This window comes from Pseudophaeobacter sp. TrK17, assembly GCF_042192375.1.
GTDB lineage: Bacteria > Pseudomonadota > Alphaproteobacteria > Rhodobacterales > Rhodobacteraceae > Pseudophaeobacter.
Genome location: NZ_CP071700.1, coordinates 1,890,670 through 1,946,627, shown reverse-complemented (window position 1 = coordinate 1,946,627; position 55,958 = coordinate 1,890,670). Strand labels below are relative to the sequence as shown.

Here is a 55,958-nt window from a genome sequence, read left to right as displayed (position 1 = left end):
TATGTCGCTATCTTTGATCTATCATGCGTTGCATGGCCGCGACGGTCTGGCTGTTGAACCAGCCGCCGTCAGGGGCGTTGCCGCCTGCCGCCAATGCTGTCTTGATCTTTTTGATTGTCTCGCCTCTGAGCTGCTGCTTGATCGAGGCATATGCCATCGACGGAAGCTCAGCCAGCTTGCGCGCCTCTGACAGGGAGTAGCCTGCCAGATCTTCAAGGTCGTCTGCGATAATGTCGATAAAGCCAAAGTTACGCGCCGCGATGGGGCCAATGGGTTGGCCGGTGAGCATCATGCGCCGCTGGGTATCGGCGTCCAGGGTTGCCTTGGCGATCTCCAAGGGGCCAACCGGGAAATCCGCCCCAACGCGAACCTCTGCGAGACCAAAGGACGATTTGTTCAGGGCAACCCGACGATCACTGGCAAGCACAAAGAACAACCCACCCGCAATCGCCGCCCCACCGACAGAGGCCACGACCGGTTTGGGGCAGGCATAGAGCGCCAGAAAGCCTTCGTTGAGGCCACGCACAATTGCCTGCTGCTGCTCTAGATCAAAATGCTGCGCTTCCTTCAGGTCAAGCCCGGCAGAAAACACCTTGAAAGGACTGCTTAAAATGATGCACCGCACGGCGTCATCCGTGCCCAGCCGGGTGATCAATTCGGCAAATTCCATCAGGAACGCAGCACTCAGCGCATTGACGGGGCCACGGCCCAACTGCAGCTCAACTATCCCATCTCCAAGATCACGTGTGGTGAGGGTATCACTTCCTGTCATCCGGGCTCTCCTTTGCTCAGAGTTCGCCTTCTGTTGCCGAAGGCTTTGATTGACATATTGCGCAGTCCTGAAGCCCCCGGTCGAGGGTAAAGAGCTACGTATAACCACGCAGTACCGCATGGTCAGGCCTGTCTAGCCAAGAGAGGTAAACAAATGCGGGCAGATGTTGCCCGCATTTTTCCAAACGATACATGCGATAGATCAAAAGGTTATTTATTCAGCGCTTCCAAACCGCTACGGGCAAACAGTGACACAAATCCACCCAGTTTGACGGCGCGTTCGGGGTTTGAGGCATTGCCATCAAGCGCGCGTTTCAGAACGCCCTGCAAAATTCCCCCCATACGGAAAAAGCTGAAAGACAGGTAGAAGCCAAAATTGTCAATTCCGTCCAATCCCCGCCGCTTGCAATAGCTTTCGATAAAGGCCTGATCCGAAGGCAGACCAAGCGCGGCGCGATCAATACCCGCCAGGCCACGGCCTTCGCTTCCCGGCGGCATTTGCCACTGCATGATAACCCCGGCAAGATCCGCATATGGGTGGCCAATGGTTGACAGCTCCCAGTCTAACACGGCCTGACAGGTCGGCCCGTCGCTGGCAAAGATCATATTGTCGATCCGGTAATCCCCGTGCACAAGACCCCGTTGTCCGTCCTCTTTTGGCATCGCTTTTTCAAGGGCTTGTATCAGCTCGTTCATCTCTGGGATGACCTCGGTTTCCGAGGCGCGATACTGTTTGGTCCAGCGCGCCAGCTGGCGCTCAAAATAGTTGCCGGGAGGGCCATAGTCCGCCAAGCCGACCGCATCGATGTCCACCTGATGCAGCGAAGCCAGAACCCGGCTCATCTCATCTACCACCGCAGCGCGGGATTGCGGGTCCGAGTCCGGCATACGCGGATCGGTGAGGTTGCGCCCGGCCACGTGGTCCATCACATAAAAGGCTGAGCCAATGACATCGTCATCTTCGCACAGCAGATGCATCTTGGCCACCGGCACATCGGTGTCCGCCAGAGCTTTTTGAACCCGGAATTCACGATCAACCGCATGGGCCGATTTCAGCAAAACCCCCGGAGGTTTGCGCCGCAGCACATAGTTTCCTTCGGTGGTTTTTAACATGAAGGTGGGGTTCGATTGCCCGGTTTGAAACTTCACTACCTCAAAATCGCTGTCAAATCCCGGCAGGCGGCCGCGAAGATAGGCGCCAACGGCCTCGTGATCCAGGGTCTGGGTCTTTGTGCTCATCTTCTGTTCCTGTCAACTATAGGTCATAAGAGCCGCACGCTCCGCGTTATGAAAATGCGGCACAGAATTGAATTCGTGGAGAAAAAACTTCTCCTTTGAGAACACGAACCGGCTGGTGGATGTGTTCTTGATCTGAAGGTTCAGCGCGATCATCTGATCGTTGGGCAGGGAAAGGCTGTCCGCTACCAACCGGGCGATGGCTCCGCCCGAACTTACCACCAATACCCGTTCCACCCTATCAGAAACCGCCGCCTGGCGGGCCCGTTCGACCCTGTCGCAAAAGGTGAGCCAGCTTTCACCCGCCGAGGCAATGCCGCCCTGCTGCCACTCTGTCAGCGTTTCCCTGAGGGCACGAAAATGCGTCTTGCGATCTGTGATGACATCATCCGGGGCCACACCGCCATAGCGGCTGTTGAGCAGGTCGTGAAAATCATACTCATTCCAGCCCGCATGCTCTTCTGCAGCTCCGTCAAACCCCATTTCCTCCAGGGTTTGCTTTTGACGCATCAAGCTGCCGGTGATCATCCGATCCGGGACCCAATCAAGGGCACGTAAGGTATCGCCCAGGGCGCGCGACTGTTGCCGCCCCAGGTTGCTCAGATCATCATAGTTCTCGGCCCCAAACGAGGCCTGACCATGGCGAACAATCAGAAGTTCGGCCATGGTCAGCTCTTGAACTCGCTGGCCAGTTTTTTACCAGCGGCGTGGTATTCGCTGGCAATGCGATCTACCAATTCCCCCGCAGAGCAGATCGATTTTACATCGCCAATGCCTTGGCCAGAACCCCAGATCTCTTTCCAAGCCTTTGGTTTGGAAGAGCCGCTGCCAAAGTTCATGGAAGAGGAATCTGCCTGGGGCAGGTTTTCGGGGTCCAGACCGGCCTGAGAAACAGACTTCTTCAGATAGTTCCCCCAAACGCCTGTAAAGAGTGAGGAATATACAATGTCCTCTGCGCCGCTTTCGACGATCATTTGTTTGTAATCCTGTTGGGCGTTTGCCTCATGGGTGGCGATGAAGGGCGAGCCGGCATAGCCAAAATCAGCGCCCAAAGCGCGCGCCGCCAACAGGGCTTCGCCGCTGGCGATTGCGCCGGACAGCGCCAGCGGGCCATCAAACCAGCTGCGGATTTCACGGATCAAGGCAAAAGGCGACTGTTCGCCTGCATGGCCGCCAGCGCCGGCAGCCACGGCGATCAACCCGTCAGCGCCCTTGTCGATGGCCTTTTTGGCAAAGGTATTGTTGATCACATCATGCAACACCACGCCACCACAGGAATGTGCCGCATCATTCACTTCAGGACGCGCGCCCAGCGAGGTGATCCAGATCGGCACCTTCCAGCGGTTGCAGATCTCCAGGTCGCGTTCCAGCCGTGCGTTCGAGCGGTGAACGATCTGATTGACCGCAAAGGGTGCGGCGGGCTGATCAGGGTTTTCCTGATTGTGGCGATCCAGCTCTTCGGTGATCTGCTTGAGCCAAGCCTCCAGCAGGATCGGATCCCCCTCGCCTTCGCGGGCATTTAGCGCTGGAAAGGCGCCGACGATGCCCGCCTTACACTGGGCAATCACCAGTTCTGGCACAGAAATGATAAACAAAGGCGAGCCGATCAGCGGCAGGCGCAGGTTTTGCAGCGCCTTGGGGAGGCGTTGATTGGGTGAAGACATCTTTTCTTCCTTATTTCAGAATATTACGGGTCAACTTTGACCTTTTCTATTCCATTACGCTGCCAAAAATATTCTGACCGGACATGACATTGATACCACCTGAAATCGGCACCACCGCCCCTGTGACATAGGCGCCGCCCTTGCCGCTGAGAAACAACACAGAACCCGCGATATCCTCGTAGCAGCCAACCCGGCCTAGGGGGACATCGTTGCCGACTTTTTCCCGCTTTTCCTCGTCGCCGGTGGCAAAGGCGGTCATTCTGGAAACAAAGGGCCCAGGGGCCAGCGCATTTACCGTGACATGCTTATGGGCCAGTTCCTTGGCGAGAATTTTGGACATATGAATGACCGCCGCCTTGGAGGCGGAATAGCTATAGGCGCCATCCCCCATAGGGATTTCCCCCATGACCGAGCCAACATTGATCACCCGCGCCGGATCTCCCAGCTCACCGCTTTTGATCAACATTGGCAGCAAGCGACGGGTCAGATCAAAAACGCCAGTCACATTGACATTCATCACCTTTTCCCAAGCCTGATGGGGGAAGTCCTTGAGCTCTGCCCCCCAGGTGATACCAGAGTTATTCATCAAAATATCAAGCTGTTCGGTGCGGGATTTAACCTCAGCCACCAGGGCGATGATGCCCTCTTCGGTGCCGACATCGCCGGCAAAACCTTCGGCCGAGCCCGGTGCATCCAATGCGTTCAGCTCTTGCGCCACGGCTTCGCAGGCATGGCCTTTACGCGAGGCGATCAAGACCCGGGCGCCAGCCCGAACCATGGCTTCAGCCGCCATCCGGCCAATGCCGGTTGCGCCGCCGGTGATCAGTGCGGTTTTGCCGTTGAGTGTAAACAGATCCTGCATCTCAATCTCTCCTTAGAAGCCACGCAATTGGGCAACCAGCCCGGCGTGATAGCCATAGTCCCCCAGCCATTCGGCTGCGACCCGGGCGCGTTTCATATAAAAACCCATGTCGAATTCATCGGTCATGCCAATGCCACCATGCATCTGCACCCCTTCTTGAACCGATTTCTGGGCCGTATCTGTTGCCCGCGCCTTGGCGACCGAGACCGCAAGTGTCGCCTGATCTGGAGTTTCGTCCAGAATACGGCCGGCATTCAACACCGCAGAATGTGTGAGCTCGATTTCGCACCACAGATGCGCTGCCCGATGTTGCAACGCCTGGAAACTGCCGATGGTAATGCCAAATTGTTTGCGCTCTTTCAGGTAATCGGTGGTCAGGGAAAATGCCGCCTCTGCCAGTCCGGTGGTTTCAGCCGCCAATGCGGCCTGTCCGGCCTCAAGCGCGGGCTTCAACACATCAAACCCTGCACCGGGGTCGCCCAACAGGGCCTCGCCTGAGACTTCGACATCGTTAAATATCAAGTCCGCAGCATCACGACTGTCGATCATTTTCAGCGGGTTTTGGGTCAGACCCTGGGCCTTGTTGGCCAGATCAAACAGGCACAGGCCCGCGTCGCTTTTGGCCAAAACCAGAATGCGGTCCGCGTCACAACCATCTACGACAAAACGCTTTTTACCGTTCAACACATAGCCGTTGCCACGGCTTTCCGCAGTTAGCTCAACCTGGTCGGGCGAAAATTTTGCCGTCTCATCCAACGCCAGCGCATAGGTCAGTCCGCCGACGGCGATCTGTTTCAGTTTGCTGGTGGCGCTGTCATCGCTGAATTGGCGCAGCAAGGTTGCAGCCATGACGGCGGTGCTGAGAAAGGGGCTGACAGTCAGGTTGCGGCCCATTTCGCGGGCCAGGACATGGGCTGCTGCGTGGCCCATATCGGAGCCTTCAGCGGCCTCGGGCACCAATACACCGGCCCAGCCGGCTGCAGCCATTTCCTGCCAAAGCGCCGGATCAGAATGCTCGCCACTGTCGCGCATTTCCCGCAGACGCGACACTGGGGCGGATTTGGAGAGGAACCCATGGGCCGCCTCTGACAAGAGGGTTTCTTCCTCTGTTTGAATGAGTTTTGCCATGTTTCTTATCCTGGAAGGTTCAAAATGCGACGGCTGATAATCGAGAGCATCACCTCGGAGGTGCCCCCCTCGATCGAGTTGGCCTTTGTCCGCAGCCAGGACGATGCTGGCGTGTCTCCCCAGGTCAATGCATCAGCCCCATCGGCAGCCATGATCAGTTCAAGCCGCGTCTTGTTCAGTTCGGTTCCCATGTACTTCAGCATGGCAGAGGCATCGCCAACGCCCTGGCCGCCTTCGGCCTGATCCTTGTACCGCTCCAGGGTCATCGCCATTGCCAGGCTATCCACCTCGGCCCGCATCGCATCACCGCGCAGCACAGGATCACTCTGACCGGTTTCGCTCTCGGTTAAAACCGCCCCCAGGGCACGGCCAGATCCCATGGCATTGCCGCCATTGCTGATCATCTCGCGTTCATGGGTCAGCAGGTATTTCGCCACATCCCAGCCCCGATCAATGGTGCCAACAACTTGGGTCTTTGGCACCTCGACATTTTCAAAAAAGGTCTCACAAAACGGCGACGCGCCGGAAATCAGCTGGATCGGACGCGTGGTAATTCCAGGGCTGCGCATATCCATAAGGACAAAGGAAATACCGAGATGTTTCTTGGCGTCACGATTTGTTCTGAGCAGAGCAAAGATCCAATCGGCGCGATCCGCATAAGAGGTCCAGATCTTTTGCCCATTGACCAGCCAGGTCTCGCCCTGATCCGCAGCATGGGTCTGTACCCCGGCCAGATCAGAGCCGGCGCCGGGCTCGGAATAGCCCTGGCACCAGCGAATTTCGCCACGGGCAATGGGCGGCAGGTAATGCAGTTTCTGCTCTTCTGTACCGAACTTCAAAAGCGCCGGCCCAAGCATCCAAATGCCAAAGCTATCCAGTGGCGAACGCGCGCCAATGGCCTGCATCTCCTGCTTCAGAATTTTGTCTTCATCCCGGCTAAGCCCTGCACCGCCGTAGGCTTTGGGCCATGTGGGCACGGTAAAACCACGTGCTGCGCAGCGATCCAGCCAGATCTTTTGTGCCTCGCAGGTAAAGACCCAAGTGGTCCCACCCCAACAGATTGAACTCTCGCCAGCTGCACCATCGCGCATTTCTGGCGGGCAATTTGTCTCCAACCATTCCCGGACCTCGCGCCGAAACTCGGCGTGATCGTGTCCCGCGTTAACTTCACCCATGATGTGTCTTCTCCTCAGTCCCGCGCTCCAGAGCCTCCCATGGCCTATGGCGGTTTCACAATGTAGAATTACATTTCGCTATGCCATTGACAACGCGGCTGAGGGACAGAAGACTTTACGTAATTTTAGGAAACATAAGGCGGCCGCCGGGCTGCCGGAAGGAAAAATATGAAATCTATGCTCAGCACCACCCCGGGTGGACCGCAAACACTTGTCTGGACCGAACAGCCGGATCTGAGCCCTGGCAAGGGGGAACTGCTGGTTGATATTCGCGCTGCTGGCGTCAACTTCCCTGACACGCTGATCATTCGTGATCTCTATCAGATGAAGCCGCCGCGCCCCTTTGCCCCGGGTGGCGAGATTGCCGGGGTGGTGGCGGCCCTTGGCGAGGGAGTCAGCGGATACGAAATCGGCGACCGTGTGCTGGCCTTGACCGGCCATGGAGGCTTTGCCACGCAGATCTGTGTGGCGGCGAAGCAGGCCGTGAAGTTCCCAGATGCGATGCCTTTTGAGGATGCTGCGGGCTTTGTCTTTACCTATGGCACCTCCTATCACGCACTCAAGGACCGGGCGCAGCTTAAAGCCGGGGAAACCCTGCTGATTTTGGGTGCCGCCGGCGGCGTTGGTGCTGCGGCAATTGAGCTGGGGAAATCCATGGGCGCAAAGGTGATTGCGGCGGTGTCATCCGAGGAAAAAGCAGCCTTTTGCAAGAAGATCGGCGCCGATGAAACTCTGGTCTACAGTCGCGAGATGAGTCGCGATGAGCAGAAAGAGTTTTCGAACAATATCAAAGAGCTGTCCGGCAAAGCTGGCGTTGATGTTGTTTATGATGCGGTGGGCGGAAACTATGCAGAACCAGCGCTTCGGACGATGGCTTGGCTAGGGCGCTACCTGGTTGTTGGTTTTCCTGCCGGCATCCCGGAACTTCCGCTGAACCTGCCGCTGCTGAAAGGCTGCGATATTCGTGGCGTATTCTGGGGCGCATCGGTCTTTCGTGATCCCAAGGGCCATGAAGAAAACATGGCCGAGCTGCAGGAGCTCTATGGCGCAGGCAAGATTAAGCCACAGATTTGCGATGTCTTGCCAATGACAAAGGCCGCAGATGCGTTGGAGATGATGCAGGACAGGCGTGTTATGGGCAAGGTGGTTTTGACCAACAGCTAGACCAAACAAAGGTGCAAAGATTCAGGTTGGCGGCCAATTGGGTACGCCAACCTTTTTTTCGTGCGATATTAGCAACATACTGCGTGCAAAACCGCGTTCAATCGTTTCGCTTTGACTGTGCAAAGCTGCCGTTTCACCTTAATCTCAGACACAGGGGATATGTAATGCATAGCTTATTGATACTGAACGGTCCTAATCTCAACCTGCTTGGAACGCGGCAACCCGAGGTCTATGGGGCTGAAACCCTCGAAATGCTTGAAAACAGCTGCATTCAATATGCACAAAAATCGGGGGTTCAGGCGCAGTGTTTGCAATCTAACCACGAAGGCGTTCTGCTGGACGCCATACATGATGCCCGTGGTAAACATGCTGGCATTGTTCTTAATGCTGGCGCCTATACCCACACCTCTGTGGCCCTGATGGATGCCATTTACTCGGTTGAGATCCCCACGGTTGAGGTTCATCTGTCCAATATCCATGCCCGCGAGGCCTTTCGCCACCAGTCCTATATTGCCCGTGCGGCGATCGGACAGATATGTGGTTTTGGCCCTCAGGGCTATTTGATGGCGATTGATGCTCTGGTTCAAAAACTGTCTCAATCAAGCGATATAACCTGATGACAATGTTGGAATATCTTCACTTTGTTTCCGGCGCAAAAAGCATCGAAGAGCTGTGGCATGCCCATGTATCGAAAATGGCAGAATATGGGTTCCACCGTCTAATCTACGGCTATACCCGGTTCAAAACCGAAACCTCGCTGGGCGATCCCGACGATTTTGTCATTCTGACCAACCATGATCAGAAATACATTTCTGGTTTCCTGCATCAGGGCCTCTACCGCCAGGCTCCGATGGTGCTCTGGGCGCTCAAGAACGAAGGCGCCCGCAGTTGGGAAATGATCCGCAAAATGCTCGACGACGGCCAGTTGGGCCCAGCGTCCAAACAGGTGATCGAATTCAACGAACGCATGCAGCTGACGGCCGGATATACCATCAGTTTTTTCTCTGCTTCCAAACGCTACAAAGGGGCAATTTCCCTGGCTGGTAAGCCCGGAATTTGCCAGAGCGATCTTGACGAAATGTGGCGTGAGCATGGTGAAGATATCATTCTGATGAACAATGTGGTTCATCTTAAGATCCTGACCCTGCCCTATGACTCGCCGAATCGCAGCCTGACCAGTCGCCAGCGCGAAGCCCTGGAATGGGTCGGAGACGGAAAAACCACCCAGGATATTGCTCTGCTTATGGGGCTGACCCCAGCGACCGTAGAAAAACATCTTCGCCTGGCGCGGGCGTCGCTATCGGTGGAAACCAGTGCCCAGGCCGTGCTAAAGGCGGCGCTGCAAAACCAGATGTATGTGCTTGAAAACTGAAACAGTTTTACTGTCTTAGGTCGATCGGCAAAAACTACAGATGATTTACATCTTTTAGATGTGCCTTCCCTTGGGGGAGCTGCCGTCATTCGGGTATGGAAAACACTACTACACGAAAAGTTAAATATCGGGCACTATGGCACCGTTCCGTGAGTGGTGGCTTTGGCCTAGGAACTTTGGGAAATGACCCTTGCAATACCAAGGCTCTCAGACCTGTTCGGTTTCTGGCGTGTATTTTTCCGCGCCAGTTCCGTGTTAAAGAGGGGTCCCATCCATCCCCATCAATGGGGCCTCTCCACCCGCTCCTCTTCCTTCGCGAGTTCGATGATACCCCAAGCATTACAGCTTGCGCCTTGCGCCGGTGTGTTGCTGCTATTGGACTGGTTTTGCGGTTGCGGTAAATCTAGCCAGTCTAGCTAGGGAGCATTTTGCCCGGCCTGCTGTCTTTTTGACAAAAAAAGGGGCTGACGGAAAACCGCCAGCCCCTGATCTTGGATATTTGGAAGGACGTTTAGCCCTGAGCCGCTTTTGCAACTTCAGCTGCAAAGTCTTCTTTTTCGACTTCGATGCCTTCGCCAACTTCCAGACGTACAAAACCGGTGATGGTGGCGCCGGCTTCTTTTGCCGCAGCTTCAACGGTGAGGTCTGGGTTCACAACGAACGGCTGGTTGAGCAGAGTGGACTCACCAACAAATTTCTTCATGCGACCAACGATCATCTTCTCGATGACAGCCTCAGGCTTGCCGGATTCGCGAGCGATATCCATCTGAACCTGCTTTTCTTTTTCAACAACCGAAGCGTCCAGGTCTGCTTCTGACAAAGCTGCAGGGTTCACAGCTGCGATATGCATCGCAACCTGCTTGCCAAAGGCTTCGTCGCCGCCGGTCATTGCAACCAACACGCCGATTTTGCCCATGCCAGCGGTCACGGCATTGTGGACGTAAGAGATGACAGTGTCACCTTCGGCAACAGACATACGACGCACGGACATGTTTTCACCAATGGTGGCGATCTTGTCAGTGATAACGGCTTCGACGGTCTTGCCACCCATGTCAGCGGCTTTCAGTGCCTCAACATCGGAAACACCCAGGGCAGCTTTGGCGATGCCGCCAACCATTTCCTGGAATTCGGCGTTCTTGCCAACAAAGTCGGTCTCGGAGTTCACTTCAACCGCAACACCTTTGCCGCCTTCAACAACAACGGCCACCAGGCCTTCTGCTGCTGTACGACCGGATTTTTTGGCTGCTTTGGCCAGACCTTTGGTGCGCAGCCAGTCAACGGCGGCTTCCATGTCGCCATTGGTTTCGGTCAGCGCTTTTTTGGCGTCCATCATGCCGGCGCCGGTGGAGTCGCGCAGTTCTTTAACGAGTGCAGCTGTGATTGCCATCTTTAGGCTCTCCTCAAATCAAAACGGAATTGGGGCAGGTGATAGCCTGCCCCGCATGTCAAAACTGTGACAGGTAGCGTCGGCGGGTGCTTATTCAGCAACTGCTTCTTCTACAGGCGCCTCTTCCAAGGCACCAAGGTCAACACCGGCGGCACCCAGCTGAGCGGACATGCCGTCCAGCGCAGCACGTGCAACCAGGTCACAGTACAGGGAGATAGCGCGCGATGCGTCATCGTTGCCTGGGATCACAAAATCAACGCCATCAGGGGAGCAGTTGGTGTCGACGATTGCCACAACTGGGATACCCAGTTTTTTGGCTTCGGCGATGGCCAGCGCTTCTTTTTTCACGTCGATGACGAACAGCAGATCAGGAACACCGCCCATTTCGGCGATACCGCCCAATGAGGCCTGCAGTTTGCCCTGGTCACGTTCCATGCCCAGACGCTCTTTCTTGGTGAGGCCTTCGGCGCCACTTTCCAGCTTTTCGTCAATTTCTTTCAGGCGTTTGATCGACTGGGAAACGGTTTTCCAGTTGGTCAAGGTGCCGCCGAGCCAGCGGTGGTTCATGTAGTACTGTGCGGATTTTTCAGCGGCTTCGGCGATGGGGCCGGTGGCCTGACGCTTGGTACCAACAAAAAGAACGCGGCCGCCCTTGGCAACGGTGTCGCGGACGATCTGCAGGGCCTGGTCCAGCATAGGAACAGTCTGTGTCAGGTCCATGATGTGGATGCCGTTGCGTGCACCATAGATATAGGGTGCCATACGCGGGTTCCAGCGCTGTGTCTGGTGACCAAAGTGTACGCCTGCTTCCAGCAGCTGGCGCATGGTGAACTCGGGAAGAGCCATGCTTGTATTCCTTGTTTCCGGTTTCAGTCCTCGGTGGGGGTTCAGAGCATTTGCTCCAACCGGCGGCCCATTTGGGGATTTCTCCCCCAGACAGGCCAAACCCCACCTGCGGGTTTGATGGCGCGCGTATAGGCCAGGATGACCACCTGTGCAAGGGCTATTTGCGCATCTTCGCATGTCCCTGTCGCACGATGCGTTCACATTCCGCCGCCAGGGCCTTGCGATTGGCAAAATCACTGACCTTCAGCGGCGCGTGGTAGGTCAGCTCAACCCGTCCTTGGCGCCGCGAGGCCAGGGTTTTCAGCAGGTGCGGTCCGAACTCCATATCGCCCCACCAGCCATAGAACCGCTCTTCTGCCTCTTTGGGCGCATGGAACACTGCAGATACCGGTTGGATGTAGCAAATGTCCCGCAGGTGTTCCCCAAAAAACGCCGCAAAAAGCGTTGTTTTAAAGGGCAAAACCCGGAGCCCATCGGTGGAGGTGCCTTCGGGAAAAAACAGCAGCTTATGTCCTGCCATCAGCCGTGCCTCAAACAGTTCGGTTTGCTCTTTGGCGCGGGCGCGGTTGCGTTCGATAAAGACCGTTCCAGTGGCACGGGCCAGCCAGCCAATGCCGGGCCAGGCGGCGACCTCAGCCTTGGACACAAAATAGATGCGTTTTTTGGCGTTAAGCGCAAAAATATCCAACCAGGAGGTGTGATTGGCCACCACGGCACCGCGATGGTTCATCAGGGTGCCATGGGCCGTAAAGCCGATCCCCAGAATACGAAAGGCATTGCGACAGACAAACTGCGTAATAAAGGGAGTGACAGGCCGGTGCAGTCCACAGAGCGGCCGCTCGACCAGACGTATCAAGAGCAGGATTATTAATCCGCCAAACACTAAGGTTCCCAGCACACTGGCGCGCAGTAGGATCAGCCCCCAGCCAGAGGGCGAGATCCGCAGCGGCTCCGGGGGCTCGCCTTCATTCCAGGTCGCAGACATCTTGTTAAGCCCGGGCCTTCGGAGTGCTGTAGAACCGCTTTTGTCGTTCAGTCATACGAGCGGTATCCAGGATCATAAGCACATCGGTGGTGTTAAACCCGTGGTCTACAAAGGCACCATCTCCCACGGTGCCGCCCAGGCGCAGATAGGCCTTGATCAAGGCCGGGCACTCCACCATGGCGCGCTTGCGGTCTACTGCGCTGGCCTCCAGAAGGTCCATCGGCTGATAGCTGCGGGATTTGCACCGCAGGGGCGGTGGCGCCAGGTAGTCCCGGTTCAGCACCGACAATGGCCCGGAAAGCGCGTTCAGATCGGTGCCGGCAAAACTGGCAGTCCCAAACAGGATTTCAATATCGTGCTCAGACACATAGGCATTGAGACCCACCCAAAGATAAAACAGGGCTTTGCCACCGCGAAACTCTGGATGTAGGCAAGACCGGCCCAGTTCCAGCAAGCGCCGCCCAGAGCGGGTCAGTGGGCTCAGATCGTATTCGGCCTCTGAATAGAACCCTCCGGCGTTGACCGCCTGGTCCGCGCGCATCAAGCGGTACACCCCGACCACCCGGTCTGTTGCGGTCTCACGAATGATCATATGATCACAAAAGGCATCAAACGTGTCTTTCTCCAGCCCTTCGCGATGATCTACCAGGGCGCCGTCAGCGCCCATTTCGCTGACAAAGACCTCATAGCGAAGCGCCTGGGCCGCGCGCAGGTCTGCGTCGGTTGTGGCCAGCGAAACAGTGAATTCAGTTTGGGTTTCAGCCATGTACCAGGGCTTTCCTAGATCAGTTTGCGGCGCTGATAGACCGCTAAGGGTGCAATAGGCAAGGTTTTCGTAAAACTCTCCGGGGTTTCTTAACTATTCATAAACCGTTAAGCCTCATTCACTAGAATCAAGGGAACACGCGTCCCGTCAAAGACCAATTTTCCCTGGTCCGGGAAATTGACAGTAATTTTGCCACCTGCATTGGATTGGACTTCTCCAGGTCCCCATTCAGGATGATCCGGGTGCGTAACGCGCATGCCGGGGGCAAGGAAGGCATTGAGGTCGATCATGTGATGGGCCCAATTCGGAGGAAAGATATGGCCGTAGATACCGCCAATTTGGCCGCTTTGATAGGGTCCAGAATTTGTCACGATTTGATCAGCCCCGTCGGCGCTATCAACAACGGATTGGAACTGCTGGCAATGTCCGGTGCTATGGCCGGACCGGAGCTTGAGCTGATTTCCGACAGTGTGTTGAATGCCAATGCGCGCATCCGGTTTTTCCGCATTGCCTTTGGCGCTGCGGGCGATCAGCAGATGGGCCGGGCAGAGATCGTCTCGGTTCTGGATGACATCAGCAAGGCTGGCCGCCTAAAGTTCCAATGGGATTACGCCGACGGGTGCAGCCGCAGCGCCGTACGTATGGCCTTTCTGGCAGCGCTGTGCCTGGAAACCGCCCTGCCCTATGGCGGAATGATCACCATGACCTGCACAGATGGGAAATGGACGGTGGCGGGCGAAGGCCGCAAGGTCGCTGTTGACGCATCACTTTGGGGCTATCTCGACGATAGCGACACCTCGGCCAGCTTGACCCCGGCGCAGGTGCAATTCGCCATGCTGCCGGCGGCGGCGACAGAGGCAGAATGTCAGCTGGGCTTTGACCATACAGACGAGAAAGTCACAGTCTGGTTTTAAAAAACCTGCTGTCAGACCCTGACAAAAATGATCATAGCAAAAGCCCCCTATCATCTGATCGGGGGCTTTTTTATTGCAATTTCAACTAGGTATTGGGCGATCTAGATACCCTGGAATCCTAGGCCCGCACTGTGCCGTCGCCACGCACCAGGTATTTAAAGCTGGTCAACTGGGCAGCGCCGACGGGGCCACGGGCATGCATCTTGCCGGTGGCAATACCAATCTCCGCCCCCATGCCAAATTCACCACCATCGGCAAACTGGGTCGAGGCATTATGCATCAGGATTGCACTATCGAGCTCAGCAAAAAACTGAGTTACGGCAGCTTCATCCTCGGTAATGATGCAATCAGTATGCTGCGAGTGATATTTGCGGATATGCGCGATCGCATCCTCGATATCCGCCACGGGCTTTGCGGCAATAACCTTATCCAGGAACTCTTTGCCCCAGTCTGCCTCCTCTGCGGGCGCCATGCTCTCGGGGCCAACCAGGCCGCCAGCCGCGTGGATCTCCACCCCGGCTGCCGCCAGTGCGGTCAGCACGTCGCGGCCAATTGTATCGACGATATCCCGGTGGATCAGCAGGCATTCCGCGGCACCACAAATCCCGGTGCGACGGGTTTTGGCGTTTAGCACCACGTCGAGCGCCTTTTTAGGGTCGGCAGATTTATCCAGGTAGATATGCACGATGCCCTCAAGGTGGGCAAAAACCGGCACCCGCGCCTCGCGCTGCACCAATCCCACCAGGCCCTTGCCGCCACGGGGCACGATGACGTCGACATATTCTGTCATGGTCAGCAGCTCTTGCACCGCTGCGCGGTCCCGGGTTGGCACCAGTTGGACCGCATCCTCGGGCAGGTTTGCGCCGCGCAGGCCTTCGGCCAGACAGGAATGAATGACCTGGCTGGAATGAAAGCTCTCCGACCCGCCGCGCAGGATCACCGCATTGCCGGATTTCAGGCACAGTGCCCCGGCATCCGCCGTGACATTGGGGCGGCTTTCATAGATCACGCCGATAACGCCAAGCGGCGTTCTTACCCTTTGGATATTCAGCCCCGAGGGCTGCTCCCATTCTGCCAGCACCTCGCCCACGGGGTCAGGTTGTTCCGCCACTGCGCGCAGCCCGTCGACAATGGATTGAATGCGGGGCTCATCCAGCATCAACCTGTCCATCATTGCGGGCGACAGGCCCTTGGAGGTGCCATAATCAAGGTCTTTGGCGTTGGCGGCTATGATCTCGCTGCGGCGCGCCCAGACGGCATCGGCGGCGCCGATCAGGGCGGCATGTTTGCGTTCACCACTGGCTGTTGCCAGGGTTTGCGCTGCGCGCTTTGCGCGAATGCCAAGATCCATCATCAGCGCGGGAATATTTTGTGTCTCTGTCATCGGTCTCTTCTAAGCCTTGTCTGTGAGAGGCTGCTGCCGTTCAGTGGCTGCCAGATTAGGGCAAGCAACAGGCCGGTTTCCAGCCCCAAAAAGGAAAGGGATCAGAGCGCCATATCGTCCCGATGGATCAAAGCAGCCCGGCCGGGATAGCCCAGGGCCTGTTCGATTTCGGCAGATTTGCGCCCCTGAATGGCGCGGGCTTCATCGCCGGTGTAGCGTGACAAGCCCTGCCCCAGGTTGCGTCCCTCCGGGCTCTGGATGGCCAGGGGATCCCCCCGGCCAAAGTCACCCTCCACATGACAGACCCCTGCGGGCAATAGGCTATTGCCGTTTGCCAGCGCGCGCGCTGCCCCGGCATCAATGGTCACCACGCCGCGCGGCTTCATCGCTGCGATCCAACGCTTGCGGGCAACCTGCGGATCATCCAGCGCGGTGAACCAGGTGCAAGGTGCGCCGTCTATAAGTGTTTTCAAAGGGTTCAGGGGCGATCCTTCGGTGATCACCATGGCGCAGCCTGCGGCTGTCGCCATCTTTGCCGCCAGCACCTTGGTGATCATGCCGCCCTTGGACAGGCCAGACACGCCATCGCCGGCCATGGCTTCGATCTCGGGGGTGATCGCGTCAATCGTGTCATAGCGTTTGGCGCTGGGATCCAGCGCCGGATTGGCACTGTAGAAGCCATCCACATCCGACAGAAGCACCAGCGCATCGGCCCCAACGGTCACCGCGACCTGCGCTGCCAACCGATCATTATCGCCATAGCGGATTTCATCGGTGGCAATGGTATCATTTTCGTTAACGATGGGCACCGCGCCCAGACCAATCAGCGTCTCCAGTGTGGCGCGTGCGTTCAAATAACGGCGTCGGTCGGCGCTATCCTCTAGGGTGACCAGCACCTGGGCGGTGGTTACGCCATGGGGCGCCAGGGCCTCTTCATAGGCGCGCGCCAGACGGATTTGCCCAACAGCGGCCGCAGCTTGTGATTTTTCCAGCGGCAGGTCAGCGCGCGGCAGCCCCAGAACTTCGCGTCCCAGCGCGATAGATCCTGACGACACCAGGATAACATCCTTGCCCTTGGACTTGAGCCAGGCCACATCATTGGCCAGCGAGTGCAGCCAGCCCAGGCGCAGCTTGCCCGTGGAGCGATCCACCAGCAGGGCTGAGCCGATTTTTACAACAATGCGGCGCGCGTCGATCAGGGCCGCCAAGGGTCTTGTTCCTCGACGGGTTTTTGACGAATGCGATCATCGTCGATCTCGGCGCGCACTGCGCGCAAAACCTCGTTCAACCCCTCACGGCTGACCCCAGACATCATCAGAACCTTGTCGCCAACAGCCGCTTCCAGGGCAGCAAGCGCCTCGGCGCGCTCTTCCTCATCCAGGGCGTCGATCTTGTTCAGGGCGGTCACGCGTGGCTTTTTGGCCAGCTCACCGCCATAGGCTTCAAGTTCATCAATGATGGTCTGATAGTCGCCGGCCACATCATCCGAGGTGCCATCCACAAGATGCAGCAGCACAGCGCAGCGTTCTACGTGGCCCAAGAAGCGATCGCCAATGCCTTTGCCCTCATGTGCGCCGGCAATCAAGCCGGGGATATCAGCCATGACAAATTCAGTGTTATCAATGCCAACCACCCCAAGGTTCGGGTGAAGCGTGGTGAAAGGATAGTCGGCAATTTTGGGCCGCGCATTGGAGCTGGAGGCTAGAAAGGTGGATTTGCCCGCATTGGGCAGCCCCAGCAGACCAGAGTCCGCAATCAGCTTTAGCCGCAGCCAGATGGTGCGCTCAACGCCTTCCTGGCCGGGATTGGCGCGCCGTGGCGCCTGGTTGGTGGAGGATTTGAAGTGCAGGTTGCCAAAGCCACCGTTGCCGCCCTTGGCCAGCTGAACCCGTTGGCCGATCTCGGTCATATCCGCCAGCACGGTCTCCTGATCCTCGTCCAGGATCTCGGTGCCGACTGGCACCCGCAGGATGATCTCGTCGCCATCCTTGCCGGTGCGCTGCCGCCCCATGCCAGACTGGCCGTTGTTGGCAAAGAAATGCTGCTGATAACGAAAATCAATCAGCGTGTTCAGCCCATCCACGGCCTCAGCCCAGACCGAGCCGCCCTTGCCGCCATCGCCGCCATCCGGGCCACCGTATTCGATGTATTTTTCGCGGCGAAAACTTACGCAGCCGTTACCGCCGCCACCAGAGCGAATATAGACCTTTGCCAGATCAAGAAATTTCATGGCGGCTCCTTGCTGCGCGGCCCCCTTCGCGAGGCGCTGCGCCGAAATACGATTAGCTCAACGAGCCCCCTACTGGGGCCCGCCTATTTGTCTTTGACGTGCCTTACCTGAAAGCGCCAGCCGCGCCAATCACAGTTTTCGGCTATAGGTCCAGGTGGGCACATTTGCATTGCGGCTGACCGAGAAACTCTCGGCATCGCCCAGATAGTCAAAACCGCAATGGATCAACACCCGCGCCGATGCCGCATTATCCTGAAAGACAGAGGCAAACATGGCGTCATTGTTCAACGGGTTCGCCTGGACCAAGGCCTCCACCGCCTCTGACGCAAGCCCGGTATTCCAGAACAAGGGCGCAATCCAAAAGCTGACCTCAGAATGGTTTCGGTCCATCTGTTTAAGGCTGATGATCCCTTTCAGGTCCTCACCACCATCCGGCGTGCCATCGATGGCCCAGATGTCCTCTTCCTGTTTGCGCGCAGCAGCACGAGAGACATAGGCCTCAACCGCGCCGGGGGGCATAGGATGCGGAATAGAGGGGGTCATGCGGGCCACGCGCTCATCACCCATATACAGGGCAATAAGGCCGCTGTCGGCCTCCCGTAGCGGGCGCAGCACAAACCGGCTGGTTTCAATAACCTGCTGATCTTTCACATTATCCAAACTCATATCTCTGCTCCTTTTCGCAAAGAAATCGGAAACGACGGCGCGTTTGCCAGATTGAACGCAACCAGCTACCTGCAAGGCCATACCCCCAATAGATGTGGGGCGGCTGGTCGTTCATCAAGGCGCCAATACAAAACAATACAGACGCAACCGCGCCAAATAGAAAAAGGGACCGGCTATCGCCGATCCCCTGATTTTTCAAAACCTTGTGGGTTCGGTTTACTCAGCGGCCTCCGCCACTGGGAGAACCGATACAAAGGTGCGGCCTTTCAGGCCTTTGTGGAAGGTGACAGCACCGTCAGTCACAGCAAAAATCGTGTGATCTTTGCCCAGACCTACGCCTTCACCCGGCCAAAACTTGGTGCCGCGCTGACGAATGATGATGTTACCTGCGATGGCCGCTTGGCCACCATAGAGTTTCACGCCGAGGCGGCGACCCGCTGAGTCGCGGCCGTTACGGGAGGAACCACCAGCTTTTTTATGTGCCATTCTGTCTCTCCTTAGCCTTTAGCCAGATCTTTGGCCTGTGCAACCCACTCGGGTTTCACTTTGACCGCGTCAATACCAGCAATGTCGTCATCCGACAAGGCTGCGATCTGGGCAAAGCTTGTCAGACCAGCTTCAACCAGCTTTTTGGCGGCGGCAGGGCCTACACCAGTCAGCTGTGTCAGATCGTCAGAACCGGCTGCAGCAGGCGCAGCTTTAGGCGCTGCTTTGGCGGCGGCCTTAGGGGCAGCTTTGGTTGCGCCGGAGGTCAGGATCTCGGTGATCTTGATCAGGGTCAGCTTCTGACGGTGGCCCTTGGTGCGCTTGGAAGAGTGCTTACGACGACGCTTCACAAAGTGAATGAGCTTTTCGCCTTTGATCTGGTCGATCACTTCTGCCTTAACAGCAGCGCCATCTACCAAAGGAGCACCAACCACGGGGGCATCGCCACCGAGCATCAGGATTTCGTCAAACTGGATTGTTTCGCCAGCATCAGCAGCCAATTTTTCAATGCGGAGGATATCGCCCGCTTGAACTTTGTACTGCTTGCCGCCAGTCTTGAGGACCGCAAACATATGCGTGTTTCCTTTATCAACCGCGTCCTTTGGTCCCCTATTGGGCGTTTTGGCCGATTGGCCACCTCGAACAGCGCGCCCCGGTTGGGGGCCGTATTGCAAAATGAACCCGGCACAGAGAATCCGAGCCGGGATGGCGCATTTGCCCGAAAACACCTGGCCCTGTCAACCCATTATAACCGTGTCTCAGTCGATGTCGCCAAGTCACACCACAGAAGGTGATAAATCACGGTTTGGCGCGCGGCCAACACCCCGCCAGACACCCGGGCTGGCGGCTAGATATCTTCCCCTTGGCCCAGCTCTTTCATACGAAAAGCCAAAGCTTCAAACCGGTTGGCGGTGATTTCAAACTGTACCGCGTTGAGCAGCTCATAGACCTGCTGCATCAAAGGCGTTTCCAGCGCCTTTACATAGGCTTCCACCTCCGCCTCGCTAAAGCCCTGATAGGTATAGGCCGAGGCCGCAAGGTTAGAGGCCCGCAGCGCAATGCGCATCTCCGCTTCCTGTGCGCGCTGCAGCGCGCGCAGGCCTTCGCCATCCAATTGCAGCTCAATGACGCCAGCGGCATTGGCGGCCATCAGAAAGCGGAATTGGATCTGCTGGATCGACTTCACCCCAGACCCGGCCGCATCAATCGCCTTGCTCATCCGGTGATACAGCGCAACACGGCTGCTGCCGGTTTTGACAAGATCCGCAATGATACGCTGACCGGCGATCTGTTTGATCTCCCCCTCTTCAACCAGGTGCGAGGCGTTTTCAGCCACCACCAAGCGCTGGCCCAGGTCACTGGCATAAAAGGCGGCCGCATGGCTCAGGGCCTCATCCTCCAGGGTCTCGGTCAGAATATCGAGAGCCAGCTCGCGCATTTTGTCCTGATCAAACACCGACTGCGACAGCCGCGTCCAGTTTGAGCCAAAGTCCCCAGCGGACAGCCCCAGCATCTGCGGCGCGTCCCCTGCGGAAAGCGCAATACTGTCCAGCGCCACATCAAACCCTGTCACCTCAAGAAAAGCCGCGACCTTCCCCCGTTCAGCGGCCTGTGCCGCAGGCACCAAGTGGAGCACCAAAAAACCAAGGGTAACGGCGGCCAGCGCCAGGTGATTAAAGCGTTTTGCAATCTGTCTCATAGGTGAAATCTAGGCGAAAACTGTGCCAAAACAATGAAAAAATGCCATTCTGAAAAGAAGTTGAAAATCCCCCTTGCACTGGGCCGCATTCAGCCTTAAACGCTCCTCCACCAGACCCCCGCGGAGAGGTGCCGGAGTGGTCGAACGGGGCGGTCTCGAAAACCGTTGAGCCTTCACGGGTTCCCAGGGTTCGAATCCCTGTCTCTCCGCCATTCCCCCTGCATGTAAAAACTGCCTTTAACACCCTAAAAAACGGGTGATTTTGGCGTTTTTGCTGTCTGAGATCTCTTCCAAGTAATTTGCTCTGTTTGGTTCAGTCGTCCGACCGGGCTGAATCATCTCAGTCGCCCTGTTGCTCATGTCTCTTGTGGGCAGATCTGCGCTCACTCTTTCTGCTGGCTCGCCCCCGCAAGGCTCAAAAGAAAAGGCCGGGTTTCCCCGGCCTCATTTGTTGGTTCCAATGTCGCTAGGCAGCTGGCATGGCTTAGCCCCGGCGGCGACGCCCGCCACCACGACCACCGCGACCGCGGCTTTCTTCACCCTCTTTCAGGGGCGCCTTGTTGAACTTGATCCATTCGCCACCGTGTGGGTCATTGTTGGTCAGGAAGTTGGCGGCACGGATGGCTTCCATTTCCTTGCCTGCGCGGGGCTTCATCGAGCCCAGGCCAAACATGGTGACAAAGGTTTCATCATCCATGTCTTCGGGCAGAATGATGCCAGCGGCGGCGACTTCTTCTTTTTTGGCTGCCAGAGCTTTTTGCGTCACGGGCAGGCCTACAGGATTCATAATCGCCGAGGTCATGCCCGCACCCATCGCCATGGGCAGGAAGGCATTGTTGATGCCGTGACGGTTTGGCAGGCCAAAGGAGATGTTGGAGGCACCACAGGTGGTGTTAACCCCCAGCTCTTCGCGCAAGCGCCGCACTAGAGCAAAAACCTGCAGGCCGGCAGTCCCCATGGCGCCAATTGGCATCACCAGCGGGTCAACCACGATGTCATGGGCTGGAATGCCAAAGTCGGCAGCGCGCTGCACGATCTTTTTCGCTACTTCAAAACGTACATCGGGATCCTCAGAAATCCCGGTGTCATCGTTGGAGATCGCCACAACAGGAACGTTGTATTTCTTGACCAGCGGCAGGATCTGTTCCAGGCGCTCTTCTTCGCCGGTGACAGAGTTCAGCAGCGGGCGACCTTCGCAGACCTCAAGACCGGCCTCCAGCGCGCCAGGCACCGAGGAGTCGATGCACAAAGGAACGTCAACAAGCCCTTGAACCAGTTCAACGATTTTCCGCATCAGTGGCGGCTCTGTCTCATTGGGATTGGGGTTGGAGTTATAGACAACACCCGCATTGATATCGAGCACGGTTGCGCCAGCCAGCACCTGCGCCACAGCATCTTTTTCAACCGTGGAGAAATCACCGGCTTCCAGTTCTGCTGCCAGTTTTTTGCGCCCGGTGGGATTGATCCGCTCGCCAATAACACAGAAGGGCTCGTCAAAGCCCATAACGGCTGTTTTTGTTTTAGATTCGATAACCGTACGGGTCATTGTTTATCCTTGCGGGTTGACGGGCTGCGCAGATGCGCCGCCGTTGTTGATGGCCCAGGTGGCGTTGGTCTTGATGCCGCCAAGTGGGAAAAAGTGAACTTTGGTGATGTTGAAATCCGGGTTGGCGGCCTTGTGGGCTGCCAGATCCGCCAAAACTTCACCGGGTTCATGGGGCAGCAGCAGCTTGGTAACATCTTTGGCGCGCTTTTGCAGCACTTTCAATGAGGGACCGACGCCGCATGCGATGGCAAATTTGATCATGGTCTGCAGCTTGGCAGGACCGGCGATGCCAATATGGACCGGCAGGTTCATGCCGCGCGCGCTCAGCTCATTGACCCAGTCAATGACCGGCTGTGCTTCAAAGCAGAACTGTGTGGCCAGGGCCATCTCGGCGTCGGTACGCTTGGAGAATTCCTGTTTCCAGTCCAGCGCCGCATAGGTGTTTGCACGACCGCCTTTGGGATCAATGTCGAGGTTGGGTTCCGGGTGGCCCGCGACGTTCAGATGGGTAAAGCCCGCCTTGTCAAACAACCCGGTTTCCAGCAGCTGCATCGAGGAATGGAAATCGCCTTTGGGCTCGGCAACGCCGCCGGCCAGCAATAGCGCCTGCTTGACGCCAGCTTCGCCCTGGTAGCGGGAGATCCAGTCAGCCAGGGTGGCCTCATCCTTGATGATGCGCGCCGGGAAATGCGGCATGACATCAAAGCCTTCTTCGGCAATGCGTTTGGCGGTGGCAACCATGTCCTCAATGGGCGTGCCATCGATATGGGCGATATAGACACGGGTTCCCGCAGGCAACAGGGCGCGGAAATCCTCAACCTTGGTGGCTGTGCGCGGCATTACTTCGATGGAATACCCCTTGAGAAAGGCCTCCATTTCAGGGCTGACAGGCTGGTCGGCGCCAGGGTCGCGTTTTTTGAAGTTCAACAAAGCCATCACGGCCTCCCATAGTGGTGTCAGGCTCACGCCCATCCGTCATTTGCAATCAGGGTCTTAAGACGATCCTGATCGTATTCCGCTTCCAAACGTTTGGCCTCAGCCTCGGCAACCTCGCCAGCATCACCTTCCAGGGCATAGGGCGCTGCTTTGCGCCATTCTGCCAGGTAGGCATCGCTATCTTTGGCGTTGACCTTCATCGCAGCCCGGTCAATTGCCTGTTCAAACCGTTCTTCCAATTGGCGCTTTGAACCGCGGCGCCCCTTGCCCACAATGACCTGCGCGGGGATATCGCGCCAGTATACGATCGTAACATCCACCATAGCCTGTACTCCTGAGACGTCTGTTGTGTTGTTTTAGTGCGTCCCGTTTCACCGAGTACGCCGGATTTCGACACCACTTGGGTTTTGAGCGACGTTTTTCCTCTCTCTTGAATACAAAGCTGCCCCGGCGCTGGCCACAGCTGGGCAGTGTCAAAATACTCATCAAACATATGAGTTTGTCGCAACCTTTGTAGTCAGCCCCCGACCCCGTCCCCTGTATGCCGGGGGTTATAGCGGCCAGATGCCCTTGCGCAGCAGGGCCTGGCTCCATAGTCTAGGGGTAACACGATAATCGGAGGGCGTGAATCATGACGCCCAGGCGTTCCAAAGGTGCGGGCGCGTTTCCCAAGGTGGTTGAAACCCCTGTACCAGCCCGTCCGGATTCTGATGCGCTTTATGCGGCTCTGGATCTTGGCACAAACAGTTGCCGCATGCTGATTGCCCAGCCAAAGGGCAGCGGCTTTCATGTGGTGGATAGCTTTTCCAAGTCTGTGCAATTAGGCACAGGGCTTGAACGAACCGGACGCCTGTCCCGTTCGTCCATGTCTCGTACTATTCAAGCGCTGCGGATCTGCCAGCAAAAACTCAAACGCAACCGCGTCAAGCGCATGCGACTGGTTACCACCGAAGCCTGTCGGCGTGCCAAAAACGCGCGCGAGTTCATCCGGCAGGTGAAACGGGAAACCGGGCTGCTGCTGGAAATTATCCAGCCCGAAGAAGAGGCCCGCTTGGCGGTGATTTCCTGCGCGCCTTTGGTGTCGACCAAGACTGAGCAGCTACTGGTGGTGGATATCGGCGGCGGCTCGACTGAACTGGTCTGGATTGATCTGTCTTCTGTGCCAAAGCGTGATCGCCCGGCCGCCATCATGCGGCTGCATGCCGGGTTTCACCCTGCCCACAGCCCTTTTCCGTCGGCCAAGGTCGTGGATTGGATTTCTGTCCCGCTTGGGGTGGCCACGCTGCGGGATCAGTTCAACGACGTAGAAGATGATTCCGCCCGCTTTGCCCTGATGAGCTGGTATTTCGAAGAACACCTGGCCGATTTCGCCCCCTATAAGGATGAGCAGGCCCGCGACGGCTTTCAGATTGTTGGCACCTCGGGTACGGTGACCACTGTTGCTGCCTCCCATCTTGGGTTAAAGCGCTACGATCGCACCAAAGTGGACGGGTTGCGGATGACCAGCGACCAGATCGACAAGGTGATCCGGGGCTATCTGGATCTTGGGCCGCAGGGACGTCGTCGTGACCCCCGAATTGGCGAAGACCGTCAGGCCCTGATCATGTCTGGCTCGGCCATTTTGCAGGCGCTGCTTCGGTGCTGGCCCACGGATCGGCTGTCGGTGGCGGATCGCGGTCTGCGCGAAGGCCTGCTTTATGCGCAGATGAGCGCAGATGGTGTACTGGAAGACGGGCCCTTCTGAGGCACGTAAATGTAATTCACGCCCTGCCCTCCGGTTTGGAGGCTGCGGCAAAACGGTGACGATGATGGCAAAAACGCCGAACGGAAAAACCCCTACAGGCAAGAATACCTCTGGCCGTGGTCAGCGGGATCTGAAGGTTAAGGTAAAATCTGCGCGCGGACGTCGGCTCAGCTCTACCCGCTGGCTGCAACGTCAGCTGAACGATCCTTATGTCAAACGCGCCCAGGCCGAAGGCTATCGCGGGCGCGCCGCCTATAAGATCATGGAAGTTGACGACAAATATCGCTTCCTGGTGCCCGGTGCTCGGGTTGTCGATCTGGGCTGTGCCCCAGGTGGATGGGCTCAGGTGGCCGTAAAACGCATCAATGTGATGGGCGAAAAGCGCGGCAAGGCCCAGGGACGCATCATCGGCGTTGACCTGCAGGAGATGGAGCCAATGGCGGGGGCCGAGTTCCACCAGCTCGACTTTATGGATGAAGGCGCTGACGATCAAGTCAAGGAGTGGCTGGGCGGCACTGCCGATGTGGTCATGTCGGATATGGCGGCCTCCAGTTCGGGTCACAAACAGACCGACCACCTAAAGATTATCGCCCTGTGCGAAGCTGCCGCCTATTTTGCCTTTGATGTTCTGCAAGAAGGCGGCACCTTTGTCGCCAAGGTTCTGGCCGGCGGCGCAGAGGGGGAGCTGCAAAAACTGCTCAAGAACAAATTCACCAAGGTCGCCAACGTCAAACCGCCATCGTCGCGGTCAGACAGTTCGGAAAAATTTGTGGTGGCCATGGGGTACAAGGGCTAGGGCTCTTGGTCTTGTTTAGGGCTGTGCCAGCAGCGACCGGCTTGCCTGATCACGCAGTTCGAGGGCCTCTGCGCCCTCGCCTTCGCTTTGCAAAGAAACACGCAGCTTCTTCGACATTTGGCTGGCAAGCCCTGACTTTTGCAAAACTTGTTTTACCAGCTGCGGGACCAGCAGCTTTTTGCCAAACCTTGTCATCTTGCTCTTCCTACCTTTGGTGTTCCTGTGGCGATGGGATAGGATCTGGGTAGGATCCGAGCGGGGCCAAAATGTGGCAGGACTGCCCCATTGTTTCCAATCTGGAAACATGTGGTATTTTTGCACATCTAGGGTTTTGGTCGGCGACCTGATCAGTGATTGATCTGTCTGGGCTGCCTTAGCTTTTTGATCTTAGGTCAATAAGGGCGCTATTGAATTCCGCCCCCAGGATCAAAATCGCCGCGTTCACATAGAGAAAAATCATTGCCGCCATGGCCCCGGCCAGCCCCGCATAGGTGGCAGAATATTGAGCGATGGAGCCAACATAGAAGGCAAAACCAATCCCAGCGCCCCACCACAAAGCAACCGTGAGAACCGTCCCAGGCAAGATGTGGGACAGGCGGTGGACTCGTCCCGGCAGCAACAGGTGGCAGAATAATACCGCCGCAAAAGGCAACAGTGCCAATATCAAGGCATGCAGGCCGGGTGTCAAATAACCTGAAAGCTCCACATTGGGGAAAAAGTCAGCGAGATAATGCAGGTAGAGCGGTAAGATAACCTCAAACAGGGCGGCAATCAGGATACCCACACCGCCCAGGATCACAAAGCCAAGGCAGAGCAGACGAGACACCCAATAGGGACGCAGATCCTGGTCGTGATAGGCCCGCACCATGGCCAGCCGCACCGCATTGACGCCGTTGGAAGCAAAATAGAGGGCAAAGATACCACCCACGGTGATCAATCCAGTGTTGGAGGTCTCCAGCACCGCGTCAAGCTCAGCCAGGATCGGGGTTGAGACAGGCTCTGGCCAGGCTCCAAAAACCAGCTCCACCAGATGATCCAGTTCGACGCTTTGCGAAAACAGGCTCGCAACGGTGCCGGCCAAGGCCACAGTGAACAAAACAAAGGGGAAAAGCGCCAGCATCATCGACATGGCAATATGGCTGCTCATCACCCAGCCGTTCTTGCTGTTAAAGCGGTTTATCGCCAGCCAAAGCGACCTGGTCCAAATATTTGAAAAAATGCCGGTTTTCATATTGGCAGACATCCGTATCTACATCACAAACACCAGTACCCTACGACAAAGAGCGCCGACAAGACAGCGGGTTACTGGACAGTTTCACCTCAGACGTATTCACTGCCATTCAGCGATCAACCTGCCATTTGCCCTGCTGACGGCCATTTCTCGGGATACAGATCAAAACATGGTTCTAACCGTAACAGATGTTACCAAGACAATTCCCCAAAGCGGTTTGCAAAAGCCGATCTTGGATCGGGTGAATTTGCATGTGCAGGCCGGAACCTCTCTGGCGCTCACCGGTGAAAGCGGATCTGGGAAAAGTACGCTTTTGCACCTGGTGGGTGCTTTGGACTGTTTTGACAGTGGCGAAATCCATGTGGATGGCATTGCCCTAAGCAACCTGGATGAAACTGGGCGGGCGGCTCTGCGGCGAAGCAAAGTTTCCATTGTTTTTCAGCAATTTAATATAATCCCTTCACTTGATGTTGCTGCAAATATCGCGCTGCATGCCAAGCTGGCCAAAACCCATGACCCGGATTGGGAGGCGCTTTTGGCCCAGCGGTTGGGCTTGACCGCACTGTTGTCACGCTACCCCGAACAGCTGTCGGGTGGGCAGCAGCAACGGGTGGCAATTGCCCGTGCGCTTGCTATGCGACCCAAGCTGTTGCTGGCGGATGAACCAACCGGAAGCCTGGATGAGGAGACCGGTGACGCGGTGCTGGGATTAATGCTGGATCTGGTTGCAGAAAGCCAAACCGCGCTGTTTCTGGTCACGCACTCCCAATCTATCGCCGCAGCGCTGGATCAACGTCTGCATCTGAGCAACGGCGGGTTGACGTGACCGGGCATGCCCTCCTTGCACTGCTGTCTCATTGGCGGCAGCACAGGTTTCAGCTGGCAGCCCTGATTGTCGGCCTGGCACTGGCGACGGCGCTCTGGATGGCCGTTCAGGCGATCAACAGCCAGGCAAAGGCCAGCTATGCCAAGGCGGCAAACTATGCGCGCCAAATTGACCGGCCAAGCCTGGTGTCCGCCACCAATAACTTGACGGTGTCCGACTATGTCAGCCTAAAACGCAGCGGCTGGAAACTGTCTCCGACCCTAACCGGAAACATAAAGGTTGCGGGCCAGTCCATTGAAATAACTGGGGTTGATTTGTTATCGCCGCCCCCCATTTCTGGCATCATGCCCCCCGAGATGACTGCCCAGGACATGACTGCCCAGGACGGTGAGATCCTGATTTCCATGTTGCGCCCGCCCGGTGGTTTGCTGCTGCATCCTCAAACGGCCCAACGGATCGACGCAGAGTTTCCGGCGCTAACCCTCCATCGCTCGGCAGAGCTGCCGCCAGGACATGCAATTGGCGATATTTCGGTTGTCAGCAGACTGCTCGACGCGCCTAAAGCGCTGACACAGCTCATCTATCTGCCGTCAACGCCACCGCCCCCGAATGCCCTGGCAACACTGCCGGATCATATTCAATTTGAAGCCGCAAATGCCAGCCGCGTTGAACCAGGCACCCTTACCGAAAGCTTTCACCTCAATCTGACGGCCTTTGGGTTCCTCTCCTTTGTCGTTGGGCTGTTTATCGTGCAAGGCACTATTGGTCTGGCGATGGAGCAGCGGCGCGGCCTGTTTCGCACCCTGCGCTGCCTTGGGCTTCCCTTCGCAAATCTTGTGTTGATTTTGCTGATCGAGATCACATTTATTGCCTTTATATCGGCCTTTATCGGTTTGATAATTGGCTACTTTATCGCCGCATCCCTGTTGCCAGGGGTCGCGGTGACGCTTTCGGGGCTGTACGGTGTAGAGGTGGACAACGGTCTGACCCTGCAGCCCGCATGGGTGCTGTCCGGTCTTGCCATGACACTGCTGGGGGCGGCTGTTGCCAGTGGTTATTCGTTCTTCACCCTTTGGCATCTGCCTATTCTACAAGCCCCCTCCACCCAGGCCAGAGGCCAGCAGATCCTGCGCAATTTCAACGGTTGGGCGCGGGCCGGGGTCGGCTTGCTGGGGATTGGCGCCCTGTCCCTGCTGCTTTGGGGCGGGCTCAATGGCGGTTTTGCCTTTCTGGGCTGTCTCATGCTGGGGACCGCGCTGCTGCTGCCATTTTGCCTCTGGCATATCCTGCAGGCAGGACAGCGGCTGACGCACCATCCGCTTGGCCATTGGCTTTGGGCGGATGCACGGGCACAGCTGCCGGGTCTGTCGCTGGCGCTGATGGCGCTCATGCTGGCCTTGGCTACAAATATTGGCGTTGGAACAATGGTTTCCAGCTTTCGGTTGACCTTTACGGGCTGGTTGGATCAACGGTTGTCGTCTGAGCTTTACGTCACCGCCCGTGACGACGCCCAGGGGGCAGCGCTGGAGCAATGGCTGGCGCAGAAAGACCTGCGGGTTTTGCCGATCCGCTCCCAGGTCCTGCGCGATCCGGCCGGGCAGATCAGCATCTACGGCGTGCGGGACGATCCTACATATCGTGACCACTGGCCGATGCTGGAATCGCAGCCAAGGGCCTGGGATTTACTGGCAACGGGTCAGGGGATTTTGATCAGCGAACAACTGGCACGCCGCCGCAACCTGAGCCTGGGCGACACAATACTACTGCCGCAAGGCTGGCCCAGCAACATCCTGGGCATTTATTCGGATTATGGAAATCCTCACGGGCAGGCGATTGTTTCGATGGCGCAACTGCTGCGCAATGCGCCAGAGGCGCCCAACCAGCGGTTTGGCCTGCGCTTAGACGCCAGAGATGTCCCTGACCTGATTAAAGAAATTCAAGAAACGTTTGATTTGGATCGGGAAGATCTTGTTGAACAAGGTAAGCTCAAGGCCGCCTCACAACAGGTTTTTGATCAGACCTTTCGAGTGACCGACAGCCTGAAGCTGCTCACCCTGGGGGTGGCGAGTTTTGCAATTTTCACCAGTCTCGCAACACTCTGGAGCCAGCGCCTGCCGCAACTGGGTCCGGTTTGGGCCATGGGGGTCAGTCGCCGGACGCTGGCGCAGATCGACATCGCGCGCAGCCTCTTGATGGCGGGTTTGACGGCCCTCTTGGCGCTGCCGCTGGGGTTGGTGCTGTCCTGGGCCTTGTTGGTGGTGATCAACACAGAGGCCTTTGGCTGGCGGCTACCGATCTATCTGTTTCCGCTGGACTGGCTGTGGCTGGTCATTCTGTCGCTTTTGGCGGCTTTGCTGGCGGCGCTACTGCCAGCCTGGCGCCTGTTCCGCCTACAGCCCAGTGCACTCTTAAAGGTTTTTTCCAGTGAACGTTAGTCGCCTGCTGCTCTGTCTGAATTTGCTTGTTGCCGGACCGGCCTTGTCCCAGGGGTTTGCCGGCCTCGGGACTGCGGCTGAAGGTTTTGCAATTCCCCATCCCGACCACCGCCTGGAATTTCCCATGGACCACGGGGCGCATCCGGATTTTCGTATTGAATGGTGGTATTTGACTGCCAACCTTAAGGACGAAACCGGCCAAAGCTATGGCATTCAATGGACGCTGTTTCGCAGTGCGCTTGCCCCCGGCGAGACAGAAGGTTGGCAAAGCCCGCAGATTTGGATGGGACATGCCGGGCTGACCAGCGCCACTGCGCATTTCTCAGCCGAGCGTCTGGCGCGTGGGGGCATTGGCCAGGCCGGCGTCACCACAGCGCCCTTTCAGGCCTGGATTGACGATTGGCAAATGGCAGGAGCAAATGACCTGTCCCAGCTTGATCTCTCAGCCGCAGGTGACAGTTTTTCATATGAGCTCTCGGCCAAAACCACGGCGCCATTGGTTTTGCAAGGTGAGCAGGGCTATTCGGTGAAATCCCCCGAAGGTCAGGCAAGCTATTATTATTCGCAGCCAAATTACCAAATCAAGGGCAGTCTCACCCTGCCCTCTGGGCCCGTTGATGTGACTGGCGATGGCTGGCTGGATCGCGAATGGTCCAGCCAGCCGCTGTCAGAGAACCAAAAAGGCTGGGATTGGTTTTCGCTACGGTTTGACAGCGGGGATAAGCTGATGGGCTTTGTCCTGCGCGGCGCCAACGGGGCCGAGGACTTCCGTTCCGGCACCTGGATTTCTGCCACTGGCGAGGTCACGCCTTTGGCTCCGGGAGAGTTTCAGGCGGAACCGCTGGCCCAGGTTGAGGTCAAGGGGCGGAGCATTCCAACCCGTTGGAAAGTCGACCTGCCGGAAAGGAACGTTTCCCTTACAGTTGAGGCCCTTAACCCCCAAAGCTGGATGGATGTTGCCTTTGCCTATTGGGAAGGTCCGGTGACCGTATCTGGCAGTCACAGTGGCACCGGCTATTTGGAAATGACCGGGTATGAATAGCGCACAGTAAAAACAGCCAGCAAAAAGGGGCGCCTCAAAGCGCCCCCATTTTTGATTTTATGGTGCGTGGGTCGTCAGGCCTTTGGCCCGCGCACAACAAAGACCGAACACTCTGAATGACGGATGACCCGGGCCGCATTGGGGCCCAGCAAATAGTCCTTCAGATCAGGCTTATGCGCCCCAACCACGATCAGGTCGCTGCCGGCGGCCTCGGCCACCTTCAGGATCTCCTGATCGGCGGTGCCGGTGGCAACCACATGGCGGATCTTGGCATTGCGCTCTTGCCCCAGGATCTCGGCGCAGATGTTTTTGAGTGTGGCTGTGGTTTCCTCGACTGCCTTTTCATGGTGATGGCTTTCAAAGAACCCAGAAACCCAGCTTTCGCCAAAGTCAGGCAGAACATTCACCACATCCAATTGCGCCCCGTCCAGGTCGGCCATTCTGGCCGCCTGTTCGAGTACCATTTTATCAGTGGCCTTGTCGCTCAGCTCCACCGCGCACAGGACAGATTTGATCATGCTGGATCTCCTTCTCTGCGGACGCGGCCGCGTTGCATCATGGCTATCAGACCCAGCAGCAGCAGCGCTGGAATGAACACCAACTCCTTGGGCAACTGATCAACTGGTGCCAGGATTTCCTTCACAAAAACAGGGCTGTCCCCGTAAAAGTCAAAGCTGCCCAGGTCTTGTTCCGCCGGGGTGCCAAAGCCCGGTGCATCCAGGTTCATCTGGCTGCCTTCGGGCAACAGGATCAACCCGGCCTTTTCAGCCATAGCAGCGCCATCCAAGCCTTCGATCGCTTCGACAATCAGCGTTGTTGATGCAATTTCACCAGTGTCAAAATCAGGCCCTTCGATGGTCAAGCGCAGCTCTTGCCCCGCCTCGGCCGTGCCAAGCGCCTGCACCAGTTCGGTTGGGGCAACTTCCGTGTGGGCCGGCATGATCCGGTTCATGAAAAAGTCCGGACGGAACAGCGCAAAGGCGACAAAGACCAACAGAAAGCTTTCATAGATCTTACTGCGGGTGACAAAGTAGCCCATGGTGCCAGCGGTAAAGACCAGGATGGCAATGGTAGCGGATATGGCAACCAATATGCCTTGGGTCCAGGTGACATCTATCAACAACAGGTCCGTGTTGAAGATAAAGACAAAGGGCAAAGCCACTGTTCGCAAACTATAAAAGAAGGCGACAAATCCAGTACGGATGGCGTCACCGCCCGATACAGCGGCAGCGGCAAAGCTGGCAAGCCCCACCGGTGGCGTCACATCGGCCATGATCCCAAAGTAGAACACAAAGAGATGCACCGCGATCAGCGGCACAATCAGCCCAGACTGCGCCCCAAGTTCCACCACAACCCCCGCCATCAGCGAGCTGACAACGATGTAGTTGGCGGTTGTGGGCAACCCCATGCCCAGCACCAGCGACAACAGACCAACACAAAGCAGAACAAAAACCAGAATGGTACCGGTCATGTCTGCGGCGCGTTCGGCCACGGTGCCCTGAAAGCTGGTAATGCCAACAAAATCGGTCAGCGGGCTGATCGCGTGAACCGCCATTGCGCTCAGATAGGTGAGCCCATAGGCCATGGTTTCCACCAGATCAGCCATCACCTGACCCACACCTGTCAGCGTTACCGTGCCCACGATCACACCGGCCGTCGCCGTTGCAAGGGCGATACCGATCATGTTGCGAGAGCCGTCAATCAAGCCGCTCCACAGGTCGTGGCACCCTTCAACAAAGGTTGCTACGATGTTGCTTTGTTTACGGAAAAACGCCTTGATCGGTTTTTGGGTCAACAGGATGACAAAGAGCAGCGCCGTGGCCCAGAAGGCCGAAAGCCCCGGAGATTTCTGCTCGATCATCAGGAAATAAACCAGAACCACGATGGGCAGCATATAGTGCAAACCGGCTTTGTAGATCTTGGCGATTTCCGGCAGTTCGACCTCTTTGGCGTTGGGGTCATCCGGTTCCAGATCATCAATGCTGGAAGCCAGGGCCACCAGAGCCACATAGATCGCAAAGACCACGCCAAACATCAAAACGCCTGCAATACTGGGCGCCCACCTATAGGCTGCCTCCACCGGGAACTGGCTGCCGTAGCACAGTCCGGCAAAGACCGCAAAAAAGCTGGCCATGCCGAGAATGGTGCGGGTCATGTGGACTTCGCGGTTGCCCAGGGTGGGCATGTTGCGTTTCACCGCCTCCAGGTGCACGATATAGACCAGCGCGATATAGGAAATCGCTGCCGGCAAAAAGGCGTGGGTGATCACCTCGACATAAGAAATGCCGACATATTCCACCATCAAAAAGGCCGCAGCCCCCATCACCGGCGGCATGATCTGCCCGTTCACAGATGAGGCCACCTCGACCGATCCGGCCTGCTCTGACGAGAAGCCAACCCGCTTCATCAGCGGAATGGTAAAGGTGCCGGTGGTGACCACATTGGCAATCGAAGAGCCAGAGATCAGACCGGTCGCAGCAGAGCCAACAACGGCCGCCTTGGCCGGACCACCGCGCAGGTGACCCAACGCGCCAAAGGCCATTTTGATAAAGTAGTTCCCTGCCCCGGCCTTATCAAGAAGAGCTCCGAAGAGCACAAAAAGAAAGACAAATTTGGTCGAGACCCCAAGCGCGATACCAAAGACACCTTCCGAGGTGATCCACATATGGCTCATCGCTTTTTTCAGGCTTGCGCCTTTCCAGCGAATGACTTCTGGCACCCAGTCAGAGGAGCCGAAGAAAACGTAGGCCAGAAAAATCGTGGCAATAATCGCCATGGCCGGCCCCAGTGCGCGGCGGGCCGCCTCGAACAGGATCAACAGGCCCGCAAGGGCGTAAAACTTGTCGATGTCATCCGCCAGGCCGCCACTGTCGACGATCTTTTGATAGTTCAGATAGCCATAGATGGCGACAAAAACCCCGGCGCCCGCCAAAGCCCAGTCCTGAACCGGGACAAAACCGCCTTCGGGGGTTTTCCATTGACGCACATAGGACAGCACAAACCAGGCGCCCATCGCTAGGGCCAGTATCAGTGCGACAGCCTGCAGGGGGCTGCTCCAGCCGTCCAGCAGGTATTGGCCCAGAATGGCAAAGGCGCTGTAAAACAACACCACAATCGCGGCGAACATACCAAGGGCACTGACGAGGCGTTCCACGCCATTCGCGACACCAGATCCATTCAGGAAGGTTGGCGCCACCAGCGCCAGCGCGACCACTGCGCCAATTGCCACAGCCACATTGATGGAGATATCCGGCGAGACCGTGATCATCACTGCGACCGTAAAGGCCCCCAGCCCCAGAACCGTGCCCAAATGCCCAAGGGCAAAGGAAATCAGGTTCCGGCTTTCGCGGCCCATCGCTGGATAGGCCATGAAGCCCAGCATCAGCGCAAAGGCGAGATGGATCAGGCGCGAGTTATTATTGACCGCGCCCGGTAGCAGGTAGTTTGCCAGCGGTGAGGCGAGAATGACTTGAAAAACGGACCAGCTAACAGCGATGACAGCAAGGGAGAGACCCACTGCTCCGACCGGGTTGCGCGCACCCGCATCGGAGGAGGCAACCAGTTCCTGCAGTTCATCTTCGCTAAGCGGTCGATTTCCCTGAGCATCGGATGTCATGGATAATCTCCCATACAGAAGTGATCCGCCCTAAGGAGAAAGCCCCCAGTTTCGGACCCTGTCTGATATTATTGGTTTTGGGGGTGTCCCCTTCGTAAATTGAAAGGGGCACGAAATCGCGCCCCTTCCTATGTCGTTGGATTTATTATTCAATCCAACCTTGTTCACGGTAGTATTTCGCCGCGCCGTCATGCAGCGGTGCAGACAGACCATCGGCGATCATTTCTTCAGCCTTCAGATTTGCAAAGGCAGGGTGCAGTTTGCGGAAGGCGTCAAAGTTTTCAAACACCGATTTTACAACCGCATAGACGGCCTCGTCCGGAACATCGGTGGAGGAGACAAAGGTCGCGCCAACACCAAAGGTCTGGGTATCCGCATCCGACCCGCGGTACATGCCGCCGGGGATGGTGGCGGTACGGTAAAAGGCGTTGTCGTCAACCAGTTTGGTCACAGCGTCGCCATCTACGGTTACCAGAACGGAGTCACAGGCTGTGGTGGCTTCCTGGATCGAACCGGAAGGGTGGCCAACGGTATAGACCATGGCGTCGATCTGGTTGTCACACAGAGCTGCGGACTGTTCAGCCGCTTTAAGCTCGGTCGCCAGTGCAAAGTCTTCCATGCCCCAGCCTTTGGCATTCATCAGCACTTCCATGGTGCCGCGCTGACCGGAACCTGGGTTGCCGATGTTGACGCGCTTACCTTTCAGATCGTCAAAGGTGGTGATGCCGGCATCGGCCCGTGCCACAACGGTAAAGGGCTCGGGATGCACAGAGAAGACGGCGCGCAGACCTTCATAGGGGCCTTTTTCAGAGAACTTGGAGGTTCCGTGATAGGCATGGTGCTGCCAGTCAGACTGGGCAACGCCAAACTGCAATTCGCCTTCGCGGATGGTGTTGATGTTGTAGACGGAGCCACCGGTGGATTCCACCGCGCATTTGAACCCGTGCTCTTTGCGGCTCTTGTTCACCAGACGGCAAATCGCGCCACCGGTTGGGTAATACACACCTGTTACACCACCGGTGCCAATGGTGATGTACTCCTGCGCCTGCGCAGCGGGGGCCATAAAGGCCGCCGTGACCAAGGCACCCACGGTTAGTTTTGTATGTTTCATGTTTGGTTTTCTCCCACGATGTTTTTCATGAAATTTCACCGCTCTACGTTGGAACGGCGATAGGCATGCACTCACTCTTGTTTCATCCAGGACCACACGGCCAACAGAATGAATGAGGGGTGATCATTTTGCACTCTCCCAAGCTAGCCCCTTGCGGTCCCGACCTGTCAAGCGCTTCAAAATCAAGCGATGTGGATGAGACGGCACTTTTCTCGCATGTGACAAAAGCCCGCCAATTTTCCCCTGTACCCTCCCCCTCAAGAGTCGCAGCAGTGTGGCAGATTGCCGCAGTTTAGTGCAAGAGCGAACTCGGCCTGATTGAGGGGCGCCGGCGGGTTCTGCGGGGATTAGGTGGAAAATCAGAACGAAGCATTCGTTTTTCAGATCAATTACTGTCTCATGCAGCTCATTGGTAAAAGTGCCGCTACCCAAACGGTACAGCCTAACCGCGAGCCGTGTGATCTTACTTAGCAACTTGGTCGCAAACAACCCTAAGGTCAAAGACTTCAGCGCCCTCGATAGATGCCTCTCAGCGGCGTCATGGCAAGGCGCGGATGGTTTGGTGCCCCCGGTTTGCTGTCCCCCCATTGATCTGAAGCCTGAATACTGCCCACCCTCGCGAAAGTGGCAGATCATTCTGACTGTCGCCTTTGAGCGGGGCCTGCAGGCAGGCAACACTTGCGCCTAGATCGCCGCGCCAAATGGCACAACTAAGCCGGCCAGGGAGCCAGGCAGGTCGACAAAGCAAAGGAACCGGGGAGGGTCAGAACATACCTCTGTGGTGTCAAGGGCGGCGCAAAATTGGTCCATTAGGGCGGCGTAAAAGTAGGCCAGTTTGGATTGAGCCGTTTGTTTGATTTTAGAGGCGCCCGGGGACCTGCGGCTCCTCACATAGCAAGCGGGTTCCCGGGCGCATTGCCCCGTGAGGGGCAATTCCTGATCAGTTGTTCTGGGTTGTTTTTCGGCTCTGTGCGAGGCGGTAGCTTTCACCGTTCATCTCGAGAATGGAGACATGATGGGTGAGCCGATCAAGAAGTGCGCCGGTGAGACGTTCTGATCCGAGCGTTTCAGTCCATTCCTCGAAGGGGAGGTTGCTGGTGATCAATGTCGAGGCGCGTTCGTATCTCTGCGAGATCAGTTCGAAGAGGAGTTCTGCGCCGGTTTTGCTCAATGGCACGAAGCCTAATTCATCAATGATCAGCAGCTTGGGTGCCAGCATCTGCTTTTGCAGGCGCAGGAGCCGTTTCTCGTCACTGGCCTCAATCAGCTCATGGACAAGAGCCGCCGCGGTGGTGAAGCGAACCGGTATCCCTTTCTGACAAGCGGCCAGTCCAAGGCCAAGAGCGACATGCGTTTTGCCCGTGCCACTTGGCCCCAGAGCGATCACGTTCTCGCGCCGCTCGATCCATCCGCAACGGGCGAGGTCCAACACCCTGGCTTTGTTCAGGGCGGGGATTGCCTGGAAGTCGAAACTGTCCAGACTTTTGGGCGCCGGGAACTTCGCCGCCTTGACCCGTCGCTCCACCATACGCCGCTCCCGATCGATGAGTTCCAATTCGATCAATCTGTGGAGGAACTGGATGTGATCCTTCCCCTCGGCGGCGCACTGTCGCGCCTGCTTCTCGTATTCGCGCAATACGGTGGGCAGTTTGAGCTTCTTGAGGTGATGGGCCAGCAGAAGGTCCGGGACTTCCGTCATGCGGCTCCCTCCGACAGGAGCGCCATGTAACTCGCGGCTTTTGTCGTCTGAACCGCAGTCCGGGGAAGATAGGGGTAGAGGGACAGATCGAGCCGAGCGGGGCGGCGCTCCACTTGGCACAGGACCAGATGCTTGATCGCATCAAAGGCGATCGCCCGCTTTTGCAACGCCACCCGCACCGCCGCGCACAAAGTCGGCAGATCAAAGCTTTCCAGGAGCCGAAGCACCTGAATGAACTCTCGGCGCCCTTGGCGGGCATGTCTCGCTTCCATTAGGCGACGCAGGGTTTGCAGCTCGTCGGGCATCTCCCAATCGACCAAAGGGGCGGCTTGGTCCAAGGCCCCGGGCTTCGTCTCCAGAAGGGCAAAGTAATGCACAGGGTCGAAGATCATTTGTTCGCGCTCGTAGCAGCGGGCGTGACGGGCGATGACCCCACCACCACAGCCGATTTCGACCACATCCACAAACGCACGGATCGTCACCTCCCGTAAGCCATAGGTGCTGGGAACCGAGTAATCATTGGATTTGTAGCGCACCAGAGATTGGGAGCTGACCCGGCCCGTTGCCTTGTGGCAGGCTTGGTAAGGCATTGCAGGGAGTGGCGACATGGCAGCCAGATCCCGCTTCAGCCGTTCCCCGATCGTCTCCCGGTGCCCATGCAAGACAGCCGACTGCCGTGTCAGACATTGTTCTTCGAGCCAGACATTGAAGCTGTCCAGATCAGGGAATTCCGGCAGCGGCACCATCAGGTTGCGCCGGGACCAGCCCACCAGACCTTCGACATTGCCTTTATCGTTCCCCTTGCCCGGGCGGCCGTAGCGATCATCAAAAAGGTAGTGTGACAACATCTCCGTGAACATCTGCGTCCGCCGACGCCGCCCTCCGGCTTCGATCTTCGCAACAAGGCAGCTGTCATTGTCATAGACCACCGAGAGCGGCACGCGCCCGAAGAACTCAAAGGCGTGAACATGCCCGTCCATCCAGGCTTCTGTTGTCGCCGCATGATAGGCCCGCACATAGCATGCATCGCTGTAGGGCAGGTCAAAGGCAAAAAAGTGGATCTTCTGTTCCACGCCCCCCAGGATGACAACGGCCTCACCGAAATCGGCCTGCCCGTGACCCGGAGGATGGGCGAGTGGAATGAACATCTCCCGCGCTTTTTGACGATGCCCCCGAACATAGTCCTTCACGGTCGTATAACCGCCGGTAAAGCCTTCTTCCTCACGGAGCCGTTCAAAGATCCGCTTCGCCGTATGGCGTTGCTTCTTCGGACGGTTCTGATCCTCCAGAAGCCATTGGTCAATTGTATCGGTGAAGGCTTCCAACTTCGGGCGCCGAACTTTCTGGCTCCGGCGGTAACCAGGGGGAGACGAATACGCGCACATCTTGTCGACCGTTCCACGGGCAAGGCCAAAATCACGGGCGATCGAACGTTTGCTGCGCCCCTCATCGAAATGCGCGCGGCGCACGGCTAAATATACTTCCACGGTGAAAATCCTCCGGCCCTCCCTGCAAAGACAGTGAGAGCAAAAGTGGACGACTTTTGCGCCGCCCGCCCCGGCAAAATACCGGCGCTACCGTGGCCTAATTTGCAACCGCCCTATACACTCTGTGGTAAGTTTTATGAAGAAGTGGTCGCGCAGCCACCTTTAGATCTGTCATAAAGGTACAATCAAAATCAGCCAGGTTGGCTGTACCACTTTATTGCGACCTGCGCCTAGCACTTGCGGGTTACGCCCTTGCGGAGATCACTCATGAAAGTTGACGGCACGCCCTATAGATCCCTGTGGTGGGACACTGACGCCGAGGCCCTGCAGATCATTGATCAAAGATGGCTGCCCCATGACTTTCGGATCGAACAATTGGACAGCCTGCAGGGTTTTGCCAGTGCCATCAAGGATATGCATGTGCGCGGCGCGCCTCTTATTGGGGCCACGGCCGCCTATGGCATGGCGCTGGCCATGCGCCAGGATCCTAGCGACGCCGCACTGCAACAGGCCTGGGAGGCCCTCAATCAAACCCGCCCCACCGCCATCAACCTCAGGTGGGCCTTGAACCGGTGCCGGGATCTGTTGCTGGGCCTGCCTCTGGAGCAGCGGGGCCAGGCTGCGCTGTCTCTGGCGCATGAAATCGCTGACGAAGATGTGGAGATCAACCGCCGCATCGGTGAACACGGGTTAAAACTGATCCAAGACATCGCCGCGCAGAAAAGTGACGATAGCCCGGTGCGCCTGCTGACCCATTGCAACGCCGGTTGGATCGCTACGGTTGACTGGGGCACCGCCACCAGCCCGATGTACCACGCCCATGATGCCGGCATCCCGCTGCATGTCTGGGTGGATGAGACCCGCCCCCGCAACCAGGGGGCGCTGACCGCCTGGGAGCTGGGCAGCCATGGCATCAGCCATAGCTATATCACGGACAACGCCGGCGGGCATCTGATGCAACACGGGTTGGTTGATATGGTGATCACCGGAACCGACCGCACCACCCGGCAGGGGGATGTCTGCAACAAGATCGGCACCTATCTCAAAGCTCTGGCGGCAAAAGACAACAATATTCCTTTTTATGTCGCCCTGCCCTCACCCACGATCGACTGGACGGTGTCGGACGGGATCTCGGAAATACCAATCGAAGACCGCGCCGCAGCAGAGGTCAGCCATATTCAGGGCCGCACAGATACAGGCGAAATCTCGACCGTACAGGTGACGCCGGAGGGAACCTCTGTCAGCAATCCGGCCTTTGATGTGACCCCCAATCATCTGGTGACGGGCCTGATCACCGAACGCGGCGTCTGCGCAGCATCTGAGGCTGGACTGTCAGCATTGTTCCCGGATATGGCCCCGCCTGCCGCCACGGCAAAGGTCTCCGCCAATGTCTAAGCCCTATTGCGATGACACTGCCACCCGGCAATCCATCATTGACGCCTGTCTGGCGATGCAAGCGGCGGGCGTCAATCAAGGTGTGTCCGGCAATATTTCGCTGCGCACCACCGAGGGCATGCTGATCACGCCCTCTGGGGTGGAATATGAAAAGATGCGCCCCGACATGCTGGTGCTGATGCCACTGGATGGCTCTCAGAGGCGCATAGGCCAGATGAAACCCTCGTCGGAATGGCAGTTTCACCGGGATATTCTTTTGGCCAAGCGCTCTGAAATGGCCGTGGTTCACGCCCACCCCACCTTTTGCACCGCGCTGGCGATGAACCATCAGCCGATCCCGGCCTGCCACTATATGGTGGCGGCCTTTGGTGGCGATGACGTCCCTGTGGCGGATTATGCGCTCTTTGGCAGCCAGGAGCTGTCGCGTCTGGTGGTTCAGGCCCTGCGTCACAGATCAGCCTGCCTGATGGCCAACCACGGCGCAGTGGTTACCGGCGACAACCTGCAGACTGCGCTGTGGCGGATGATGGAGCTTGAAACCCTGGCCAAGGGCTATGTGACCTCCCTTACCATAGGCAGCCCAAAACTGCTGGGCGAAGACCAGATGAGTGAGGTCAAGCAAGCCTTTGCAAATTATGGCCGCACATCTCTTTGAACAGGTCATAAAAGCCACGCACCGCTCGCAGCCGTGGCTTGTGGCACAGTTTTTCCGTCGGCAACGAACCACAAGGTTTCAAAGAGCGCTTATTGACCGGAGGGCCCATAACGTACCGATGCCGAGGCGACAGCAGGTGAACGAAAAGCGCATGTGAAAGCGACTGGAGGGGCTTGTTGTGGGATTTTAAAGGGCTTGCATTAAGTTAACGGGAGTATCCCACAAACAAATCCAGAACAAAGACTGATCGAGGGAACACCTTTTGCACCAGTCTATCCGGGTTACGCCTGACGGTTCCCAGCCCAAAGGCGGCCTTTAAAAAATCCAGCGGAAAGTGTTTCTTGTTGGAGCCATGGTCCTATACAGAATTTTCGAAAGCCACCATTGGATGAGCGGCTGTGTCTATCGGACGCGCAATATTCCACTATCAATAATCTCCTCTCACTCCAAATATTAGTACACCTAAAAAATAGACTAGAATCGCAAGAACTGGCCACCATGAACGATAGAGTGGGTTTTTCTGAGTATACCAATAGTCTTTTGCAAAGGAGCTGTCGTGGGGTGAGTTGGATCGCCACTTAATTAAGCCAAAGAGTGCGTATACCAAAAACACGACAGGAATTGCCATAAAAACACTTCCAACTACATTCACCAGAATTCCTTTCACTGCGTTAGCTCAGAAATTTTTGAGACCCGTTGTTTTGTCACCCTCAATCTCTGCACGCGTGATCTAGCTGTTGGTCGTTCCAAAACCCTGTAACAGAACGTTTGGGGTATAGAAGCGGTTTTTTGTCATGATGGGGCATGATCATCGGATATGCTCGCGTTTAAATTTCTGGACGGTCGCTAGACACCAAACCAACGCATCAATTGATTGCTGAGTTGCCGACCAATTCGCGCGTAAGGTTAAGGGCGCCAAGATGGCAGGTCTAGAGCTAAAAAGCGCGCTGCTCCCCCCTTCATACGACTGAAGGCTCAGTTTATCCGCCCGCAGGTTTCCGGTGTTGCGATCAATCTGCGCTATCTTCGTGCACCGCATCGAATGTGTGCCATTCCGATGAATAGTTTAAAAGATTGAGATGGAGCAGACTCGACTTTGTGTCAGCGCACCGTCAAGCTCCAAGTTGCGTCCCATGAAGTTGCTATAACGTATCAAGATTTGTGGAGGAAAAATGAATTATTCTCGCCGCCGGCTACTGATACTTGCGCTGTCCGTGCCGCTTGTTGCCTGTTCTTCCGAGCAGAGCCAAACTGTGGAAGTGCTAGATCCTAACTCTGTTAGATTGGAGATGGTGCAGTTCATTGTTGACTATGAAGCACGCCGAGGTGCGGACGGAAAAGTGATCGTATACGACTTACCCCGAGGTGACGGAGGTGGCCGGTTTGAAGTCGCGGGGATAAATGAAAGATATCACCGCGCGGAGGCTGTGAGGTTGCGTAGGATAATCAAAGCTGGTGATCCTGATCGGGCAGAGCGAGAAGCCGTAAAGTACATTGCAGGTAAAACGGACTTTCCGGCAAGGGTTGCAAAGACCAATTCAATTAAGTTCCTGCTTAGGGACATAGCGTGGAATCGTGGTCCCACAGGCGCGGTCCGAACTTTACAGATTGCCTTGAAAGTGCCCGTAGACGGAAAGATCGGCCCGCAGACACGTGGAGCGCTTGAGGCAGCAGAAACCAACCCAATGGCTCTAATATCTGCCATTAGGTCTGCGCGCGAAACATATGAGCGACGTTGGGCAGGCCGCGATGAAACAAACGAGTTTTGGGACGGTTTGGTGAATCGTTGGAACAAAGCTAGCGCCCAATCGAAACAGTATCTGTAGCCAGCTTACTGCGACGGTTTCCGGTTGCTTCGGGCGCTTCCAGACAAAAGCCAACATGCACGATAGCTAGGTGGCTGAAGGTTATACATACAAGGGCTTATGCTCAGGGTGAGCGACCTTGCGCTCATTGTTTTCATGGGCCTTTTGGGCTACTCTGCCGACTGCAAAGCATGGTTTTCAAACCTGGAAGCTAGCTATCCACCGCCCCAAGGCGCGCAGCTTCTTCTTGAATTATGTCAAGGAATTGAGTCATCCTTACCGGAAGCACTTACCCGATCAGAGTACTGAAATGCGCCTTCTAAGCTCACTTTTTGCGTCGATCCTCACGATCCTCTTCAATCAATCTGTTTGTGCCCAGTCGCAGCATTCCGGGAAAATGTCTTTTGAATTCAAAGGACAATCTGCTGTCACCGGTGACCCCGCCCGCCCGTCCTCCGATGGCGCGAGGGTCTTGATCGAGTATGACGGCGTTCTGACCATGGGCACGCTGTTGGGCGAACCGGTCATCATGGTTCGCATGAAGTACAAGCTGCTCGGCGGATCGGTCACAATCCCGACCTTTGAGCCCGGTGAAAGCCCCTATGAAACCATTGACCTGGAACAGATCCCGACAAAGGCGCGCAGTCTTGTCGACCTCTACGGTTTTAAAATGGCATTCCACTTCACTACCGCCGGTCCCGAGCGGGTCCTGGTAATCGAGGATGGCGGCGCAGTGATGAAAGCCGAACAGTACTCCTTCAATTTGCCCGGTTCACCCGACTGGGACGAGGTCTTTGTCACCTCGCTTGGCGACTTCACCGACAAGGGGGTCGAGTTTATGTCTGCCGAGGAAGCGTTTCAAATCTGGAAGGGCGGGCTGAACCTGTTTGATGTCGAAGTACATGACGTCAAACTGACCATGCATGATCTGCACATGTGGTGGGCCGAGAACAATGAGCGCCCCCGCTATCGCGCCACTTTGCGGGCGCTCAAGCGCGTCGAGGAAGGTATAGGACTTGCCTATGGGTTCCTCACGGCGGCCAACGAGGTGCTGGGCGTCAGCCCGACCCTGCAAGAATCCTATGGGGCGTTCGCTCGCGGGGACACCGACCGCACCAGCTTTGGCGGAGAGCTTTACGGGCTCTCGGACCGCGATGACTATTTGCCCGAATATGCGCGCGCGGCGGATCTGGCAGAAGAAGCGTTGCGCAAACTGCAGTTCCTGCCCGAAAGCATAAAGCAAGGGGACAATCATCTGCCCTATTACACCGCCGTTGGTCAGGCAAATGAGATCATCGGGCAGGTTGCAGAGTGGAGGAGGACCTATAAGTCTGAGGATGTGGACCCGGATACGTTGCCCGTCGGAGTGGAGCAGGATTTCGACGACGCGGTAAAACAATTTAAGAAATTCCACGTAAGTTCGCGCTACGAAGGGGGCGAGCGATCTGGTTGGATTATCGACCCGGCTAACGGCAATAGGCCAATTCGTCGAATGGATTACAACGAAGCACTAATTTGGGGCAAAGTCATAGTAAGAACTGGATTGGCCTATCGATGCGAACGTGGGTTAGCAAAAATACCGTACTTTGAACCCGCTAGCGGTGCCGAGATTGGCACCATTCGGGTCGAATGCACGAATAAGGAAATTTTGTTCGCTTCATTTAGATCGACCAACGCTGCTTCCCACGGTTTCGCTGAAGCTGGATTGGAGCCAACAGAATATGAAACAGCCGATGGGTTTGGGGACCTCGTGCTGCAGTCTATAAAACCTTGCATGGGAAAGAGTTCTCGGGGATACCACCAATTTCACCTTCAGTATCATGAGGTTAATTCGGACTTGATGTCTTTGCGAGCAACCCCAAATTTGCTTCTAGAAGACGGCTATAATACGGTTTCCAAAAACTGTTGAAGCAACTAGTTGGGTCGAATCAAGGGGCCGAAAGAAACCGTCTGAAGGCCGCCGCCTGTTCCACATTCAGCACCGGTGTAGTCCCGTTCGAAACGGCTGCCAAATCCATCAACTCCAATGCCGGGCGCTTGGGCCAGTTGGTGCTGCGCGTCACAGGATCCAGCGTTACATCGCCGCTGCTGGCCGTGACCAGATCGATCGCTTGCGGCTCAACCTCCTGGGTAGGTCCGGTGCGCCCACCAGCCTTCGCGATCCATTCCTCGGCCTTGGTGATCTCTTCAGGGTGCGCGTTTGTTGCATAGGCCCGTTGAAGGTAGGCCTCGGCACGCGGCACATCTTGCCCCACCCATCTCCCCTCGGCAAAGAACCTTGCCAGCCGGGCATAGGCGGTTCCATAGCGGCCCTCACCCGCGCGTTCCAACAGGGCAATCGACGCGTCCACATCCTTGTCGAACCCGCGCCCCACCAACAGATCCGTCCCATGTGCGAATTGTGCCAAAGGATATCCAAGATCCGATGAACGCTTCCAGTACTGCTTGATGTCGGTTTCACTCAGGTCCTGATAAAGGCCACATTCCGATTGAACGTACCAGATATTGTACATGGCAACCGGATTGCCATCCCGGAGCAGTCGATCATATTCCGCAAAGGCGGCGTTGTCTCCGCTGCAAAGAGAGTCAAAACCCGCGTTCACGGCATCTCTTTGTTCCTGCCAGTAAGGTATCAGGGTATCCGGTTTCTCTGGAGTTTGCGCAGCGATGTCGCCTTTGGGTGAATTGGCCTCGGCCTCCAGTAATGCTTTTCGGGTGCGTTCAATCTGGAAATCCGCGACGGTGTTGGAATTTATGGCAGCTTCCAGATAGCGGCGTGCGCGTGGCAGGTCCGGATCGAGATCCAAGCCATTGGTGAAAGCAAATACCAGTTCCAGATAAGCCGTCCCGAACCCGGCTGCGCCCGCTTGCTCCAGATATTTTACCCCCTGGCCGGTATCCTGGGCAATCCCAGAACCCCAAAGCAGCGAGCGGCCGTATTGATACATCCCCCAAGGGTACCCCTCTTGCGCAGAAATACCCGCCAGCCTTGTGATATCTTCGTCGGAATACTGCGGGAAAAGGCCACAGCTCCCGACGACCCATCCTAGCTTGGACAGTGCTACTGGCTCTTCAAGAAGTATAAGTTGTTTTAGTGCTTCAGTTGCACTTGCACTTCCGTCATTGCAGGCGCGGTAGAGCACATCCTCAACGAGCGCTTCTTGCTCTGCCCACTCATCCAGCCCAGTGAATGCCTGGCCGGCGGTTGCAGCAGCAGAAAACATTAACGACAGAGCAACAAAAGATAGTCTTTGCATCATCTTGATTCAGCTCCTCGTTGGTTCCTGCATAGTAAAAATCTGTATCAGACCAGAACATATTTCAATGCACTAATGGCCGGAATTTGCATCTCGCCGCTGGCACGCAGCCATGGCAACTTCGAAAAAAGTTAACATAGATAGTTGAGCAAGTAACATCCCTTGGGAAGCCGTGGCTCAAAGTATCGCCAGCTTGCAGCGCAGAGAAGGCTCTCAAAACGGGCCCAAAGCCGACGCGACAGAAGGTGAACGAAAATGGAATGGGGGAACTTGTGAGGAGGCTCTCAAGGGCTTGCATGAACATCGCTCTGCAAGCCCTTGAAGAATATGGTACCCAAGGCCGGACTCGAACCGGCACGCTGTCACCAGCGGGGGATTTTGAATCCCCTGCGTCTACCATTCCGCCACTTGGGCAACGACCTGTTCCTACCCAAGCCGGACCCGGAGGTCCAGAGGAAAATGCCTAATAGAATGCAGAAAAATGGCAAGAATCCACCACAGGTCTCGTCCTGTTATTGACCTCTTCGCGCCCCCATGCGAGGCCCCTGTTGCAGGGGAAAAGCAAGGGTATTTCAAATGCTAGGCAGGCTATATGATCGAACCATGTCCCTTGCGTATCACCGCCATGCCCTGTGGTGGCTTGCTGCGGTCTCCTTTGTCGAAAGCTCGATCTTTCCGATTCCGCCGGATGTGTTGATGATTCCGATGATACTGGCGCGTCCTTCCCGGGCCTGGCTGATCGCTTCAGTTGCGCTGGTCGCCTCCGTTGCGGGCGGCATGCTGGGCTATGCCATTGGTGCCTTTTTCTATGACAGCCTGGGCCAACCGATCCTCGAAGCCATGGGAAAAGGCGCTGCAATTGAAGAGTTCAACCATAAATTCAATGACTTCGGGTTTTGGGCGGTTCTGATGGCCGGGATCACGCCTTTTCCTTATAAGGTCATCACAATCATGTCGGGCTGGACCGGCATGCCGCTAATGACGTTTCTGGCAACCTCCGTTTTGGCCCGTGCGCTGCGCTTCTTTATCGTGGCCGGACTGTTGCGTGCCTTTGGCGCCCCCATTCGCGGCTTTATGGAGCAGCGTATGGGGCTTGTCTTTACCGTCTTTATCGTGCTCCTGTTTGGCGGATTTTTAGGGCTGAGGTACCTGTGATATGCGACGAATTCTGATCCTTGCCGCCACCTTGGGCTCAGCCGCAATGATGCTGGGAGCGCTGGGGTTTCAATACATTGGTGAACTGGCACCCTGTAAGATGTGTTACTGGCAGCGCTACCCGCATGTGGCAGCGGTCGGCATCGGAATTCTAGCCCTTTTATTGCCTGGCGCAGGCCTTACGGCGCTGCTGTACCTTGGCGCCCTGGCCGCCCTGATCACTGGCGGGATTGGTGTTTACCATACCGGCGTTGAGCGCGGCTATTGGGAGGGACCGACAACCTGTACCTCAAGCCCAATTGGAGGTTTGTCCCCCGAACAGTTGATGGAACAGATCATGGGGGCGCCGCTGGTGCGCTGCGATGAGGTGCCATGGGAGCTGTTCAGCCTGTCAATGGCCAGTTGGAACGCCATAATCTCCTTTGCCCTGGCCGGTCTGTGGATCGCGGCGGCGCGCAGCAAGCCCTGAACCACTTTGCGGCACGCGGTTCACCAGGTCTGACTTCAGGAGTCCTTTTTGGTTGCCAAAAGCAGATTTGTTTCACTGCTGACCACCCCGTCAAAGGTACGTATCTTTGCGAGCGCGGCATCCAGTGTTTCCAGTGTTTCCGTGCCCAGTTCAACAATCAGATCCCAGCGTCCATTGGTGGTATGGATGGCACGCACCTCTGGCAGGCCTTGAAGCTGGCGAATAATGCGACTGGCGCCGCGGCCTTCGATGCCGATCATCATCAATCCCCGCACCGGATCGCGCAGCACGTCCTCTTTCAGAACAACCGTAAAGCCAAGTACATCTCCACGCAGTTGCAGCCGCTCAATCCGAGCGCGCACGGTGGTTCGGGACAAATCCAGCTGCAAAGCAAGATCTGACAGGCTGGCGCGGGCGTTGTGCCGCAAGGCTGCAATCAGTCTTTCGTCCGTTTTATCCACATTGATGCTCCGTTTTGTTGATCAGTGAACCATATCGGTCAATTTGATCGGTTTCAATCACCTCATTTCGGAGGTTTTTAGATCTCACTGATTTCGACGTGGAGAATTCTACCGTGACGCAAAAGACTTGTTTCTTTGTTGGTGCCCCCGTGGATAGCGGCAAACGGCGGCCTGGTTGCCTTATGGGGCCGGATGCCTACCGCACTGCGGGCCTGGCTGCAGCTCTGTCTGGGCTTGGCCATCAAGTGACAGACCTGGGCAATATCGCCCCTGCTCCACATGCCCCCGATGCCGAATCTGGTGCAGTTTTTGCCCCCAATCAGACAATTGGCTGGACCTCAGCACTGGCCGAGATCGCCGAACAGACTATGGCCGACGGTTTGCCGATCTTCCTTGGCGGCGATCATTCATTGTCCCTGGGATCGGTGTCTGGTGTGGCAGCCTATGCCGCTTCTGTTGGACGCCCGCTTTTTGTTTTGTGGCTGGATGCCCATACGGATTTTCACACGCCGCAGAGCTCTGACAGCGGCAACCTGCATGGCACGCCGGTCGGCTATTTCACCGGGCGCAGTGGGTTTGACGGCTTTCCCGAGGTGGCCCACCCGGTGCCACAGGACAACATCTGTATGATTGGGCTGCGCTCTGTCGACAGTGCTGAGCGTCAGGCGCTGGAAGCCAGCGCAATCCACCGCCATGATATGCGCGACATAGATGAAAATGGTATCGCCGGGCCGCTGGCACAGTTTCTCAAGCGGGTCGCGGCGGCCAATGGGTTGCTGCATGTCTCGCTGGATGTTGATTTCCTGGACCCATCAGTGGCGCCAGCTGTTGGCACCACGGTTCCGGGTGGTGCAACGGTACGCGAAGCCCATCTGGTTTGCGAAATGTTGCATGATTCCGGGCTGATGACCTCTTTGGATCTGGTAGAGCTGAACCCGTTTCTAGATGAACGCGGTCGCACCGCCCATCTGATGGTTGACCTTTGCGCCTCTGCGCTCGGGCGCCGTGTCTTTGATCGGCCAACCAGGAGCTACACTTGAACAATCTGCAAGCCCCCGCCGCCGTGGTGATGATCCGGCCACATAATTTTTGTTCCAACCCGGACACCCAGGTGGACAATGCCTTTCAGATCACTGCCGGAGACCCAGAAACCACCCGTAAGAAGGCGCTGCAAGAGTTTGATACAGCAGTGGAAACCCTGCGAAACGCAGGCGTACGTGTGCATGTCTTTGACGACACCGGCACCACGACACCTGACAGCGTATTTCCAAACAACTGGTTCTCAACCCATTCCGGTGGTCATATTGCCATCTACCCGATGCATGCCCCAAATCGCCGTCTGGAACGGCGTTGGGATGTCATAGAGGCGCTAAAGCGCAGCTACCGGGTGCAGGATGTCATTGATTTCTCTGGACTGGAAGAAGACGGGCTGGCGCTGGAGGGCACCGGCGCCATGGTGCTCGATCATGTTGGCCGGGTTGCCTATACAGTGAAATCAAACCGGGCCGATCCGGTGCTGCTGGAACGGTTTTGCACCCATTTCAACTATGAACCCATGGCCTTTGAGGCCCGCGATGCAGCAGGGCGTGAAGTTTATCACAGCAATGTTTTGATGGGCATTGGCAGTGATTTTGCCATGATCTGCCTGTCGATGATCAGCGACCCATCCCGGCGCATGGAAGTTGCCACGCGCCTGGAAGAAACCGGCCATGAGGTCATCGATCTGACGGAAGATCAGATCCGGAACTTTGCCGGTAATGTCTTTGCGCTAACGGGATCAAAGCCCCTGCTGGCCTTGTCCTCCCGTGCGCTGGAGGCCCTGCGCCCCGATCAAATCCGTATCATCGAACGCAGCACTAGCCTGTTGCCACTCTCAATTCCAACCATCGAAACAGCCGGAGGCTCGGTGCGCTGCATGTTGGCAGGTATCCACCTTAGCCCCCGCGAAAGGACCACCCCATGACCACGCCCTCACATAAAGCTCTCGTTCCCTTTGTCAGCGTCGACAATATGATGCGCCTGGTCCATAGCATTGGCATTGAAACCATGCTGCGCGATCTGGCCGAATACGTCGAAGCGGACTTTAAGCGTTGGGAATTGTTCGACAAAACCCCACGTGTTGCCAGCCACTCAGATGTCGGCGTGATCGAACTGATGCCCACCTCTGATGGGGAGGCCTATGGGTTCAAATACGTCAATGGCCACCCCAAAAACACCAGCGAAGGCCTGCAAACCGTGACTGCCTTTGGGTTGTTGGCGGATGTCTACACTGGCTACCCGGTGCTTTTTACCGAGATGACAATGCTCACTGCGCTGCGTACCGCCGCGACATCAGCTATGGCGGCTAAGTATCTGGCTCCAAAAGGCGCGGACACCATGGCGATGATTGGAAACGGGGCGCAGTCTGAATTCCAAACCCTCGCGATGAAGGCGATTTGCGGGCTGAAAACCGTGCGCTTGTTTGACAAGGACCCGGCAGCAACAGAAAAATGCGCCCGCAACCTGGGGGCTTTTGGTCTCAATGTTGTGCGCTGCAGCTCCCCCGAGGAAGCCATTGAAGGCGCACAGATCCTGACCACCTGCACCGCCGACAAGCAAAACGCCACCATCCTGACCGACAACATGATCGGCGCCGGGGTGCATATCAATGCCATCGGCGGCGACTGCCCCGGCAAGACCGAATTGGCCGCCGGCATCTTGAACCGGTCTGATGTCTTTGTGGAATTCCCACCGCAAACCCGGATCGAGGGCGAAATCCAGCAGATGCCAGAGGATTTTGCCGTGACCGAGCTTTGGGAGGTGATCAGCGGTCAGAAACAGGGACGCCGCGACGACAAGCAGATCACTCTGTTCGACAGCGTCGGTTTTGCAATCGAGGATTTCAGCGCCCTGCGTTACATCCGCGATCACATCAAAGGAACCGAATTCTTTATTGATCTTGATATGTTAGCGGACCCGGATGATCCACGGGATCTGTTTGGCATGCTACAACGCTCAGACGCGTAAACTGCATCCAGTTTACGGCATTGGGGCCAGCCGGACTGATGACCTGCAACATGGCCATTTTGAACCGGCGACCTCAGGCGTCGAGCTCGGTGTCCCAATAGAGAAAATCCATCCAACTGTCGTGCAGATGGTTGGGTGGGAACTTCCGCCCGGTATTGCGCAATTCCTCGGCACCTGGGCGCCTGGGGGCTTTGCGCAGTGACATCCCAAGCATATGCAAGGGCTTGGAGCCTTTCTTTAAGTTACACGGCGAACAGGCTGCCACGACATTTTCCCAGCTGGTAATCCCACCAGCTGCCCGCGGAACCACATGGTCAAAGGTCAGATCGCCACGGGCACCACAGTATTGGCAGCAAAATTCGTCGCGCAGAAATAAATTAAAGCGCGTGAAGGCCACGCGCTTTTGAGGTTTCACATAGTCTTTCAGCACCACAACCGAAGGTATCCGGATCTGCGTGCTGGGGCTATGTACCACCTCGTCATATTCCGCCAGAATATCCACCCGATCCAGCCAGGCCGCCTTGACCGCGTCTTGCCAGCTCCACAGCGACAGTGGGTAATAGGACAGCGGCCGATAATCCGCGTTCAGCACCAGTGCAGGATGCTGCCGCAATGCGCTGGGGTCCCTCACAAAATCAGTTCTGAAATCGCCATCCATGATGCTACGTCTTCCTCGCCCTGTCTGCCGGTTGCCGGCACCAGAGCGGGGAACCCGCCCCAGCATATGTTCAACTATATATCGTGGTTTTTGTCTGACAAGCCCTTGCCAGCTACAAGATTTCGCTTCTTCGCTAGCATTCCTCTGTGACAGGCTCGTGACGGGGAATTGCCGTAGCCGCCAAAGCCCGCTTGCAAGCCAAGGAACCACTGCCTATGCACGTCCCATGACCCGTCTTATACGCTTTAACAAACCCTATGACGTGCTGCCGCAGTTCACCGATACCGGCAGCCAGGGCAGCACGCGCCAGACCCTCAGCGCCTTTATTGACTGCCCCGGCGTCTATGCCGCAGGGCGGTTGGACCGGGACAGCGAAGGCTTGATGCTGCTGACAGATACCGGCCGTTTGCAGGCCTGGATCAGCGACCCACAGCACAAGATGGCCAAAACCTATTGGGTACAGGTCGAGGGCGAAATGGATTCTGCGGCAGTGTCGGCACTGGAAAAAGGCGTGGAACTGAAGGACGGCTTAACCCGGCCCGCCAAGGCGCATCTGATGGCGGAGCCTGCGCAGCTCTGGGCGCGGACGCCCCCCATTCGCACACGCAAAGCCATTCCGACCAGCTGGGTTTCCCTTACCCTTCGGGAAGGCAAGAACCGCCAGGTCCGCCGCATGACAGCTGCGGTTGGCTTTCCCACCCTGCGGCTTATTCGCTATAGCATCGGGGCCTGGACGCTGGATGGGCTGTCCCAGGGCGCTTGGGAAGATCTTGAAGTGCCAAACATTCCAGGGCCTGCAAAACCATCGCAGCTGCCCAATCGCAGAGCGCAAAAGACTAGGGCCAAAAATACCAAGGCCCAAAAGACTGACGCACAGTCTAGGATACAGACTAAGATACCGAGCAAGGCTGAAGCCAAACACAAGCAAGACCGCAAGGATCCTACGCCCCGCTCAAGCCGGGGAAACCGCTCCCGGAAACCTTGACCCAGCGCTCGTTTTGGCGAATTGAGCCCTGTAGTGAAGCTGGCCAGCAGCCTGCATCACTATTATATCAGTGACTTACAGGCCCAACTTGTCGCGCATAAAGGCCAGGGAAACACTCAGCCCATCCGGGGCGATCCCGTGCCCGGTGCCTTTCATGATATGGGCAAAGACATCCTTGAACCCGGCCTGATCCAGCGCTTCTGCGGCTTCTGGTAGGGATTGAGGTGGCACCACATCATCGGCATCGCCATGCACCAACATGACCGGCATCCGGCTCACCACCTCGTCTTTCAGCGTGTCAGGCGACAGCAGGCGCCCCGAGAAGGCAACGATCCCTGCAATCGCATCTTCGCGGCGCGGCGCCACATGCAGGCTCATCATGGTGCCCTGCGAAAAGCCAAAGAGCACCACCTGTTCGGGCAGCACATCTTCGTCGACCATCAGCGCATCCAGAAAGGCGTTCAAATCCTCGATCGAGGCATTCATGCCCCGCATGCTTTCCTCTTCCGAGGAGCCATCGATCCAGGGGATCGGGAACCACTGGTATCCCATTGGCGCACCGGGACAATTTTCTGGCGCGTCAGGAGCCACAAACAGGGTATCTGGCAGGTGCTCGGCCAGCGGATCGGCGAGCCCCAAAAGATCCGCCCCATTGGCGCCGTAGCCATGCAGAAACACCACAATAGACCGGGTCACCCCGGAGAGCGGCTCTCTGCGCTCAGCTTTTAGTACACGAGTCATCGGATCCCTTCCCTGTCCTTTGCAATATGGTAATAGGCCCAGAGGATGCGGGCCGCAACCGACCGCCACGGCGACCAGGCCTCGGCCAGCTGCCTGAGTTCACGTTCCTTTGGCCGGTCTGGCAGGTCAAACAGCGCTTTGGCCGCCTCCTGCAAAGCCAGATCGCCGGGAGCAAAGACATCGGCCCGCCCCAACGAAAACATGGCATAAATTTCAGCGGTCCAGACCCCAACGCCGGTCACCTGTGTCAGGGCCTTGATAACCCTGTCTGTGGGCATGTCACGAAGTGCATCAAAATCAATATCTTCCTGAGCCAAGGCACAGGCGTACCTGACTTTTTGCCGGCTTAACCCGGCGGCACGCAGATCATCCTCTGTGGCCGCCAGGTTCTCTGCCTGGGTGGTCAGGCGCGCCGCGATAAGACGCTGCCAGATCGCATTGGCAGAGGCCACACTCACCTGCTGGCTGACGATGGCGCTAAGCAATTGCCCAAAGCCATCCGGTTTGCGCCGCAGCGGCAGTGGCCCACATTGGGCCAAAGCCATGGCAAACCGTGGATCCTGTTCAGCAAGCCAGGCAGCGCCTTCGTCCACACAGGCCTCTTTGATGATTATACGGCCCGCCGCTGGCGCACAGCTGGTCACAAATGGGGTCACCGCAAACTCCTCAAAGCGTTCTCTTTTCCTGCGACATTGTACCAAAGAGGATCTTGCCGCTTGTTCCTTTGAATATTGATCGCTACGCATCCCATATGACAGATCACATGACCACCCCGAGCGACAGCGTCGCCAAGAAAAACGTCGCCATCCTGGTATTGGCCCAGGCGATCCTCGGCTCACAAATGCCGATGATTTTTATCATTGGCGGACTTGCTGGCCAGTCCCTGGCCTCCAATCCCTGTTTTGCCACCCTGCCGATCTCTTTGATTGTTGCGGGATCTATGATTGCTGCGACACCCATTTCGTCGATCATGCAAAAATGGGGACGGCGCGCCGGCTTTTTTACCGGTGCGATGTTTGGCGCTCTGGGCGGGGTGGTTGGTGCCTATGGGCTCTACCTCGGGTCCTTCCCGGTCTTCCTGCTGGGCAGTCTTTTGACCGGCGTCTACATGAGCGCCCATGGGTTTTATCGCTTTGCCGCGGCAGATACCGCCTCTGAGAGTTTTCGGCCCAAGGCGATTTCTTATGTCATGGCGGGCGGATTGCTTTCGGCTTTGCTGGGGCCACAATTGGTCAAGGCAACAAGCCAGGTCTTTGTTATTCCCTTTCTCGGCACCTATTTGACAGTGATTGCCATCAACCTGTTGGGATCCGGGCTGTTTCTGTTTCTGAATATCCCCAAACCACAAGCCCCGCACGAAGATCTACCCGTCGGGCGCAGCCGCATGGAGTTGCTGAAAACCCCGGCAATTGCTGTGGCGGTGATTTGTTCCATGGTTTCTTACGCGCTGATGAACCTGGTGATGACCTCTACCCCCCTGGCGGTTGTGGGATGTGGCTTCACCGAAGGAAACGCTGCGGATGTTGTGTCCCTGCATGTTCTGGCGATGTATGTGCCCTCCTTCTTTACTGGCCACCTGATTGCGCGCTTTGGCGTCCATAAGATTGTCGCTGCGGGTTTGGTGATCCTGGCAGGTGCTGGCGCAGTGGCGCTGCAGGGGGTCGAACTGGAAAACTTCTTTATCGCCCTGATCCTGCTCGGCGTGGGCTGGAACTTTGGCTTTATTGGCGCCACCACCATGCTGACCGCCTCGCATACGCCAGAAGAGCGCGGACGGATGCAAGGCCTCAATGACCTGCTTGTCTTTGGTGGTGTGACCATGGCCTCGCTGGCCTCTGGTGGCCTGATGAACTGCTCTGGTGGTAATCCGGTTGAAGGCTGGAATGCCGTCAACATGGCGATGGCGCCCTTCCTGGTTCTGGCAGGCGGCGCCCTGGTGTGGCTGGCCATGCGCCCCAAAGAGGCCTGATCTGCAAGGCCTGTTTCAAACAGCAAAAAGGCGCCCGATTGTGGCGCCTTTTTTTCGTTTAGTCAGATAGATACGGCCGAAATCTAAGCTACCACCCACCACGTCCAGCCCGCCACATCAGCCCCGTACGGCGGCGAAATTCGCTTTGCCCCAGGCTGCCCTCGGCAATACGGTCTGACTGGGAGAGCGCCTGTTTTA

General features: G+C 56.8%; 55 protein-coding genes and 2 tRNA genes (1 of these 57 running past the window's edge). 21 read left to right on the top strand and 36 right to left on the bottom strand.

Features of this window, described 5'->3' with window-relative positions; genetic code table 11:
- Positions 1-7 precede the first annotated feature (7 nt).
- From JZI28_RS09105 to JZI28_RS09075, 7 genes are all read right to left on the bottom strand, one after another.
- Positions 8-772 (bottom strand): enoyl-CoA hydratase/isomerase family protein, encoded by a 765-nt coding sequence (locus JZI28_RS09105; RefSeq protein ID WP_297338856.1) that lies wholly within the window; start codon positions 770-772, stop codon positions 8-10.
- A 209-nt stretch (positions 773-981) separates the two neighbouring features.
- Positions 982-2,010 (bottom strand): phosphotransferase family protein, encoded by a 1,029-nt coding sequence (locus tag JZI28_RS09100; protein ID WP_297338857.1) that lies wholly within the window; start codon positions 2,008-2,010, stop codon positions 982-984.
- 12 nt (positions 2,011-2,022) lie between these two features.
- Positions 2,023-2,673, bottom strand: a complete 651-nt coding sequence (locus tag JZI28_RS09095) for a histidine phosphatase family protein (protein WP_375699911.1) — start codon at positions 2,671-2,673, stop codon at positions 2,023-2,025.
- 2 nt (positions 2,674-2,675) lie between these two features.
- Positions 2,676-3,671: a nitronate monooxygenase family protein gene (locus JZI28_RS09090; RefSeq protein WP_297338859.1), complete on the bottom strand. Its 996-nt coding sequence runs from the start codon at positions 3,669-3,671 to the stop codon at positions 2,676-2,678.
- A gap of 46 nt (positions 3,672-3,717) precedes the next feature.
- A complete protein-coding gene (locus JZI28_RS09085) occupies positions 3,718-4,533 on the bottom strand; it encodes an SDR family NAD(P)-dependent oxidoreductase (RefSeq protein ID WP_375699910.1) in 816 nt (271 codons plus the stop codon).
- A 12-nt stretch (positions 4,534-4,545) separates the two neighbouring features.
- Positions 4,546-5,661, bottom strand: coding sequence for an acyl-CoA dehydrogenase family protein (locus JZI28_RS09080; RefSeq protein WP_375699909.1), 1,116 nt, complete (start codon positions 5,659-5,661; stop codon positions 4,546-4,548).
- 5 nt (positions 5,662-5,666) lie between these two features.
- Positions 5,667-6,836 carry an acyl-CoA dehydrogenase family protein gene (locus JZI28_RS09075; protein ID WP_375699908.1) on the bottom strand — a complete coding sequence of 390 codons (1,170 nt, stop codon included), beginning with the start codon at positions 6,834-6,836 and terminating at the stop codon, positions 5,667-5,669.
- A gap of 168 nt (positions 6,837-7,004) precedes the next feature.
- Between JZI28_RS09075 and JZI28_RS09070 the strand changes: the two genes are divergently transcribed.
- The 3 genes from JZI28_RS09070 to JZI28_RS09060 all read left to right on the top strand — a co-directional run bounded on the left by JZI28_RS09070 (position 7,005) and on the right by JZI28_RS09060 (position 9,372).
- Positions 7,005-8,000: an NADPH:quinone oxidoreductase family protein gene (locus JZI28_RS09070; RefSeq protein WP_295451730.1), complete on the top strand. Its 996-nt coding sequence runs from the start codon at positions 7,005-7,007 to the stop codon at positions 7,998-8,000.
- Positions 8,001-8,164: 164 nt separating this feature from the next.
- On the top strand, positions 8,165-8,617 hold the full coding sequence (aroQ, locus tag JZI28_RS09065) for a type II 3-dehydroquinate dehydratase (RefSeq protein ID WP_375699907.1): 453 nt from the start codon (positions 8,165-8,167) through the stop codon (positions 8,615-8,617).
- Positions 8,617-9,372, top strand: coding sequence for a LuxR family transcriptional regulator (locus JZI28_RS09060; protein ID WP_297338862.1), 756 nt, complete (start codon positions 8,617-8,619; stop codon positions 9,370-9,372). The genes aroQ and JZI28_RS09060 overlap by 1 nt, the downstream gene beginning before the upstream one ends.
- Before the next feature lie 511 nt (positions 9,373-9,883).
- Here JZI28_RS09060 and tsf read toward each other — a convergent pair.
- The 5 genes from tsf to JZI28_RS09035 all read right to left on the bottom strand — a co-directional run bounded on the left by tsf (position 9,884) and on the right by JZI28_RS09035 (position 13,646).
- Positions 9,884-10,759 carry a translation elongation factor Ts gene (gene tsf, locus JZI28_RS09055; RefSeq protein ID WP_295451739.1) on the bottom strand — a complete coding sequence of 292 codons (876 nt, stop codon included), beginning with the start codon at positions 10,757-10,759 and terminating at the stop codon, positions 9,884-9,886.
- A gap of 90 nt (positions 10,760-10,849) precedes the next feature.
- The gene (rpsB, locus tag JZI28_RS09050; protein WP_295451742.1) at positions 10,850-11,605 is read right to left on the bottom strand and encodes a 30S ribosomal protein S2; all 756 of its coding nucleotides are present in this window, start codon (positions 11,603-11,605) and stop codon (positions 10,850-10,852) included.
- A gap of 157 nt (positions 11,606-11,762) precedes the next feature.
- Positions 11,763-12,590, bottom strand: coding sequence for a lysophospholipid acyltransferase family protein (locus tag JZI28_RS09045; RefSeq protein ID WP_375699906.1), 828 nt, complete (start codon positions 12,588-12,590; stop codon positions 11,763-11,765).
- A gap of 4 nt (positions 12,591-12,594) precedes the next feature.
- Complete coding sequence (locus tag JZI28_RS09040; RefSeq protein ID WP_295451747.1) at positions 12,595-13,356, bottom strand: GNAT family N-acetyltransferase; 762 nt, start codon at positions 13,354-13,356, stop codon at positions 12,595-12,597.
- A 107-nt stretch (positions 13,357-13,463) separates the two neighbouring features.
- Positions 13,464-13,646 (bottom strand): DUF3553 domain-containing protein, encoded by a 183-nt coding sequence (locus tag JZI28_RS09035; RefSeq protein WP_295451749.1) that lies wholly within the window; start codon positions 13,644-13,646, stop codon positions 13,464-13,466.
- A 27-nt stretch (positions 13,647-13,673) separates the two neighbouring features.
- Between JZI28_RS09035 and JZI28_RS09030 the strand changes: the two genes are divergently transcribed.
- Entirely contained in the window at positions 13,674-14,270 is a 597-nt protein-coding gene (locus tag JZI28_RS09030; protein WP_348154047.1) for a histidine phosphotransferase family protein, read from the top strand.
- 118 nt (positions 14,271-14,388) lie between these two features.
- Here JZI28_RS09030 and JZI28_RS09025 read toward each other — a convergent pair whose 3' ends face one another.
- The 7 genes from JZI28_RS09025 to JZI28_RS08995 all read right to left on the bottom strand — a co-directional run bounded on the left by JZI28_RS09025 (position 14,389) and on the right by JZI28_RS08995 (position 20,735).
- Positions 14,389-15,654, bottom strand: a complete 1,266-nt coding sequence (locus JZI28_RS09025) for a glutamate-5-semialdehyde dehydrogenase (protein WP_295451753.1) — start codon at positions 15,652-15,654, stop codon at positions 14,389-14,391.
- 101 nt (positions 15,655-15,755) lie between these two features.
- The gene (gene proB, locus JZI28_RS09020) at positions 15,756-16,862 is read right to left on the bottom strand and encodes a glutamate 5-kinase (protein ID WP_375699905.1); all 1,107 of its coding nucleotides are present in this window, start codon (positions 16,860-16,862) and stop codon (positions 15,756-15,758) included.
- Positions 16,850-17,884 (bottom strand): GTPase ObgE, encoded by a 1,035-nt coding sequence (gene obgE / locus JZI28_RS09015; protein WP_295451759.1) that lies wholly within the window; start codon positions 17,882-17,884, stop codon positions 16,850-16,852. The genes proB and obgE overlap by 13 nt, the downstream gene beginning before the upstream one ends.
- Positions 17,885-18,013: 129 nt before the next feature.
- Positions 18,014-18,550: a GNAT family N-acetyltransferase gene (locus JZI28_RS09010; RefSeq protein ID WP_295451761.1), complete on the bottom strand. Its 537-nt coding sequence runs from the start codon at positions 18,548-18,550 to the stop codon at positions 18,014-18,016.
- A gap of 216 nt (positions 18,551-18,766) precedes the next feature.
- Positions 18,767-19,036, bottom strand: coding sequence for a 50S ribosomal protein L27 (gene rpmA / locus JZI28_RS09005; protein ID WP_122073771.1), 270 nt, complete (start codon positions 19,034-19,036; stop codon positions 18,767-18,769).
- 11 nt (positions 19,037-19,047) lie between these two features.
- Positions 19,048-19,608 carry a 50S ribosomal protein L21 gene (gene rplU / locus JZI28_RS09000; protein WP_295451764.1) on the bottom strand — a complete coding sequence of 187 codons (561 nt, stop codon included), beginning with the start codon at positions 19,606-19,608 and terminating at the stop codon, positions 19,048-19,050.
- Between the two features lie 275 nt (positions 19,609-19,883).
- A complete protein-coding gene (locus JZI28_RS08995) occupies positions 19,884-20,735 on the bottom strand; it encodes a DUF2059 domain-containing protein (RefSeq protein WP_375699904.1) in 852 nt (283 codons plus the stop codon).
- A gap of 122 nt (positions 20,736-20,857) precedes the next feature.
- On the opposite strand from JZI28_RS08995, the gene JZI28_RS08990 reads away from it, so the two are divergent.
- A tRNA-Ser gene (locus JZI28_RS08990) sits at positions 20,858-20,947 on the top strand.
- 272 nt (positions 20,948-21,219) lie between these two features.
- Here JZI28_RS08990 and JZI28_RS08985 read toward each other — a convergent pair.
- Genes JZI28_RS08985 through JZI28_RS08975 form a run of 3 tightly spaced genes read right to left on the bottom strand, consistent with a single transcriptional unit; the run spans position 21,220 to position 23,540 of the window.
- Entirely contained in the window at positions 21,220-22,281 is a 1,062-nt protein-coding gene (locus tag JZI28_RS08985) for a methyltetrahydrofolate cobalamin methyltransferase (RefSeq protein ID WP_295451772.1), read from the bottom strand.
- 3 nt (positions 22,282-22,284) lie between these two features.
- Entirely contained in the window at positions 22,285-23,217 is a 933-nt protein-coding gene (locus tag JZI28_RS08980; RefSeq protein WP_295452071.1) for a methylenetetrahydrofolate reductase, read from the bottom strand.
- 26 nt (positions 23,218-23,243) lie between these two features.
- Positions 23,244-23,540 (bottom strand): virulence factor, encoded by a 297-nt coding sequence (locus JZI28_RS08975; protein WP_295451775.1) that lies wholly within the window; start codon positions 23,538-23,540, stop codon positions 23,244-23,246.
- A gap of 308 nt (positions 23,541-23,848) precedes the next feature.
- Here JZI28_RS08975 and JZI28_RS08970 point away from each other — a divergent pair, with 308 nt between their 5' ends.
- Positions 23,849-24,961 carry a Ppx/GppA phosphatase family protein gene (locus JZI28_RS08970; RefSeq protein ID WP_295451777.1) on the top strand — a complete coding sequence of 371 codons (1,113 nt, stop codon included), beginning with the start codon at positions 23,849-23,851 and terminating at the stop codon, positions 24,959-24,961.
- Between the two features lie 64 nt (positions 24,962-25,025).
- On the top strand, positions 25,026-25,757 hold the full coding sequence (locus JZI28_RS08965) for an RlmE family RNA methyltransferase (RefSeq protein WP_375699903.1): 732 nt from the start codon (positions 25,026-25,028) through the stop codon (positions 25,755-25,757).
- A 15-nt stretch (positions 25,758-25,772) separates the two neighbouring features.
- Here JZI28_RS08965 and JZI28_RS08960 read toward each other — a convergent pair whose 3' ends face one another.
- Together JZI28_RS08960 and JZI28_RS08955 are read right to left on the bottom strand one after the other, a co-directional pair.
- A complete protein-coding gene (locus tag JZI28_RS08960; protein WP_375699902.1) occupies positions 25,773-25,952 on the bottom strand; it encodes a hypothetical protein in 180 nt (59 codons plus the stop codon).
- Positions 25,953-26,130: 178 nt separating this feature from the next.
- Positions 26,131-26,904, bottom strand: coding sequence for a YihY/virulence factor BrkB family protein (locus JZI28_RS08955; protein WP_375699901.1), 774 nt, complete (start codon positions 26,902-26,904; stop codon positions 26,131-26,133).
- A 253-nt stretch (positions 26,905-27,157) separates the two neighbouring features.
- Here JZI28_RS08955 and JZI28_RS08950 point away from each other — a divergent pair, with 253 nt between their 5' ends.
- Genes JZI28_RS08950 through JZI28_RS08940 form a run of 3 tightly spaced genes read left to right on the top strand, consistent with a single transcriptional unit; the run spans position 27,158 to position 31,291 of the window.
- On the top strand, positions 27,158-27,814 hold the full coding sequence (locus JZI28_RS08950; protein WP_375699900.1) for an ABC transporter ATP-binding protein: 657 nt from the start codon (positions 27,158-27,160) through the stop codon (positions 27,812-27,814).
- Positions 27,811-30,249 carry an FtsX-like permease family protein gene (locus JZI28_RS08945; protein WP_375699899.1) on the top strand — a complete coding sequence of 813 codons (2,439 nt, stop codon included), beginning with the start codon at positions 27,811-27,813 and terminating at the stop codon, positions 30,247-30,249. Before JZI28_RS08950 ends, JZI28_RS08945 begins: the two co-directional genes overlap by 4 nt.
- The gene (locus tag JZI28_RS08940) at positions 30,239-31,291 is read left to right on the top strand and encodes a lipocalin-like domain-containing protein (RefSeq protein ID WP_375699898.1); all 1,053 of its coding nucleotides are present in this window, start codon (positions 30,239-30,241) and stop codon (positions 31,289-31,291) included. The genes JZI28_RS08945 and JZI28_RS08940 overlap by 11 nt, the downstream gene beginning before the upstream one ends.
- Positions 31,292-31,365: 74 nt before the next feature.
- On the opposite strand, the gene JZI28_RS08935 is transcribed toward JZI28_RS08940, so the two are convergent.
- The 5 genes from JZI28_RS08935 to istA all read right to left on the bottom strand — a co-directional run bounded on the left by JZI28_RS08935 (position 31,366) and on the right by istA (position 39,213).
- Entirely contained in the window at positions 31,366-31,809 is a 444-nt protein-coding gene (locus tag JZI28_RS08935) for a universal stress protein (protein WP_375699897.1), read from the bottom strand.
- Positions 31,806-34,907, bottom strand: a complete 3,102-nt coding sequence (locus tag JZI28_RS08930) for a TRAP transporter permease (protein ID WP_375699896.1) — start codon at positions 34,905-34,907, stop codon at positions 31,806-31,808. The genes JZI28_RS08935 and JZI28_RS08930 overlap by 4 nt, the downstream gene beginning before the upstream one ends.
- A 145-nt stretch (positions 34,908-35,052) precedes the next feature.
- Positions 35,053-36,018 carry a TAXI family TRAP transporter solute-binding subunit gene (locus JZI28_RS08925; protein ID WP_297341648.1) on the bottom strand — a complete coding sequence of 322 codons (966 nt, stop codon included), beginning with the start codon at positions 36,016-36,018 and terminating at the stop codon, positions 35,053-35,055.
- A gap of 940 nt (positions 36,019-36,958) precedes the next feature.
- A complete protein-coding gene (gene istB, locus JZI28_RS08920; RefSeq protein WP_274841184.1) occupies positions 36,959-37,717 on the bottom strand; it encodes an IS21-like element helper ATPase IstB in 759 nt (252 codons plus the stop codon).
- The gene (gene istA / locus JZI28_RS08915) at positions 37,714-39,213 is read right to left on the bottom strand and encodes an IS21 family transposase (protein WP_375700067.1); all 1,500 of its coding nucleotides are present in this window, start codon (positions 39,211-39,213) and stop codon (positions 37,714-37,716) included. The genes istB and istA overlap by 4 nt, the downstream gene beginning before the upstream one ends.
- A 258-nt stretch (positions 39,214-39,471) precedes the next feature.
- Here istA and mtnA point away from each other — a divergent pair, with 258 nt between their 5' ends.
- The 4 genes from mtnA to JZI28_RS08895 all read left to right on the top strand — a co-directional run bounded on the left by mtnA (position 39,472) and on the right by JZI28_RS08895 (position 44,968).
- The gene (gene mtnA / locus JZI28_RS08910; protein ID WP_375699895.1) at positions 39,472-40,599 is read left to right on the top strand and encodes an S-methyl-5-thioribose-1-phosphate isomerase; all 1,128 of its coding nucleotides are present in this window, start codon (positions 39,472-39,474) and stop codon (positions 40,597-40,599) included.
- Positions 40,592-41,254, top strand: coding sequence for a class II aldolase/adducin family protein (locus JZI28_RS08905; RefSeq protein ID WP_375699894.1), 663 nt, complete (start codon positions 40,592-40,594; stop codon positions 41,252-41,254). Before mtnA ends, JZI28_RS08905 begins: the two co-directional genes overlap by 8 nt.
- A gap of 1,172 nt (positions 41,255-42,426) precedes the next feature.
- Positions 42,427-43,080: a putative peptidoglycan-binding domain-containing protein gene (locus JZI28_RS08900; protein WP_375699893.1), complete on the top strand. Its 654-nt coding sequence runs from the start codon at positions 42,427-42,429 to the stop codon at positions 43,078-43,080.
- Between the two features lie 118 nt (positions 43,081-43,198).
- Positions 43,199-44,968 (top strand): hypothetical protein, encoded by a 1,770-nt coding sequence (locus tag JZI28_RS08895; protein ID WP_375699892.1) that lies wholly within the window; start codon positions 43,199-43,201, stop codon positions 44,966-44,968.
- 19 nt (positions 44,969-44,987) lie between these two features.
- Here JZI28_RS08895 and JZI28_RS08890 read toward each other — a convergent pair whose 3' ends face one another.
- Together JZI28_RS08890 and JZI28_RS08885 are read right to left on the bottom strand one after the other, a co-directional pair.
- Positions 44,988-46,319, bottom strand: coding sequence for a tetratricopeptide repeat protein (locus JZI28_RS08890; RefSeq protein WP_375699891.1), 1,332 nt, complete (start codon positions 46,317-46,319; stop codon positions 44,988-44,990).
- Between the two features lie 325 nt (positions 46,320-46,644).
- Positions 46,645-46,730, bottom strand: a tRNA-Leu gene (locus JZI28_RS08885).
- Positions 46,731-46,892: 162 nt separating this feature from the next.
- Here JZI28_RS08885 and JZI28_RS08880 point away from each other — a divergent pair.
- Positions 46,893-47,471 carry a YqaA family protein gene (locus JZI28_RS08880; protein WP_375699890.1) on the top strand — a complete coding sequence of 193 codons (579 nt, stop codon included), beginning with the start codon at positions 46,893-46,895 and terminating at the stop codon, positions 47,469-47,471.
- Between the two features lies 1 nt (position 47,472).
- The gene (locus JZI28_RS08875) at positions 47,473-47,940 is read left to right on the top strand and encodes a disulfide bond formation protein B (protein WP_375699889.1); all 468 of its coding nucleotides are present in this window, start codon (positions 47,473-47,475) and stop codon (positions 47,938-47,940) included.
- A gap of 35 nt (positions 47,941-47,975) precedes the next feature.
- Here the strand turns inward: JZI28_RS08875 and JZI28_RS08870 are convergent, their stop codons facing one another.
- A complete protein-coding gene (locus JZI28_RS08870) occupies positions 47,976-48,401 on the bottom strand; it encodes an Lrp/AsnC family transcriptional regulator (RefSeq protein ID WP_122073687.1) in 426 nt (141 codons plus the stop codon).
- Between the two features lie 182 nt (positions 48,402-48,583).
- On the opposite strand from JZI28_RS08870, the gene rocF reads away from it, so the two are divergent.
- Genes rocF through JZI28_RS08855 form a run of 3 tightly spaced genes read left to right on the top strand, consistent with a single transcriptional unit; the run spans position 48,584 to position 51,407 of the window.
- A complete protein-coding gene (gene rocF / locus JZI28_RS08865) occupies positions 48,584-49,441 on the top strand; it encodes an arginase (protein ID WP_375700087.1) in 858 nt (285 codons plus the stop codon).
- On the top strand, positions 49,438-50,364 hold the full coding sequence (gene ctlX, locus JZI28_RS08860) for a citrulline utilization hydrolase CtlX (protein WP_375699888.1): 927 nt from the start codon (positions 49,438-49,440) through the stop codon (positions 50,362-50,364). Before rocF ends, ctlX begins: the two co-directional genes overlap by 4 nt.
- Positions 50,361-51,407, top strand: a complete 1,047-nt coding sequence (locus JZI28_RS08855) for an ornithine cyclodeaminase (protein ID WP_297341335.1) — start codon at positions 50,361-50,363, stop codon at positions 51,405-51,407. Before ctlX ends, JZI28_RS08855 begins: the two co-directional genes overlap by 4 nt.
- Positions 51,408-51,480: 73 nt before the next feature.
- Here JZI28_RS08855 and JZI28_RS08850 read toward each other — a convergent pair whose 3' ends face one another.
- Positions 51,481-52,065 carry an HNH endonuclease gene (locus JZI28_RS08850; protein ID WP_375699887.1) on the bottom strand — a complete coding sequence of 195 codons (585 nt, stop codon included), beginning with the start codon at positions 52,063-52,065 and terminating at the stop codon, positions 51,481-51,483.
- Positions 52,066-52,291: 226 nt separating this feature from the next.
- Here JZI28_RS08850 and JZI28_RS08845 point away from each other — a divergent pair, with 226 nt between their 5' ends.
- On the top strand, positions 52,292-53,050 hold the full coding sequence (locus JZI28_RS08845) for a pseudouridine synthase (protein WP_375699886.1): 759 nt from the start codon (positions 52,292-52,294) through the stop codon (positions 53,048-53,050).
- 75 nt (positions 53,051-53,125) lie between these two features.
- On the opposite strand, the gene JZI28_RS08840 is transcribed toward JZI28_RS08845, so the two are convergent.
- Both JZI28_RS08840 and JZI28_RS08835 read right to left on the bottom strand, forming a co-directional pair.
- The gene (locus JZI28_RS08840; protein ID WP_122073681.1) at positions 53,126-53,791 is read right to left on the bottom strand and encodes an alpha/beta hydrolase; all 666 of its coding nucleotides are present in this window, start codon (positions 53,789-53,791) and stop codon (positions 53,126-53,128) included.
- The gene (locus JZI28_RS08835) at positions 53,788-54,447 is read right to left on the bottom strand and encodes a DNA-3-methyladenine glycosylase family protein (RefSeq protein ID WP_375699885.1); all 660 of its coding nucleotides are present in this window, start codon (positions 54,445-54,447) and stop codon (positions 53,788-53,790) included. Before JZI28_RS08835 ends, JZI28_RS08840 begins: the two co-directional genes overlap by 4 nt.
- Positions 54,448-54,542: 95 nt before the next feature.
- Between JZI28_RS08835 and JZI28_RS08830 the strand changes: the two genes are divergently transcribed.
- A complete protein-coding gene (locus JZI28_RS08830; RefSeq protein WP_295451868.1) occupies positions 54,543-55,760 on the top strand; it encodes an MFS transporter in 1,218 nt (405 codons plus the stop codon).
- Positions 55,761-55,848: 88 nt separating this feature from the next.
- Here the strand turns inward: JZI28_RS08830 and JZI28_RS08825 are convergent, their stop codons facing one another.
- Positions 55,849-55,958 carry the 3' portion of a squalene/phytoene synthase family protein gene (locus tag JZI28_RS08825; protein WP_375699884.1) on the bottom strand. It continues 667 nt past the right edge of the window, so the window shows 110 of its 777 coding nt (coding positions 668-777); its start codon lies beyond the right edge, outside the window; the stop codon is at positions 55,849-55,851.

What these genes read in the sequence shown, in the direction of transcription:
- JZI28_RS09105 (WP_297338856.1), bottom strand. Translation starts at nt 772, where the DNA reads ATGACAGGAAGTGATACCCTCACCACACGTGATCTTGGAGATGGGATA.
- JZI28_RS09100 (WP_297338857.1), bottom strand. Translation starts at nt 2,010, where the DNA reads ATGAGCACAAAGACCCAGACCCTGGATCACGAGGCCGTTGGCGCCTAT.
- JZI28_RS09095 (WP_375699911.1), bottom strand. Translation starts at nt 2,673, where the DNA reads ATGGCCGAACTTCTGATTGTTCGCCATGGTCAGGCCTCGTTTGGGGCC.
- JZI28_RS09090 (WP_297338859.1), bottom strand. Translation starts at nt 3,671, where the DNA reads ATGTCTTCACCCAATCAACGCCTCCCCAAGGCGCTGCAAAACCTGCGC.
- JZI28_RS09085 (WP_375699910.1), bottom strand. Translation starts at nt 4,533, where the DNA reads ATGCAGGATCTGTTTACACTCAACGGCAAAACCGCACTGATCACCGGC.
- JZI28_RS09080 (WP_375699909.1), bottom strand. Translation starts at nt 5,661, where the DNA reads ATGGCAAAACTCATTCAAACAGAGGAAGAAACCCTCTTGTCAGAGGCG.
- JZI28_RS09075 (WP_375699908.1), bottom strand. Translation starts at nt 6,836, where the DNA reads ATGGGTGAAGTTAACGCGGGACACGATCACGCCGAGTTTCGGCGCGAG.
- JZI28_RS09070 (WP_295451730.1), top strand. Translation starts at nt 7,005, where the DNA reads ATGAAATCTATGCTCAGCACCACCCCGGGTGGACCGCAAACACTTGTC.
- aroQ (WP_375699907.1), top strand. Translation starts at nt 8,165, where the DNA reads ATGCATAGCTTATTGATACTGAACGGTCCTAATCTCAACCTGCTTGGA.
- JZI28_RS09060 (WP_297338862.1), top strand. Translation starts at nt 8,617, where the DNA reads ATGACAATGTTGGAATATCTTCACTTTGTTTCCGGCGCAAAAAGCATC.
- tsf (WP_295451739.1), bottom strand. Translation starts at nt 10,759, where the DNA reads ATGGCAATCACAGCTGCACTCGTTAAAGAACTGCGCGACTCCACCGGC.
- rpsB (WP_295451742.1), bottom strand. Translation starts at nt 11,605, where the DNA reads ATGGCTCTTCCCGAGTTCACCATGCGCCAGCTGCTGGAAGCAGGCGTA.
- JZI28_RS09045 (WP_375699906.1), bottom strand. Translation starts at nt 12,590, where the DNA reads ATGTCTGCGACCTGGAATGAAGGCGAGCCCCCGGAGCCGCTGCGGATC.
- JZI28_RS09040 (WP_295451747.1), bottom strand. Translation starts at nt 13,356, where the DNA reads ATGGCTGAAACCCAAACTGAATTCACTGTTTCGCTGGCCACAACCGAC.
- JZI28_RS09035 (WP_295451749.1), bottom strand. Translation starts at nt 13,646, where the DNA reads ATGATCGACCTCAATGCCTTCCTTGCCCCCGGCATGCGCGTTACGCAC.
- JZI28_RS09030 (WP_348154047.1), top strand. Translation starts at nt 13,674, where the DNA reads ATGGCCGTAGATACCGCCAATTTGGCCGCTTTGATAGGGTCCAGAATT.
- JZI28_RS09025 (WP_295451753.1), bottom strand. Translation starts at nt 15,654, where the DNA reads ATGACAGAGACACAAAATATTCCCGCGCTGATGATGGATCTTGGCATT.
- obgE (WP_295451759.1), bottom strand. Translation starts at nt 17,884, where the DNA reads ATGAAATTTCTTGATCTGGCAAAGGTCTATATTCGCTCTGGTGGCGGC.
- JZI28_RS09010 (WP_295451761.1), bottom strand. Translation starts at nt 18,550, where the DNA reads ATGAGTTTGGATAATGTGAAAGATCAGCAGGTTATTGAAACCAGCCGG.
- rpmA (WP_122073771.1), bottom strand. Translation starts at nt 19,036, where the DNA reads ATGGCACATAAAAAAGCTGGTGGTTCCTCCCGTAACGGCCGCGACTCA.
- rplU (WP_295451764.1), bottom strand. Translation starts at nt 19,608, where the DNA reads ATGTTTGCGGTCCTCAAGACTGGCGGCAAGCAGTACAAAGTTCAAGCG.
- JZI28_RS08995 (WP_375699904.1), bottom strand. Translation starts at nt 20,735, where the DNA reads ATGAGACAGATTGCAAAACGCTTTAATCACCTGGCGCTGGCCGCCGTT.
- JZI28_RS08985 (WP_295451772.1), bottom strand. Translation starts at nt 22,281, where the DNA reads ATGACCCGTACGGTTATCGAATCTAAAACAAAAACAGCCGTTATGGGC.
- JZI28_RS08980 (WP_295452071.1), bottom strand. Translation starts at nt 23,217, where the DNA reads ATGGCTTTGTTGAACTTCAAAAAACGCGACCCTGGCGCCGACCAGCCT.
- JZI28_RS08975 (WP_295451775.1), bottom strand. Translation starts at nt 23,540, where the DNA reads ATGGTGGATGTTACGATCGTATACTGGCGCGATATCCCCGCGCAGGTC.
- JZI28_RS08970 (WP_295451777.1), top strand. Translation starts at nt 23,849, where the DNA reads ATGACGCCCAGGCGTTCCAAAGGTGCGGGCGCGTTTCCCAAGGTGGTT.
- JZI28_RS08965 (WP_375699903.1), top strand. Translation starts at nt 25,026, where the DNA reads ATGGCAAAAACGCCGAACGGAAAAACCCCTACAGGCAAGAATACCTCT.
- JZI28_RS08960 (WP_375699902.1), bottom strand. Translation starts at nt 25,952, where the DNA reads ATGACAAGGTTTGGCAAAAAGCTGCTGGTCCCGCAGCTGGTAAAACAA.
- JZI28_RS08955 (WP_375699901.1), bottom strand. Translation starts at nt 26,904, where the DNA reads ATGAGCAGCCATATTGCCATGTCGATGATGCTGGCGCTTTTCCCCTTT.
- JZI28_RS08950 (WP_375699900.1), top strand. Translation starts at nt 27,158, where the DNA reads ATGGTTCTAACCGTAACAGATGTTACCAAGACAATTCCCCAAAGCGGT.
- JZI28_RS08935 (WP_375699897.1), bottom strand. Translation starts at nt 31,809, where the DNA reads ATGATCAAATCTGTCCTGTGCGCGGTGGAGCTGAGCGACAAGGCCACT.
- JZI28_RS08930 (WP_375699896.1), bottom strand. Translation starts at nt 34,907, where the DNA reads ATGACATCCGATGCTCAGGGAAATCGACCGCTTAGCGAAGATGAACTG.
- JZI28_RS08925 (WP_297341648.1), bottom strand. Translation starts at nt 36,018, where the DNA reads ATGAAACATACAAAACTAACCGTGGGTGCCTTGGTCACGGCGGCCTTT.
- istB (WP_274841184.1), bottom strand. Translation starts at nt 37,717, where the DNA reads ATGACGGAAGTCCCGGACCTTCTGCTGGCCCATCACCTCAAGAAGCTC.
- mtnA (WP_375699895.1), top strand. Translation starts at nt 39,472, where the DNA reads ATGAAAGTTGACGGCACGCCCTATAGATCCCTGTGGTGGGACACTGAC.
- JZI28_RS08905 (WP_375699894.1), top strand. Translation starts at nt 40,592, where the DNA reads ATGTCTAAGCCCTATTGCGATGACACTGCCACCCGGCAATCCATCATT.
- JZI28_RS08900 (WP_375699893.1), top strand. Translation starts at nt 42,427, where the DNA reads ATGAATTATTCTCGCCGCCGGCTACTGATACTTGCGCTGTCCGTGCCG.
- JZI28_RS08890 (WP_375699891.1), bottom strand. Translation starts at nt 46,319, where the DNA reads ATGATGCAAAGACTATCTTTTGTTGCTCTGTCGTTAATGTTTTCTGCT.
- JZI28_RS08880 (WP_375699890.1), top strand. Translation starts at nt 46,893, where the DNA reads ATGCTAGGCAGGCTATATGATCGAACCATGTCCCTTGCGTATCACCGC.
- JZI28_RS08875 (WP_375699889.1), top strand. Translation starts at nt 47,473, where the DNA reads ATGCGACGAATTCTGATCCTTGCCGCCACCTTGGGCTCAGCCGCAATG.
- rocF (WP_375700087.1), top strand. Translation starts at nt 48,584, where the DNA reads ATGGGGCCGGATGCCTACCGCACTGCGGGCCTGGCTGCAGCTCTGTCT.
- JZI28_RS08855 (WP_297341335.1), top strand. Translation starts at nt 50,361, where the DNA reads ATGACCACGCCCTCACATAAAGCTCTCGTTCCCTTTGTCAGCGTCGAC.
- JZI28_RS08850 (WP_375699887.1), bottom strand. Translation starts at nt 52,065, where the DNA reads ATGGATGGCGATTTCAGAACTGATTTTGTGAGGGACCCCAGCGCATTG.
- JZI28_RS08845 (WP_375699886.1), top strand. Translation starts at nt 52,292, where the DNA reads ATGACCCGTCTTATACGCTTTAACAAACCCTATGACGTGCTGCCGCAG.
- JZI28_RS08840 (WP_122073681.1), bottom strand. Translation starts at nt 53,791, where the DNA reads ATGACTCGTGTACTAAAAGCTGAGCGCAGAGAGCCGCTCTCCGGGGTG.
- JZI28_RS08830 (WP_295451868.1), top strand. Translation starts at nt 54,543, where the DNA reads ATGACAGATCACATGACCACCCCGAGCGACAGCGTCGCCAAGAAAAAC.